The organism is Bradyrhizobium sp. CSA112 (assembly GCF_029051645.1).
Classification (GTDB): domain Bacteria; phylum Pseudomonadota; class Alphaproteobacteria; order Rhizobiales; family Xanthobacteraceae; genus Bradyrhizobium.
Genome location: NZ_JAACFS010000043.1, coordinates 1 through 57,671 on the forward strand (window position 1 = coordinate 1; position 57,671 = coordinate 57,671).

The window sequence follows — 57,671 nt, forward strand, 5'->3', positions numbered from 1 at the left end:
GAGGCTTCCGCCAGTTCCTCCTGCGCAGCATCGACAAGGTCAAAGCCGAATGGGCCATGATCTGCATCGCCCACAACCTCGCAAAACTCGCCGCCGCACGCTGAGGAGAACCTGTCTCCCCAAAAAAAGCTTCAGAACCCGCTTCGCTTAATCCTAAGTCCATTATAGGGACAGGCTCCTAGCCGGGCTTAACCAAGGCATCGTCCCCGTCAATTTCATCTTCATCGCCGAGATCGTAGAAGGCGTTCATCAATCGAACTTCCTTCGCGGCCGACAACAGCGTTGCCATGCGAACGGGCTTGTTCGATTGACGGAATGAGCGCCAAACTCGCCGTTGATCTTCCGGATCGTATTTGTCGGAGGCGGCCGAGAACTCGGCCCAGGCCTTGAAGCCCTCTTTGCTGCCGTTGAACTCGTGAAGCAGCGCCATGCCGACCTGCAACCAGCCGTCGCGGTCCTCGCGCCAGGTGTCGGTCGGCAAATCGGCGAGAATATCCTTTGCCTCGGCGACCGAGAGGCCGAGCGCGTTGGTCCGGACGTCGGTTTCGTCCCTACTCGGTGGCTCCCAGCCGGCGACCCGGGACGCGGGAATGACGGGACCGACGCCGAGCTCGACGAGATCCACAGGCCAATTCCGCTCCCATTTGTAGCGCTTGCCGGTGTCGGATGGATCGAGGGCGGCACGACGACCTGCTTGCCGGTGCCGAAGCGCTCGATCTCCCAGGCCCAATGCGCCTTCTTGTCTTTTCCGATAATTTTTTCTGTGGAGTGGCGCAGCTTTTTCGACGGGAATGGTCGATCGGTCAGGAAATACAGATGGCGGCTCTCGCCCATCGATCCCGAGATGACCGATGGCAGCGAACGCGCTTCCGGAATCAATTCGAGCAACGCGCCCCAGGCCTCATCGGCTTTGTCGGGGTCGCGGATGTCGAGATCGACGCAGTGAAGGTATAAATCGTTGAAAAACGACGGCTCGCCAAGGCGAACGCCGAGATTATAGCCATCCCGGTGTGTCTTCGTGAGGGTGGCGAGTGAAGCGACGCGTTCTGTCGACCAGCTATCGTTGAAGACCTTCTCGGTTAGTCTTCGGGGTGTCGGGAAACCGGCACCCCTCTTTCTCTCTGACCACATCGGCCAATGAAACGGTCCCGACAACAAAACGAGCGAGCAGTATCGGTCGAAGTATTGCAGCGGCTATTCCGCTGTGATGCGAAGCGCGGCCTGCTGTTCTGGCGCAGGCGCGCTGTCGACCATTATCGAATTGTAGCTTGGAACAAGCGATTCGCAGGTAAGCAGGCCGGAAACGATAACGGTCTCGGTCATTTGCAGATCGCCTTCGCGATCGACGGAGTCAAATACTATTCGACCGTTCACCGCGTGATTTGGGCGCTTTCGCATGGCCACTGGCCGACCGACGACCTCGATCATCGCCACGGAGAGCGCTCCCACAACGCCATTGTCGAGTTGCGCGACTGCACACCTTCCGACCAGCGCAATCGTCGTCTCCATAAGAACAACACGAGCGGATTTAAAGGGGTTTCGTGGTTCCGAAGCTACAGAAATATCTCGTTCAAATTCAGGTCAATAAGGCCGCCGGCAAGCTCGGATATTTCGTCGACAAGATTGAAGGGGCAAAAGCCTATGACGTCGCCGCGATCAAGCATTTCGGCGAATTCGCAAAAAACAACCGACAGTTGGGTTTGCTTCCATGAAGACGTCGCTTGCAGATGCCGCGCTGTTCGACACGGAAGTGTACATTAACTACTTTCCTGGCGGCGTTCAAATCGGTCAAGACCGGTAAAGTGCTTCGGTTGGAGAAGTCCGACCGGTGCGTCCTCGATCGCAAGAAGCTGCGCCAGGTGCTCGACGAATATTGCACCGTCGCTTCAACTCCATCCCGTTCGATATTCCGATGTCTCGGCAGCCCTCGCCGGCTTCAGCAACAAAGCGCTGAAGCAAATCGCCAATGAGATCATTCAGGAGGACGCCAAGCCCTGGGAAATCTCGCGCGCCTACGATTTTCAATTGATCGAGTGCGATCACGTCGACCTGATCGAGATCGCGCCAGGGCAGAACAGCCTCAAGATTTACAACGGCAAAATGCACGGCAGGCGCATGCAATATCTGCCCGTGGACGAAGATGCCGTGCTGACGCACGACGAGATGGACGTCGTATCGGATTACTGTGTCAACGACCTTGCCGCCACCGGCCTGCTGATGCAGACGCTCAAGGAGCAACTGACGCTTCGCGAGCAGATGACCAAGCAGTACGGAGTGGATCTACGCTCCAAATCGGATGCGCAAATTGCCGAGGCCGTGATCAAGAAAGAGTTGAAGCGGCTAACCGGTGAAGAACCGAAGAAGCCAAAGATCACGCCAGGCAAGCACTACAAGTACAGGGTTCCCGACTTCATTCACTATCGATCGACCGAGCTCAACGCAGTTCTCGACAACGTTCGCGCCGCCGACTTCGCGATCTCGACGAGCGGCAAGGTCATTATGCCGGACGTTCTGAAGAAGGCCAAAATTAAGATTGGCAGTTCGATCTACCGCGTGGGCATCGGCGGTTTGCACTCATCGGAGAAGACGATCGCGCATCGAGCCGACGCGCACACCAGGATCGTCGACCGCGACGTACGCGGCTATTACCCGCAAATCATCCTCAACCTCGGCCTGTATCCGCAGCATCTCGGGCCGATCTTTTTACGGGTCTTCCGATCGTCTGTTGAGCGGCGCAACAAGGCGAAGGATCGCGTCGACGAACTCAAAAAGCTGATCAAGCGGGCGAACGACGAAGCCACACTGCTGAAGCAGGAGTTGAAGACCAACGACGACGTCTCGGGAAGTCTGAAGATCGTCAACAACGGCGCGTTCGGCAAGCTCGGCTCCAAGTGGTCGGTTCTGTTTGCGCCAGACTTGATGATCCAAGTGACGATCGGCGGCCAATTGTCGTTGCTCATGCTGATCGAGATGGTCGAGCGAGCCGGCTTCCGCGTGGTCAGCGCCAACACCGACGGCATCGTGATCATCTGCCCTACGGACGAAGAAGACGCCCTGGCGGCGGTGATCGCGAAGTGGGAGCGGCTGACCGGCTTTGAGACTGAGGAAACAGAATACAGCGCGCTCTATTCCCGCGACGTGAACAACTACATCGCCGTCAAGCCCGACGGCTCTGTCAGGAAGAAGGGCGCATACGCTGAACCCAGGATCGTCGCGAGCTCGTGGCCGTCGCCGCTCGACGAGGTCTGCTCTGACGCCGTGGTCGAGTATGTAACCAAGGGGTACCGATCTTCAAAACCATTCACGCCTGTCGAGACATTCGGCGATTCGTCACCATTCGCACTGTCAAAGGCGGCGCCGTGAAAGACGGCAAGTATCTCGGCAAGGTGATCCGCTGGTACTACTCGACGGACGCCAGCGGCTCGATCAACTACAAACTGAATGGCAACAAAGTGGCGCGCAGCGACGGTGCAAAGCCGCTCATGGAACTCCCCGACGCGCTTCCGAATGACGTCGATTACGATTGGTACATTCGAGAGGCCGAAAGCATCCTCATCGATATCGGCTACCGATCTGAACGGCCGATGCTAGATCAGCATCTCCTACTCGCCGCGGTGATATGATGGAAGCAATGAAAAGCGCGATCATCTCGTCATGCGGTTTGTATCGCTACGATCTGCGCAGGGATTGGGATGCGAACTTGCCGCCGCTTGTGCTCGGCATGCTCAACCCTTCGAAAGCCGATCACAAAATTGACGACCCGACGATTGTTCGCGGCGTCTATCGCGCGAAAACGATGAATTGCGGATCTCTGATCGTGTGGAATCTCGGCGCAGGTCGCGCGACCGAACCGCAAGACTGGATGGCGATGCCAGACCCGATCGGTCCCGACAATGACCGGCATATTCGAGACATCCTGACCGAATGCAAGGAGCGCAACGGCATCGCCGTCGCCGGTTGGGGCGTCTACGGCGACTTCATGAACCGCGACCTGGCCGCGATGGAAATCGCGCATACCGTCCAGCTACCAGGATCGAGAGGCCCTGTTGAGCAGATTCCGGACGATTCTGTCCTCAAAAACACCTATTATCGTGTTATTGACAAACCAAGTGCCTCGTCAGGGCTTTGAGCCGTGAGTTCAGTATTCTTTAGCGCCCACTGTGTGGGGCAGTGTTGGCTTAGCGGAGTCGATCATGACCCCAACCCACCGCATTATCCAGGAGTCGTCCGGAATTCGATTTTCAAGGATCGCCAGTTTTCTCTATGGATCGGCCGCGGACATCGCTTTCTTCATCACAATTCTATCTGTTGTCTGTTTCGTAAGCGGCCAAGTCGTGCCGAAGACGATCGACACGGGCCAGCAGACATGCATCGAATCGCTTGCCGTAGAGGGGGCGGATGGCTCCGTTTGCCATCCAACACAGCGTCAGGACGCGCAAGCGCTTCAAAGACTCCTGGACACAATAAGTGCCGAAGCGCATTGAGCGAAGTACTTATCGCTGCGAGCCTCATGCTGCTAATCTGGTAGTGGCATTCGGCAGGCCGAGGAAGCTATGGCGCGGTGACGGCTGCGACAGTCTCATTCGTCGGCTGGATATTCGTGTTCACAAGCACGTTTCTGATCGATCATTTCGAATTGTTCGGACTACATCAAGTAGCACCCGATCTCGCGAGCCGCGCAAGCCAGCGCCGCAATTCGCACCCCGCTGCACCACAGATTTATGCGGCATCTCACATATTCGCCTTTATCGTCGCGTCTGAGCCGCGCCCGTCACGACGATCGAGAATCTGTTACTTGCAGCCGTGATGACCGCTTACATCTTTGTCGGCATCTTCTCAATCATCAAACAGTCTTCTGCGGCCAACGCCGTCGTCGGCGTTGGTGACAAGTATGTCCCGCGTGGGATAGAGCCTCTCGCGAAAGGCTGCGCCGCCGAGAGAACCGCCATTCCACCAAACGGTGATGTGCGCCTGCCTGGTCTCCTTGAGCTCTGCCACCGCATCACCAGCCGGTTCGCAGCACGGCGTCCGTTTGCACACATGGAAGAACGACGCGCTTGTCAACCAGGCAATCAAGGCCAGGTCCGAGAGCTGCGCGAAGGTAGCCTAGATGGGCCTTTTCGGTCGAGACGAGTACAGGATGTTCAGCTCGCTGATCACGAGCATGGGAAGGGTGTTGCAAGGACGGAAGCGAAGGCCTGGTCCCACTCGTGGAGCTCAACTTCGAGGGGCTGCCGGGTCCGAGGAGACAGCGTCAAACGCGTTCTTTTCCGAAATGATGCCGCTCGAAAACATAACTTTATCCCAGAGGATGCGTCGAGCGATCTCACGAGGGTCTGCAGGCACTTGAGCGAAGCGGCAAGACGAACAAGAAGGTTCTCAGCCGAAGCGTATGACAACCTTGAAAGGTGCTTACTCGATCTTGAAAGGATTGGCTGAGGCGGTTCAACTAGAAGCTAGACGGCACCTATATAGGCGACTTCCTGATTAGGTCTGCTCTCAGCCTCGCGCAAACTTGCGAGAAGAAATACGATCCCCGCGCGCGATCAGATCCTGGTCAGTTCGCCGAAGTTCCGGATCACCTTCGGATCGCCGAAGTCGCCGCCGGATCTCCGGAGCGGCTAAGGGCGACGCCGCCGACATGCCTAGGCTTACGGGAGAGGACCTCCGCACGCATGACGGCGCTCTGAGAGAAGCACTCGATCGCTTCACCGGGCGCGATCCGTCGTCAGAACTGAGGCAGGCGCAGCACTGTTTGCATGAGCGGATCGTCCGTATCGAGCATTGCTCTCACGAACCCGAGCGAAAAGCATCCATCGCATGGGCCAATAGTATGCCGATGCTCAGAAAAATGAGTGTCCCGACAAGAGCCGAATACATATGCCACCTCCATCGCTCACTTCCTTTGAACTGCGCGACCGCTTACACAGTCAAATTATTCCTTGAGCACGAAATGGGATCGCAGCCAACTGATGAGTCTGGGCCACAGCGGCTAGCTGGCAACATGTGGAACGATCAAAGGCAGAAGCTGTAAAACCCAGCTGTTCTGTTCGAACCGGCGTGATAGGCGTAGTGCGGATGACCGAAAAACGCGTGTGGCTAATGTGCAACGGATACTTGGTTTCTGCGCGGGAATGTCCAAAACGAACGCTCCGGCCCTTGAGACGCCTGTAGCATCTGCGCGCAAGAATTGGGGCGTCCGGATGACTTTTCAAGCTCGAAGGATGAGAGCTTATTGTCTCTTTGGGAGGTGTGCGCCGGCAAGTGTTGGCCGGTTGCGCGAACGCCGGACGTTGCCGCTTTGGTGGTAACAATCTGCGCACCTATGCTGAATTGCTTCGTTCGGAAATGGACCGGCGGGAGCTGAAGTACATCCCGATTAATTGGTCTGAATAGGCCGCTCCACGGCATACCGATGAAAGACCTGCAGAAGCACTTGAAAAAGCTCCGCACTGATGCAGCCGAATGCAAATTGATCAGCGACCTGGCACTGACCAGGAAAAGCGAGAGCTGTTCGCAAGGCTTGCGGATCACTTGAGTGTCGTGGCGTCCTAGGTCGAGCCCGCCATATCTGCGAAAGTCTCCACCACGGAGACGGAGCTATAAACACAGTCGCTCGTGCTTAAGGAGCGGCTCTGGGTTCACGAGAGTGGGACTTATGTAAAATTTGGCGAGGCGGGTAAGCTGAGCACGATTTTCCCTCTGTGGTTGCTGCGATTGTTGATTAGGGTGTCGCCGGGACGAAGCGTCGGAAGGAGGACTTTCTCGACAAGAGGCGGAAACTCTCGCGATCGTTCGGCCCCTCGAGAAACCATGGAGCCTCGATCCGGGCAGGTGCAATGCGGCCAGGAAGTCTTCCAGCGGCCGTGCGGAATCTTGCTGGGACTCCTCTCGCTACCGGGCGCCCACCCCCGCAAGGCCGCCATATCAATCCGTTCCAGATCACGTCGCTGAAGACCAAGCGCTCAGGTTCGAGGCGATCTTGAATTTGATCCACTGCGTTCGCCGTCTGGCGACGTCCGGACGGTCGCGTTCGCCAGCCACCACCTTGCTCTTTGAAGCTGAGCTTCTCGGCGTGGACGAACTCCCACTCAACGGTAATCAGCCTTCAGCCCGCGATCAGCGAGCTCGGCGACCAAGCCGCGCAAGGTGAAGTCTCCTTGATTCGTCCTAAAACCCCGACACGATGTTCGCCGGAAATCGCCTTCGGCCTGTGGACGCCCATCCTGCCGGGCGCCACGCTGCCGGTCTTCCGATGCCGTCGCAACCATCCTACGGCGGTGCTGACTGACCGCAACACCGAACTGTTTAGCCGCCTCGCTCCGGGACAATCCGCCGGTAAGAACCTACAACGACCCGCTTCCGAAGATCCTCAGAGTAGGGCTTTCCCATCCATGCTGGCCTTCACGCCGAGCCTCATGGTAAATCAGAATTCTCCTGATTTGGGAACCCCGAATCGATTTAAGCTAACCTCATCACGCTTTAGATTAGTCCCTCCGCGGCTTTGCTCCACGGCTTCTTCAGACCCCCTTCGCGATGGCTCGTTGCACTTCGCTAACCCTTTGCCCTCATGCGGTTGGATAGAAGACTTCCACTTTCAAGCAGCCGTTCATACTCGGCACTCCTGAGAAACCGCCCGGCAAACCGGGGGTTTCTTCCCCTTGTGTCACGGGCAGCCTTTTAGACGTCGTTCCGGGGCGCTCACGAAGCGAGCGAACCGGCAATCCAGAGATCGCGGCGAGAGGTTTCCGGGTGCGCAATCCAAATCGGCTGCTACCGACTTGCACCACTAAGACCCGCGAATCCGGTTACACCCGAGTTCGACTTGCCCTGGAATGCCGGTTAGAAATGCAGCCGCCTACCCTGCCGTGTTCGAGGTCTCGCCGTCGTTGGGATCGATTTTCTGGTTAAGCCGCGCATGCAGCGTGGCCTGGTCGAGTTCGCCTTCCCACCAGGCCACGAACACCGCGGCAATACCGTTGCCGATGATATTAGTAAGGGCGCGCACCTCGCTCATAAATTTGTCGATCGAGAACACGATTGCCATGCCCGGCACCAGCACTGGATTAACCACTGAAAGCGTCGCCGCGAGCGTGATGAAGCCGGCCCCGGTGATACCGCTTGCGCCTTTCGAAGTCAGCATCGCCACAACGAGAATGGTCAGCTGCTGGCCGAAGCTGAGATCGACCCCGAGCGCCTGAGCGATAAACAGCGTTGCCAAGGTCATGTAGATGTTGGTGCCATCGAGGTTGAAGGAGTAGCCGGTAGGCACCACGAGGCCGACCACCGGCTTGGAGCAGCCCAGCCGCTCGAGCTTCGTCATCAACTGCGGCAGCGCACTTTCCGAGGACGAGGTGCCGAGCACGAGCAAGAGCTCATCCTTGATATAGGCGATAAACTTGAAGATCGAAAACCCGACGAAGCGCGAGATCAGACCGAGCACGACCACCACGAACAGCGCGGCCGTAGCATAGAACAGCGCGACGAGACCGATCAGATTGCCGAGCGCCGATGGTCCGAACTTACCGATCGTGAAGGCCATGGCCCCGAACGCGCCGATCGGCGCTACCTTCATGACAATGGCGATGACGCCGAACACCGCGTGCGCCGCGTCGTCGATCATGCCACGCAACTTTGCGCCGCGCTCACCCAGCGCCATCAGCGAGAAGCCGAACAGAATCGCAAACAAGAGCACCTGCAGGATATCGCCGCGCGCCAGCGCGCCGACCACGGTGTCGGGAATGATATTGAGGATGAAATCGACGCTTTTCGAGGCTTCCGCCTGCTTCACGTAGTTGGCGACGGCTGCGGCATCGGGCTTGGCCGCAAGGCCGTGGCCGATCTGAAAAAGATTGCCCATCACCAGGCCGAGCACCAAGGCAAAGGTGGAGACGACCTCGAAATAGACAAGCGCCTTGAGGCCGACCCGGCCGACCTTTTTCGCATCCTGGATGTGCGCGATGCCCGAGACTACGGTGCAGAAGATGATCGGCGCGATCAGCATCTTGATTAGCTTAATGAAGCCGTCACCGAGCGCCTTGACCCACTCGTTGGTCGCGAGCGACGGCCACAGCCAACCGACGAGGACGCCAATCAGAATCGCGATCAGCACCTGAACGTAGAGGATTTTGTACCAAGTTCGCGACGCCCGCGCGGACGCCGCAGTTGCGATGGTGGTCATGACGCTCCTTCCCATACGAACTCGAACACCGAGCCGTCGCGCGTTGAGAGGCGACGGCATCAGACGAGCTTTTCATGCCAGCCGTGTCCGATTGAAGACGACGATGTCGGAAACCCGACAGCCTGCAGCGTGATTCCAAAGGCAGGCTGGCTGTTACGTGTGTTTTCTCTCGATAAGCAAGACGCGCACCACGCGCGAAGCCACGCGGCCGTCAACCCGCCAGACGGTGAACCGACACTCTCCTGACTAGCTTGGCCGAACGCCGGAACCGTTCGTGCCGCCGAAGGCAGAGGCGTTGTTCAGCGCCATGCGCACCTTGCGCTGGCGCAGCACATTGGACGTGGCGTCGAGATCGACGAGCTGCTTGCAGTCGATGTCATGCTCCGATAGCGCTTTGAGGTCGGCGCCGATCCTGACCTTCAGCTCGTAAAGCTCGGAATCGACGATCGGGCCGATGGCGGTGCGGCCTTCGCGCATCTCTTTCCAGATGGAGGCGGCGCAGGTGTCTAGGCCGCACAGCCCGCCCATTCCGGTAATGACGACGCTCCTCTCCATTCAGGCCTTCTTAGCGAGGAAGCCGTGGACAGCTTCAACCGTGTCGCCGATATGCTTGAGGTTCGACCAGGCATCATCCGTGTTCATCTCGATCTGCATGCCGTTGGACTGTTCCAGGTCGTAGATGAGGTCCGTCAACTCCGGCGACTGGATGCCACGCAAGGTAAGTTCCGTGGCGACCGTTGTCTCGCCGCCGCCCGCGGGTATTCCTTGGTTTTGGCGATGTTCCTTCGCGAGTTTGATCTGCCATCCTGTGGCTTCCATCAGGCGCCTCGACGCGAACGCGACGCCGTTCCTCAGCCGAGCCGCGTCGCCGATAGAAGCAGTGACGTGATCGGTGGGGCGTCAGGTGCTGTTGCCAATGCAACATTCCGCAACATTGGTAAAATTGATTTTTTGGATGGTAAGCATCCACGCCGCGTATCAATTCCTCGCGCAGGACAAGAAAGTCGCACCCTGGACGCCCTCTAAAGCGGCCGGCCCCCTCGGGTGCGAGTCGACCGCCTCCGGTCTGTCGCCAGCCATCGAGGCCGCGATGGGCGCGGCCCGGGAAAGTGAAAACAAAGACACGATAATGGCGACCATCGGCACCTTCACCTTGAACGGCAATGGCTTTTCCGGCTCGATTCGCACCTCGCTCTCAATGCCAAGGCCAAGCTGGTCCGCGTCGAGAACCCTCTGAAGGGCCGCACTTCCGCATCTTGGGGGCTAATGCCGATTATGCGTAGCGTGGGATTATGCGAAGTCGTTGGCTGTTAGTCCCGGTTTTCCAGGTCTTTTGTCGCTGCGCCGCTCCGCATAATAACGGGCTGCGGTCCGCGGTGCCTCGCCTGTTGCGAGGCACCGCGGTGTCGGTCAGCGCGACCAGATCAGCGCAAACTCGCCATCGTCGCCTTCCAAGAGGTTGGCGTAGACGGGCGCGGTGAGGGACGGATCGTCGAGGTTAACCGAGTAGTAGGTGCGGTTGTCCTTCGAGGTCCGGCGCCAGGCGGCACCGATCTCGACCCCGGAGACGATCACGCGCAGGTCTGGCGCCTTGTCGCTGGTGGAGGCGGGCTCGCTGGGGACGAGGCGCGCCTTGGCGTTGATCGCAAGCGTCTTGGTGATGCCGGTGTAGGTGCCATCGTTGCTGCCGGTGAACGAACCGATCTGGGACATGGTGGATCTCCTGTGCTGTGAAAGCCTGCGACCATCGCGGCCTTGTGGCGATCTTGAGCCCCGGGACGGCCGACCCGCACCGTCAGGCTGCCGCGCATGCGGAGGATGGCGTGCGGCGATCTTGTTGCTGCGCGAGGAGCGGCGCAGCCGCGGGGAAGAAGATCGCCGGCACGTTATTGCGGGGAACAGGCCGGGTCGCAGACCACATCTCGGGTCCGCCCAGCAAGGCCCGTCGGTCGTAGAGCATCACGGCACGCCTGGAGAACCACCCGCTCCCGTCGGGCTCGCATGGCATGATGACCTCTGGTCCTCTTCACAGCGTCAGGTCGGCACAGTGCGCATGTCGGCCATCAGCCGACGCGATTAATGCGTCGCTGCCGTCAACTACCAACGCTAGTGATTGATCCAAATGAAAGACACGGCAATTATTGGTGAACGTTGGGCCGATCGAACACCACGTGGCGCGAGCATCACATGCAAAGACTTCGGCATATAACATCAACCAAGGGTCCGCTTTCGCAAACGAACTTGATGCGCCGATTCGCCGGTCGCAGAAATGCCGCGTGCGCAGGCTCGATCCAGTATAATTTCTCTTGGAGATAGCATGATGGACTGTTCAGTGTGATCGCAGCCGCAGGCCCAAAGGCCTCGCGCATTGGCCTGTCAATCGTCCGCCCTCTGGGCTGAGCACCTCATGATTCCAATTCGCCGACGTAGGCGAGCACATCGTGGACTCAATCGTGGCAGGTCTCAGGCAGATCAACTCGTGAGCCGCCCGAATGAGGCAGCGCTTGGCCAAAGAAGATTCAACGGAAGCAGAGCATCCACGTCAGTATTCTGTCACGCCGCCGCATTTAGGCGCAGCTTAGTCCTCTCGTAGAATGGATTAGACCGTTCGCAGCAGGGAATGAAGATGGCAGCAAGCGAGACAAGCTTTGAGCAATCGGTGATCCGCATGGCGGCTGGACGCTTCCGCCAGACGTCTACCGAGAAATCGGCTTGGCATTGGCCGCGATCGGCAAGCCGATCTGCATCGTACAGGAGGGCGGCTACCGACTGGACGCGTTGTCGGCCTGCGCAGCGCATTTATCCCCGGGCCTGCGAATTGGAAGAAGGAAACAGGCAGGAGCCATACATGAACGACACCTCAGCCCCCGATGCTGGCCTTCTTCCGTTTCGAGACCTCATCAACGAGTTGGACAACGATGTCATGGCTTCCTTTGGAGTTGGGCAGGCGAACTACGTCGCCGCCGCTACGTTCGATCTCCCCGTCCTCGACGGGAGGTCTCCACATGCTCGGCAGTTTCTGTTCAAGCCCGTACGCCCCGTCGCGCTGGCGGAGCAATCCTGCCGTGAACTCGGGCGACAACGGCCGGATGGCCGGAAGTGGAGCCAGTAGTGAAAGCTGTGATCCTCGCGGGCGGCCTCGGATCCCGAATCTCCGAGGAAACCCACCTTCGGCCCAAGCCCATGATCGAGATCGGCGGCAAGCCGATTCTGTGGCACATCCTCAAAATCTACTCGCACTATGGCATCAACGATTTCGTGATCTGCTGTGGCTATAAGGGTTATCTGATCAAGGAATACATCGCCAACTACTTCCTGCACGTGTCGGATGTCACCGTCGACATGACGAAAAACCGTATGGAAGTCCACCAGCATCATGCCGAACCTTGGAAGGTGACGCTCGTCGATACCGGCGAGAAGACCATGACGGGTGGTCGGCTCAAGCGAGTTGCTAATTACCTGACGGATGAGGACGCCTTCTGCTTGACCTATGGCGATGGTGTGGGAGACATCGACATATCCAAATCGATCGCCTTCCACCGTCGCCAGGGTACGCTCGCCACTCTAACCGCGACCTATCCGCCTAGCCGTTTCGGCGCCTTCAAAATTTGTAGTGATCACCGTGTCGCCAGCTTCAAGGAAAAACCTCGGGGTGATGGGGAAATGATCAATGGTGGCTTCTTCGTGCTCTCCCCGAAAGTATTTGACCTGCTGGTGGATGACTCCACTGTTTGGGAGCACGAGCCGCTCACGACCTTGGCCGAGCAGCAACAGCTTTCGGCTTACCAGCACCACGGCTTCTGGCAGCCCATGGATACTCTGCGTGACAAGTCGTTCCTCGAAGCGCTCTGGATTGAGGGCAACGCTCCGTGGAAGGTGTGGGAAAAATGAGCAGCTTCCGGGCGAGCATGCGCGTCTTTCTCATGGGGTACGCGGATTTCAAAGGCTCAAGGCTCGCGCTTTGGCTGCAACGTCTCGGCGTCACGGTGACCGGGTACGCGCTGACGCCGCCATCCGCGACGCCCAGCCTTTTTGAAATCGCTCGCCTGGCCGGCATGGGGCCGATTCTGGGCGACGTGACCAACTGCAATCATTTGGTCGGCACGCTTCGTAGCGCTGCGCCCGGTATCGTTACCCACATCGCGGCACAACCATTGCTACCCTATTCCTATGCCAATCCATCCGAGACCTATCGCGCAAATGTCATGGGAACGGCGCATCTGTTGCAGGTCGGTCGGCAGATGGATTCGGTCCGCGCGGTACTCACCGTCACCTCCGACAAGTGCTACGAGAACCGTGAATGGATCCGGTGCGATCGAGAGAACGGTCGGATTTGCCGTCTGAGCGAAACGAAGGCGGGGATCGGCACAATTGAGTTCGTGTTCAGCGCTGACCGTTCAAGTGGTCTGACTTGGACAGAACTCGCGGGCATGGAGTCCTGCATAAGCGCCATCCGCCTTAGCAAGAATGTCGGGGTTCAGCGATCGGTTCTCGTCGACGATAAGCATGCCCGTGGCGACGCCGTGATGCAGATCGAGGCCGATCTCCAGGATCCGTCCGAGCTTCGTGCCGAGCTCTTTGACTTGTGGCGATCGGCCGCCGGGGTGTCTACGGCAATTCGCCGTGTTCATCGTCCGACCTGATGCGCCATTGCAATTTCTGCCATTAGGATGCGGGTATGAAAAAGGTATTGGTGACTGGCGCACGAGGCTTCATTGGATCCCAGCTTTGCAAGAGGCTCACGGGCTTGGGCGTCGAATTACACGCGGTCTCGCGCCAGCCACCGGCCGACGTACCGGCCTGGTGGCAATCGATTGGCGGAGATGTCAGCAATGCCCGACGCGCCACCGCTATCTGTTGGTGGAACGTCAATCTGGTCGATCTGCAGGCAACGCGAGAACTGATCCGGACTGTCCGGCCTGACACGACCTATCACCTCGCTGGTCTGGTGACGGGTTCGCGCAGTTTCGAAATGGTGCTGCCGATCCTGCAAAACAACTTCCTCACCGCATTCAATCTGCTCCTGGTCACCGCTGAAAGCGGCGCCGGCCGGATCGTGTTCGCGGGCTCCGTTGAAGAGCCGGATAACCCGGATCACATACCTTCCTCGCCCTATGCCGCGGCAAAAGGGGCTACGTCGGCGTATGCTCGGATGTTCGAGGCGCTGTATCAGACCGAGGTCGTCATCGCGAAGATCGCCATGGTTTACGGCCCGGCGCAGGCGGACCTCACGAAGCTGGTCCCCTACATTATCACCACCTTTTTGCGCGGCGAGCGTGCCAAGCTGAGCAGCGGCGTCCGGCCGGTTGACTGGATCTACGTCGATGACGTGGTCGATGGCCTTATAGTGTGCGCCCACGCATCTGGCGCCGAGGGCCGTGTGATAGATCTTGGATGGGGCGAGGTGTGCACGATCCGGGAGATTGTACAGCAGCTAAGAGCATTGATTCCCGGTGCGCCCGAACCGCTGTTCGGGGCAGTTCCCGATCGACCGCTCGAGCGGGTACTGAAAGCCGATGTTGCCACTGCCCGCAAATTGATCGGCTGGAACCCGTCGACAACGCTGCACGCGGGCCTGCGCCGTACAGTGGAATGGTATCGATCCCGACCCGCGGCATGACCGCCGGGGCGTCACCCGTTGCTCGGTTACCACGAACGCGTGGTTCCTGTGGGCCTCGTCCCGATAATGATCCGGGCTGCGGCTTGCGTGTCGCCACGCGGCGCGCGTTTCCAAGCGCATCATCATAAGAGGAAACCTCGCAAAACGCCGGGTTCAGCTTCCGCAATCGCGACAGCTCGAACAGGACTTGCATAGGGGGCCGCCGGGCCCAGATAGGCTTCGACATCGGGTTTCGAGCATGCTCGATCAGGTATTGCGTAGAATCTGCACAGGCAATGCATAGGCCGTCGGCCAAGTCGACAAAGAATGTCTTCGTCGCCATCCAGGCGGAAAAACTCCGAGACGGCGCTACGTCGGCGGCCCGGACACTTAACATCCACAACGCCACCGAGCCGATCACCGGAAAGATGAACTCGCGGCGTGATGGTGTATCATTCGACCCGCTTCGATCACTCGGAACGTGCGTGGACAAGCCCTGCGTCCAGTGCGATCCGCGCGGCGGACTCAAGCCGAGCAAAGGGTATGTCGGCCCGCACCGCCATGTCCAACAGGCTATGGTCGCCATCCGCGAGGTTGAGCAACCATAACAGGTCCATCTGCGTGGCGCCGCCCGCCTCGCGTTGCCCAGCGATCGTTCTATAGAGATCGCGTCTTCCAAGCTGAGGCTCGCATCGACCGTCGACGCGCTCATACGTGCAGTCCGCATCAAGTAAGTCCAAGACCGTCTCTATTACCGAGTAAGATTGATCGAGGGCCTCCGGCTTCACGAAATCCAGATTGTCTGCCGACGTATGGTATTCGGGGAAAGCACCATGTACACCGCGCATAAGGCAGCCTACCGGCAGATCGAATGCAGGCGAACAAAACTGCCGCTCATCATATCCGTAGGGGGCGAACGGCAGTATTTCATGGCGGAGGCTGGAATGCCTGAGGACATGTGCCACGGCCCGATCGATCGTCGCCCCCTTGCGGCTCTGCTTATAGTGAAATTGCCCGCCATCACCCAAACACGTCAGCACGAGGCCATACTTGATGTTAGCCAATACCGGCTCGCTGCGGGCGAGCCAGGTGATGGCGCCGATCGTCGCTGGAAGGAAAAGAAATCGATATCCTAGCCGTCGCTTTTGGCGCGCCTGCCGCATGGCCAGAGCGGTCATGACTGCGATTCCCGAAAGATTGTCATTTGCGAGGCTGGGATGACAGACATGGGTGCTGAGCAAAACTTCGTTCGGCGTCTCGCCGGGAACGAAACACTCACCAAACGTCAGTGCACCAGCCGAGATATCGCTGTCAATCTCGACATGATAGACGTCATCATTCATGGTCTGCCAGAGATTATGAGGCAGGCAGAAGCCCCAATCGTCGGCGTAATAGCCAGTCCTGTATGGAATAAGATCTGGCTGATCAGGCAGCGTGTGGATGTGCCGCGCGAGTTCGGCACGCGTGAACACGCCCTGCACCGGCCTGCTATATCCAAGAACATGAAGATTGTTGCTGGCGAAGTCGACCAAGCATTTTCCGCCCACCGAGGAGATCGACCCGTGGCGAATATTCCATTCCATTGGAACGTGCCAGTCGAAAACAGAAGTTCCCGTTCGGACTTCATTGATCTCGAGATCAATATGGCGGGCGATGATGCTCAGGGTCTTGCGAACTCCTGAGCCGGTTTGACTACGGTTGATTGGAAACAGCTCGCAGACCAGTTGATACAGGTCAATCGCAGGCTTCCTCTCAATTTCCCTTACGTCGAGCTTCATTGGCATCTCGTTTCTGCCGGGGTAACTAGAGCTCGCGATCTGCGAGCGATGGTCGGGCCGCATTTTTGGGCGAAAACATTGTCACCGGTTCAGGCCGTGTCATAGAAAACATCGGATCGTCGAAGCGGAAGCCACCCGACAAACCTTCGACGTATTCGATATCATCAGACGTCCCACAAAGTGCCAAGCGGGAAGGAGGGTACATGACCATCATGTTCGTCTGCCGCCCGATGAATCCGATCGCGCCGGTCAGCAAGACCTTCATGTCAGAACCTTCAGTTCGGGAACCGCAATGACAAAATTGCCGCCCCACCTCCTAGTCTGCTCATGCTGCTGCATCACCTCGGCAGCGATGTTCCAGGGCAGGATCACCACCCAATCTGGCTTTCGCTTCGCGAGTTCTGCTGGGTGAAGGATCGGAATGTGGCTGCCGGGCATGAACTTGTTCTGTTTCGAGGCTGCCGCGTCGCAGACAAAGCTAATCAGGTCGTGTTTCAAGCCGGCATAGTTCATCAATGTATTGCCTTTGGCAGCCGCGCCATACGCGGCGACCGACCTGCCGGCGAGCTTCTGCTCGATCAGGAAAGCTAGGAAGTCGTTCTTTACCTGGTCCGCCTTTTGCTGGAATGCAAGGTACAAACCGAGGTCTTGCAGCCCCAGCCTTGTCTCCTCCGCCAACATGGCCGTGACCGCTGCCGTTGTTTTGCGCGGATCATCCTTGTTGCAGCCATAGATGCGCAAGGAACCGCCATGCGTCGGGAGCTCCTCAAGGTCGAAGACCCGCAGACCGGCCTTTTCGAAGAGTTGGATAACCGCCGTCAGCGACAGGTACGAGAAGTGCTCATGATAGGCCGTGTCGAACTGGTTCTGTACAATCATGTTCTTGAGATGCTGGAACTCCAGGTTCACCGTACCTCCCTGCTTGAGTAGAATACGCAGGCCCAACGTGAAGTCATTGATGTCAGGCACATGGGCATAGACGTTGTTGCCGCAGATCAGGTCTGCTTGCTGCCCGCCTGCCGCCAGCCTCGTAGCGGTGGCTGCGCCAAAGAATTCACGAAGCACCGGCACGCCAATCTGCTCGGCAGCATCGGCCGTGCCGGCGGTCGGCTCGATGCCCAGGCATGGTACGCCCATCGTTACAAAATTTTTGAGAAGATATCCGTCATTGGAGGCGACCTCGACGACAAAACTGTCTCGGGTCAGATGCAGCATCTCGGCGATCTTTTCGCAATAGGTCCTGGCATGTTTCAGCCAGCTCTGCGACGTCGAGGAGAAGTATGCGTAGTCGCTGGAGAACAATTCGTCGGCGGCGGTGTGATCTTCAGTCTGGACGAGCCAGCACGCGTGACAGACAAAGATCTTGAGCGGAAAGGTCGTCTCCGGTTCGTGGAGCTGCGCTTCCGAAAGATAGGCGTTCGATGGCGGCGCGTGTCCCAGATCAAGGACCACGTGTTGCAATTGCGTCTGGCAATTCCGGCACTTCATAAGTCTGGTCCCTTGACGTCCGCATCAAGATGCCGATGCGTCGAGTCGCGTGTGGACAAATCCGTTGATGGAAAAGGCCATGAAAAGTCCGCCATCGGATCATCGAATAAACAGCTCCTCGTGGGGCGACGGATTGAATGTGGTACTGCAGCGATTTTCGGCACAAAGGACGACATAGAGCGTAACGACGAGGGCAATGGCCGCCGCGGTGTCGGCCTGACCGTGAACAAGCACCAGCCGCCAACGCCGACCAGGACCCGCCCCAACACCCGGCGGATGCGCCCCGGCAGGTCGGCCAGTAGCCTCATAAGTGATTGAGACGTTAGTGCGGAGTAGCTGGGGCGAGCAGCTAGAGGTAAGGGTTGACCAATGCGAGCCTGCCGATTCCTGCCGATAGCACCGCGGCATGCAGCCGGCCCGCCGTCCAGGGGCCCCCGGACCACGAGGAAGCTGCAAATCCAGCTCAGCGCTATGGTGAACGTGACGTTCGCCATGCGAAGCACTGCGATATCGCTACCTGCCGGGATTGAGACCGAAACTGCTGTAGTATTGCAGCCAAGCGAGACTGCGGTGGTTACGGCGGACAGAGCGAGCAAGGTCCGATCCAGGAAGACTGACGTTCCGTTTGCAAAGTGGTCGTCTCCTGCCATAGGTCTCTTCTTGCCAGCCTCGTCGACGAGCCCCATTCCAACGGGCCTCGAGGTCCTTATAACTGGCCTGAGCTCCGCAATCTCCTCCCAAAATTGGTAGAGTCTATCATTGGCGTGCCGCGAGACCGAAGTTTGGACCACTCAGAACTAGAGTTTTGCGCCTCTAATCAGGTTGGCGGGCTGGTTTGCGCCGACGTGGTTTGCAGCAAAATCGGCGCCTGTCTTCTCTTCCATGGTGGGCATGCAAAATGCTGTGCTCCAGTCAACTACCAGAGCCGCTAGATGACGGAAGCATGTTGCCTGTCGATGATAAACGTCGGCCGGTCGGATGAAACGGCCGGTCAAACGCAAGGTCCGCTTTTCAACAAGCCCGCAAACCTCACATTGCAGGAGCAACCACAATGGACGTTTTTGGACCACGGAGAGAGCACTCCGAAAAGCCCAAGCAGGGCTCCAGCCGGTTCAACGGCGGGTACTTTTTTCTTCCGTCGGTCACTCTTGAACTACCTTTTAAATCGCGCCGATCTCGTGCTGGAGAATGCGCCCTTCACCGACCGCGCCGGGCCACTGGCTTGCGCGTAGGTCGTCACGCCGGCTTCTGGGCTTGCATGGATACGCAACATGACACGGATCAGCTCGAAGAACTCTGGGTCTCCGGTCGAGGCCCTTGGGTTCACGCCAACAACGCCCAGCCTTTCGTTCGGAGCGCTACGTGACAATCAGCCTCATCGTCAAAGAAGATATCGAGCAAATCCATGCGGCCTTGCCGCGAGGATGCTTCGCGGGGGCAACGGTCCTGGTCACAGGCTGCGCGGGCTTCCTTGGATATTACTTCCTCCAGTACTTCACGCGAAAGGCGTCCGAACTCGGTCTGAAGCGGATCATCGCGCTCGACAGTTTGCTGCTGCATCGGCCGCGCTGGCTGACCGATCTGAGTGCGGAGTTTCCGGATGTGCTCAAGACGCATACGTTCAACATCGCCAGTGATGACCTTCGAATGGTCGACGGCGCTGACGCAGCGGACTACGTCATCCATATGGCCTCGATCGCTTCGCCGACGTTCTATCGTCAGTATCCGGTCGAGACCATTGACGCTAACATCTGGGGATTGCGGCGGCTGCTCGAATCCTATCGGAGTTCGGATCGGCTCAAGGGGCTGTTGTTCTTTTCGAGCAGCGAAATCTACGGCGATCCGGCTGAGACGGCGATCCCGACTGACGAGGAATACCGCGGCAATGTCGCGTGCCTGGGCCCGCGGGCCTGCTACGACGAATCGAAGCGTTTCGGCGAGACGATGTGCTACGTCTTCTCGAAGACGTATGGCATGCCTATCACCGTCGCCCGCCCCTTCAATAACTATGGGCCTGGTATGCGCATTGACGACCGTCGGCTCCCGGCCGATTTCGCGCGATGCGTGATCAATCGAGGAGACATTGTCATTTTTTCCGACGGCAGCCCGACCCGGACTTTTTGCTACGTCTCCGACGCGATCACAGGCTATATCCTCTGCCTCCTGCATGGGAAATACGATTACTTCAACATCGGGATCGACGGGCCGGAGATCTCCGTCCACAACCTTGCCGAGATCTATCAGCAGGCCTCGCTGGAGGTTTTCGGGCGCCGCGGCGCGGTCGTCTTCGAGAGGAGTTCCGACTCAGAGTATCTTGTCGATAATCCAAACCGACGCCGCCCCGTGATCAAGAAGGCGCGGCACATTCTCGGGTACGCTCCCAAGGTCCTCGTAAATGAGGGCGTGCGCCGCTACCTGTCCTTTCTACGCGACGAGTTGAGGGCGTGATGCGCGTCACAGTTGTCGGCTCCGGTTATGTGGGTCTGGTCTCGGGCGTGTGCCTCGCGGTGAAGGGACACGACGTGACGTGCGTCGATCTGCGGAAGGATGTCGTCGCTCAGCTTAACGCTGGCGTCCCGCATATCCATGAGCGTGGCCTCCCTGAACTGCTCAAGTCAGTGCTTGCATCGGCCCGCTTTCGGGCGACCACCGACCTACACGCCCCGATCGAGACAGCGGAAATCGCCCTGATCGCTGTCGGCACGCCGTCGAAGAATGGCGCGATCGACCTCAGCGCCGTCCGGCAGTGCGCTCGCCAGATCGGCGCTTATCTCGCGACTACTCCTCATCACCTGTCAGTCGTCGTGAAGAGCACCGTCATTCCAGGGACAACGGACACGCTTGTGCGGAAAGAGCTCGAGCACTCGTCCGGGAAGAAAGTCGGGGCATTCGGCTTGGGCATGAACCCGGAGTTTCTTCGCGAAGGAGAGGCGATCGAGGATTTTATGGAGCCCGATCGCATCGTGATCGGTCAGGAGGATGAGAGGACGCTGGCGCGGCTCGAGGAACTCTACGCTCCGTGGAACTGCGACAAAGTGCGGGTGAACACCCGCACGGCCGAAATGATCAAATACGCCAACAACGCAATTCTTGCCACCCAGATCTCCGTGGTAAACGAGGTAGCAAATCTCTGCGCTGCGGTGGGAGGCGTCGACGCCCTCGACGTCATGCGCGGCGTCCATCTCGACAAACGCTGGTCGCCGATCACCCCCTTGGGCCGCCTCGTCCCACAGATCCTGACCTATCTCATTCCGGGCTGCGGGTTCGGCGGGTCGTGCTTTCCAAAGGACGTACAGGCGCTGCGCACCCAGGGCGAGAGCCTGGGCCTCCCGATGAACATACTGAATGCCGTTCTCGACGTGAATGCCGCGCAGCCAGGCCAGATCGTCTCTATCCTTGAGCGGAAGCTCGGAGCATTGTCCGGCCGACGAACCCTCGTTCTCGGCCTCTCCTTCAAACCGAACACCGACGACGTCCGCGAATCCGCCTCGATCAAGATCGCTCGCGATCTTCTGCGGGCCGAAGCGGATGTCAGGTGTTACGATCCGCTCGCGACGGAGAACTTCAAGCTCGCCATCGGAATCGCCGCGAACCGTATTCAGTTCTCGTCTGACTGGCGGCGCGAGGTCGAGTGGGCCGAGATCGTCATCATCGCGACTCGGACACAGGAATACGGCGAACTCACCTCGTTGCGAGTCGCCGGCAAAACGGTGTTCGACGCGCGTCGACTGATCAATCCAGCCGATGTGGCCCCCGCGGACTACCTAACCATTGGCCGCCGCCTGAACTGAGTCGGGCCATGATCTTCGAACTGACACCCATATCGAGAGCTTTCCTCCTCAGCCTCGAACCTAGCGGCGTCGATCGCCGCTTTCTTCCACGCATCTTCTGCGGCGAAAGGTTCGGCGTGCGCCCGCGGCCTGGCGACGGGATTCCGCCTCTTCCGGAAGCGGCCATGCCGGTTCTGGAGAACGTCGAGTGATCCGGCACCGCGCCATCCAAACCGAGCCGGCAGAACCACCGGTAAGCCAGATTGAGGTGGACCTCATCGCACAGCCGCCGCTCCAATCGGATGCCGAAGCAGTAACCGAACAAGAGCATCCGGATCATCAGTTCGGGATCGATCGAAGGTCGGCCGATGCCGCTGTAGAAGGGCGCCAAGTCCCGCCTGACCTGTTCAAGGTCGACAAACCGGTCGATCGACCGCAGCAGGTGGTCGGCGGGGATATGTCTTTCGAGCGAGAACTCAGAGAACAACGCAGCCTGTTCGACTTGCCGATGTCCCATCATGATCTTCAGTCCTGCAATTGGACAGACTGAATCACTGATACCCCTGCGTTGCAACAGCAGTCTTTTTCAACAGAACCGGCCCAACTCGACGCGATTGGTGTAGCGGCCGAGATAGGCCAGGACCTTGTGCGGGTCCGCCGAAGGGCCGCTTGGCGTACACAACCCAGTTGATGCGTCGCATGGCGTCGAGGTGGGCCGCAAAGGCATCCGGCTCGGCCAGAACTCCGAGATCGCCGAAGAAAGGCACCGGAGTTGAAGGCTGCCGACAGACGTTTGAGAAAAAGTGTGCGAAATAGTCTGGACAATGGTTTGACGGCCAGGAAGAAGTTCGGTCGGCTGGCGATCCAGCGCGCGCCATCGGGCGAGAGGCCGCCGCCCGGCACGACGCAGTGGACGTGGGGATGATGCGTCAGCGCCTGTCCCCAGGTATGCAGGACCGCGACGCCGCCGATCTCTGCACCGAGCCGTCGCGGATTGGCAGCAAGCGTCGTCATCGCCTCAGCGGCGGCCTTAAACAGGATGGCATAGACGACGGCCTTGTTCTGGAAAGCGATCGCTGCGATCGGTGCAGGAAGCGTAAAGACGACGTGGAAATAGGGAGCCGGCAGCAGGTCGGCTTGACGCGCGGCCAGCCACGCGGCTCGGGCTCTCCCCTGACACTGCGGACCGTGCCGGTTGCGACAAGTAATGGGCGTCGCCCATTACTTGCCTTATGGGCTAATCCATTAATGGGGAGCTGGCGGCGACTTGATCGCGCCTTGTGTCCGCCGCCGCCAATTCGGCTCACCATTACGAAGAGCGCTTGAGGAGCGCGATCAGCCTGTCGGACGGCTGGAACGCGCCGCGCCGCGGATGCGGTGGAACGATCGATTCCATGGCGCCAAGCTTCTCTGTCGGATCGCCACGCGTGTAGATTTCGGTGGTCGTCAGGCTGGTGTCCCCCAACCACAGCGACACCTTACGGATGTCCTGTGTTGCTTTTGAACCAGGGCTTTACGAGTTGAATGCGCAGTCCTGGAGATATCAGGCCGTTAAGCCGCTCCCAAACTTGCCCCCTCATTGGAGTAGGCCCCTGGAGCCGGACAGGGTTGAATTTAAGATTTGACCGCTATGCCGGGCTTTTGAAGGACGGAAGCCCATTGCCAAGCATCGAATTCACAGCCTGGAGTTCAAACGTCAGGTGCGCAAGAGTTTCTCGCCGGCGAGACCTTGCACGGTCTGGCGAACAGCTACGACCTGTCGCGTAATCTGATCCGCATTTGGGTCCAGAAGTTCGAGGCCGGCGCCCTCGATGAGGCCGCCGGCGCGGCCGACCTGGTCGGGCAGTACGAGGCGCGGATAGCTGCCGCTATGAACAGCAGACCGCGGCCGAAAAGTGCGCCTACATCCGTGATTGTCGGCCCGTCGGGCCTTCCATCGCGGAAGGATGCCGGCTGATGGGGATTGCCGCTCGACGTATTACGAGGCCTTGCCGGCGACGACCGATGACACCGCGATCGTCGCAGCGATGGTGGCGATTTGCGAGGAGTTCGAATGCTTCGGGTGGCGGCGCGTGCGCGCGGCCTTGCGGCAGCGGTGGATGATCGTCAACCGCAAGAAAATCAAGCACCTCATGCGCGAGCATGGTCTCCAGCCGAGGTCTGTCGCCACCATGTCGCAACGACCGATAGCGATCACGACCAGCCGATGTATTCCAATCGTGCGAAGGACATGACCGTTAATGGGCCCGACCAACTGCGGGTCGTCGACATTACCTACGTAGCGAACGCAGTCGGCTTCGTCTATGTAGCCGTCATTCTCGACGCGTGGTTGCGCCGTGTGGTTGGTTATGCGATCAGCCGTTCTAGGGGTCAATATTGCAGGCCGAATGACAAACCACGTCCCAGACCGGTTCGTTCACCCGCAGCAACGATCGCACCTACACCGGCATCATCAAGACGCTTGCGATCAACGCCAAGGCGCGCCTCGTCCCCAGCGATCCCGCCTCCGCCAGCGACAAGGCGCCAGACCTGCGCGTGATCGTCTCCGGGGTCGAGATCGGTGCCGCCTGGCGCCAGACCTCGAAGGACAACCGCACCTACTACTCGGTTAGGCTCGACGATCCGTCCCTCACCGCGCCCATCTACGCCAACCTCTTCGAAGGCGACGATGGCACGGTATCCGTGCGGAGGTGCGCCAGGCACTGGCGGATACCCGGCCCGATCTCGATGATTCCGAGGTCGAAGCACATTTCGCGCAACGCCGTACCGCTGCGCTTCGAAAAAGTGGCGGAGCATGAACGGTGGAACTCGTCTGGTCGCGATTCGCGCTGTCCGATCGCGATGGCATTTTCAGCTGCACCGAAGCCGAGAATTCCCGTGCAGCGGTTCATGTTGATGAACAGATTGCCGATGCCGCGCGGCGCCTGCTCAACTTTCCTGACAGTGGCCGGCCCGGGGCGCGTCGCTGGCACGCGCGAGTTGGTCATCCCGCGCACACTTATGTCGCGGCCTACCTGGTCGACGGTGATACTGTTCGCATCTATTGCGTGCTTCACGGCGCGCAGATGTGGCCCGACGAACTTACCAATGACGATTGGGGCCGGCTCCGTGCAGTATCCTGCGACCGGAGCTGGATCTCTTTTCTTGAATTGGATGCCCAAGTCGCAGTCAGACTACGACAACTTTCATTAATCTAAATCGGGGGAAAGGCCTGCTCCAGTTTTAGGGTTCGACCGATCTGCGGGATGCCCCGCAACGTCCAACGAGTGAGAGTCGGCGCTATACGCCGCGGGCAAATCGCGCCAGCCTCGGACGGATTGGTTCCCTCAAAGCTTTGAGAAGCGACTGATGAGCTTTGGATCAGAAATCCGATCGATCAATCGTCGAAGGATCGTCAAATTTGTCGTTCACGCTGATGAACGTGATTCGATAATGCTTGGCCTGGATCGTCATGTTCTCCTCCGCGCTATCGACCCGTCGGATGCGGGCCCATTAGCGAGGAGGAAAGCGGAGATTCATAGAGGTGAGTGTTCGGAGCTCGCGGTCAAGCTGTGATGCGAGATGTTAGCCCAAGATGTTTTTCGGTTGCGGCAGAGAGCTCGATACCCTCACCCGGGCGGCCGGAAACATGACCGGCTATTCCAAGAAGATCGACCATCTGCTTCATCGCGTCGGCTTGATTGACACACCTCTCCGGAAGCTGCGAACGTCAGACTTTTCGGGCTGAAAGGCCTCAACTAGAACTGGCACGGCGCTCGCAGGATCGCTGTCGCCACATACGAAAATATCAGCGGCCGCGTAGGACCTCTCAGGCCAAGTATGTAAGGTAATGTGCGATTCAGCCAACAAGGCTATTGCGGAGACGCCGTGACCCGGACAAAACTTATGAACGTGAAGGTGGAGTAATGTCGCACTCGCCGCACGGATTGCTTTTCGGATTGCGTCTTCCGCAATGGCCGGATCGTCGAGGTTCTTTGCTCCCCATAGCTCGATGAGCATATGCGTCGCACCGGTGGACAGAGCCGGTGGGGCTCCCTTCTCATTATCAATAGTCATTAAGAAATCTCCATTGAATTATCGGCGCAATAAGCTGAGCTATTCGGGATTTAGGCGACGAGGTGATCAGGCGCTTGGTTTGAAGGCCAGCAGTGCGTCGCGGTCGTTGACTAGGCATTCGATCGCCCGGCCGAACTTGGCCCAATACTTCTCGGCGAAGACGTCAATCGCCGCTTCGGCGGACGCTCGGTTCGCGCCCAATAGACCTCGCGCAAATCCTTCTTCATGGTGGCCCGCACAGAGAGTGGATCTTGTCCAGGACGTTCACAGTCTTGTGCACCCAGCATCGCTGGTGGCGTGTGCCGGGAAAGACCTCGTCGAGCGCCTTGTAGAAGTCGAGCGCGCCGTCGCCGACATCGGCCAAACTCGTTGTTATTGATGCCGTCGCCTTGATTGTTTTGCCAAGCCACGCCTCCCTTGAGGTAGGCCAGCGTGTGGCCCTGCGCGCCACAAGCGTAACCGAGGCGACCGGCCCCGGGGACAAAGACGTTTGGACTTGCCTTGCAGTTTGCGCTCATTACTGTGCCGGAGGCCGCGAAGCAGGTAACTGTGCCGTTGGAGACAGCACCGCTGGCATCGAGTTTGAGGCCAAACACCCAGCTATTCTTCTGCCAGTTGTAGCCGATCTGGCCGCCTGCCAGGAACACAGGAGTATCGACGCCGCCGCCATAGACTGACGGACCGTAGGGATTACTGAAGGATTTTTGGCCGTAACCAACGCCTACGGGCCCGCCAATATATCCTCCGGAACAGCTCCACAGGGCCGGTGGCAGTTGTACTGCTGGCTCAAGGTCCGCCGAATTGGCTGCACCGCTTGCCGCCAGCGCAATCGTTGTCGCTCCCCAAAAACGAACTCCAGATCGCATCAAACACTCCGCGGCGCTTTCCCGATCCACAACCGAGCGCCTCCAAGCTGGCATCGGTGATAGCACCGCGACTGAAGCAAGCAGCGTGCCGATTGGAAATTGAGGGGTCTCCAGTTACTTCGTACCGGGTGCATGCGTCAGATTGTGGACAATGGTCTTGAAGCTGACAATCTCGCTGTAGCGTTGCTGCGCAGCAGGAAGCCGCCTTTTTCGCTGCAGCAGTAGAAGGAGACTTTCGTTCACCTGGACAGAATTTCGATCTCACCTATCGAGGCTCATGCGAAACGGTGAACGCCAAGGGATATTACCGACGAGCGGAGCCGGCCTGGACGCTAGACCCGTCTACCCGCACAGGGATCGCACCTGCTATGCCGCGCGTTGTCGAAGTCCGCTCGTGGGAAAGTCGCCACGAGCGATCAATCACGCAACGCGACACGCGCAGGAAAGGCTCATCATCAACGTCTTCCAGCTTTCCACGAATACCCGCGTGATAATAACAGTCCGGCTCCGGCTTCGCCGTAGTGCTAAGTGGCTTTGCCGCAACATTATTCGTATCGGCTCTGCTCTAGGAAAAGGAGTTGCCGAGCATGCGTCTCGTGGAGGCTAAGCGAAGGCGCCATCCGCAATTCAATTCCGGTTCGGAAACCGTATCGGTACGCCCTTTCGGGTAGACTGGACGTCGCCTGCCGTTCACAGCAAACGTTTCTGAGCGCGTTTTCGTGTGCACCAAGGCAGACGACTGCGAACATCAGCAGACCAAAGACCTCGCGGTGGATGGTTCTGCACGCCCACGACTCGTTACGCCGCCCATAGCTATCTCGTTATAGCCAAGAGCGTCAACACGTTTGAGCGCTTAACGACTGCCCTTCGGCGGCTATACAAACAACGCCGGCCTCGTGGAAAACGGTATCACGCCTCTGTGTTGGTTCTTGCACATTCGATGTTACCGCCTGGTCGCCGCAGACGACCTGCAGGCCGGCGAGCGCCAAATCCGCTTTCATGAGGAGCGCACAAAACTATTGTCCAGGCGCCTACAAATGCAAGAAATCACAAGCCCGAGCGAGTCTCTGGGCGCGTTTGGTTGCGGGCGCCATGCAGACTACCCGCGTGTCTACTACCAGATCCGGTAGATGCCAACGCCAACTTGAGGCCCTAGCGTCCGGCCGTGTTCATCGAGGAAACAGTAGTGAACGCAAAGGACGAGAAGCTAAGAAACGGACAAAACGGCACACCATGACTGGCAGCACCAGGGTGGTTACGCAATGGACACCCTCAACCCAGGATCCTCGGTGTTCTACTTTAATTGCCGCAGAAGGCGACGAATGGCGGGACGCGTATGCCTACGGAAAACCGATCAGGCAAAAATCTGCTTGTAGAACGTCAACCGACCGACGCGATCTCGGCGATCGATCGCGTTGCGAGATCGGATCCGGAGAGGATTGCGCTGAGGTACGGCGCAGACGAACTCACCTACAAAGCGCTGCGATTAAGATCGGATGCCCTCGCAAGGACGTTACGAGAGCGGGGCGCTGACCGCTTAGTCGTTGGCTATTGGGGTGAGCGGGACCTCGACTGGGCGACGGCGGTAGTCGCAATTTTGAGGGCTGGAGCAACGTACCTGCCGCTCGATCCATCGTTACCGGCTTCGCGCACATCATTCATGATCGAGCAGAGTCGCTGCGCGCTGATTATTGGCCCAGACCAGCCGGATTCGCTCAGCCTATTTCAGGCGAGCAGCAAAGGCACCACGCAATTCATGGCGATAGAGGCGGCGCTGCGCGAGGGCCAGACTTCGTCTGTTGTGCCACCATCGAGCGAGGATGGACTCGCCTACATTCTGTTTACGTCGGGTTCGACGGGCCAGCCTAAGGGAGCAATGATCGAGCGCGCAGCCCTAAACAATCATTTGGTGGCAAAGATTGATGCCCTAACCCTCACTCGGACCGATTGCATCGCGCAGACGGCATCGCACTGCTTTGACATCTCGCTGTGGCAGCTTCTGGCAGGGCTTAGCGTCGGAGGCTGTATCGCGATCATTGATGATGCAACACTGAAATCGCCAGTATCCCTTCTCAAAGCAACTCAAGGATACGGCGTGACGGTTGTTCAATTCGTTCCGTCGATGTTTGCAATATTTGTTGAATATCTGCAGTCGCTTGCGGCGGCTGAGCGAGCTCTGGACAGTTTGCGGATTATTTCAACGGTCGGAGAACCTCTAACACCCGGACTGGCGCGCGCGTGGCTTGCCTTCTATCCCCGGGTGCCCATTCTCAATCATTACGGGCCGACCGAGTGCGCGGACGGCGTTACGCATCATCTGGTTTCCGTAGCACCTGCGCTGGCTGACCCTTATGTGCCGATCGGCAAACCGATTTCTAACCTTGAGGTTTATGTCGCCGACGGACCGCGGCTGTGCAACACGGGAGAGGTCGGCGAAATCTGTGTTAGCGGCGTTGGTGTCGCTGCTGGTTACGTCAATGACGATGTCCGCACCAAGGATGCCTTTGGGCCAAACCCGTTCTCAAACGACCCGTCGTTCCAGCGCCTATACAGGACAGGTGATCTCGGGCGCATTCGTTCCGATGGCCTTTTGGAATGTCTCGGTCGACGGGACCGTCAGGTCAAAATCCGCGGGCACAGAATTGAGCTGGGAGAAATCGAGGCCCGCCTCTCCGCTCATCATTTGGTACATGGCGCCGTCGCGGTCGCCTCCGTCTGCGCAGGCGTAAAGCTCATGGCGAGAGATATAACCAGGGCCGAGGAGGAAACTGGATCGAGACGACTCATCGCGTATGTGTCAACTCCGGCTGAAGTAACGGAAGGCGAGCTTCAGAATTTTCTTGCCGAAGCGCTTCCCACCTACATGCTCCCAGAAAGGATCATCCACCTCGCCAGTATTCCACTGACCAGAAACGGAAAGGTCGATTTTGGGGCATTGCCGGACCCGACCAGTGTTCGCCCTCCATTGTCGACTCCATTCGAGGAGCCGCAAACAGAGCTCGAAGCCCAGCTGTGTCAAATTTGGGCCGGCGTTCTGCGTATTGAGAACATTGGCGTGAAGGACCAGTTCATAAGCCTCGGCGGAGACTCGCTCCGGGCAATGCTCATATTGGGCCAGTTGCAGACCCAGCTCGGAGTGAGAACGGATTTCAGGCTAGTCCTCAATGGAACGATCCGATCTCTTGCGGCTTCGATCTCGGCCGGGGTCGGCTCCAAACCGCGCACAGCCCCGACGTACGGAAAGCTTATGCGATCGCCTCTGACGCGAGTTCAGGAGCACCTATGGTTTCTCTCGCAGCTCGATCCGTCTGCCAGGAACTACATCATTCAAGGCGGCCTGCGGATAAGGGGCATGATCGATCTGGCGGCGTTCAATCGCGCCTGGACCGATGTCGTTCATTCCCATCAGGCACTTTCGGCACGCTTTATCGACGAGGACGGTCCGGTTCAGCTTTTTGAAACTCCTCAATACGCAAGTCTTGAATTAGCTGATGCATCTCATCTCACGGCGCAGGAAGCTGAGGAGCTGGTCGCAGAGTTACGGCGAACAGAGCTGAACGGCAGCTTTGATCTCAGCGAAGGCGATCTTTTTCGCGCGCGCATGATCCGTTTTGGCCCTGACAACCATCTCATACTGATCACCGCTCACGAAATTATCATCGATGCCTGGTCGATCTCTGTTCTACTCAGGGACCTTCGACAAAGGTACGTAGATGCCGCGGCGTTTTTGCCAGAGAACCGCGCGTCACTCTCGACCTACGCGGTCTGGGAAACACAACACGCTACTTCAGAGGCGCTGGCCAACCAGCGTAGCTATTGGCGTCGTCAGATTGGCGATGATCCGCCGGTGCTTTCGCTTGGAGCGGGACGAGCGCGGCCGCAGACAAATTCCTACCGCGGCGCCTCGCATGCGGTGCTGCTTGGCAGCGAGCTCTCCAATCAGGTACGGGAGTTTGCGCGCCGACATAGGTGCACCACGTCGACAACACTCCTCGCGTGCTTCAAGCTGCTGCTGCGGATGTATAGCGGCCAAGACGATATTATCGTTGGCATACCGCACGTCGTACGGGATCAACCTGGCAGCGCCGAAATCGTTGGCTTTTTCCTGAATATGCTGCCAATCCGCACCGCGATCGATGTCGGCCAGTCCTTTGCGGTTCATGCCATGCGCATCCAGAGCCTGGTCAGCGATGCCATCGCAAATTCGGCATATCCGTTCGGCTGGATGGTAAGGGATACCCGGCTATATCGCGAAGCTGAACGATCACCGCTCTTCCAGGTCATGTTCAACATGTACTCCGAGGCCGCGGAGCCATTTGGCCAACATGAGTTGGATCTGACATTCCGCGAATATGAGACCGGCTATGTAAAATTCGATCTGACATTGTACGCACAAGATCACGGCGATGAAATTGCCCTCCAGCTAGCGTATGCGGAAGACATATTTTCCAGTGATCTGATTGTCCGCATGGCCGACAATCTGCGCTGTCTGATTGCAGCCTGCGTTGAGAGGCCGCTTGCGCACATTAAAGATCTGAGCTGCCTCAGCGCGTCAGACGTCACTGTGCTGGACTCGCTGGATGGCTCGGCGCAGCCATATGAGACTGAATGTCCGCTTATCGAAGCGTTCGAGCAAATCAGCGTCTCTAATAGCAGCCAGGTGGCATATTTTGGTGATTTCGGTGAGATCACATTCGACCACCTGCGTGAGCGCGTAACAGCTATCAGGTTGTTACTGCGGGCCTCTGACGTGGGGGCTGGCGATATGGTCGCCATGCTGGTCGACCGGTCGCCTGACGTGGCCGCTGTTATTCTTGCAGCACGAGCCTTGCAGTCCATTGTTGTCCCCATATCGCCGGATTATCCGCGTGATCGGATCGAACATATCCTGCGAGATAGTCAGGCAAAGCTTTTGGTTCACGCAAATACCTCTGATCTTGGTTTTGACGTGCCGTCGATTCGTCTATTGACCCTTGAAGGGTGCGGCGCGCCCGTGCACGATTTTGAGCGCAGCGACAAACCATCAGATCAGGGAATTGCGAGCCTCATATACACGTCGTCCTCAACCGGGAAGGCGAAGGGGGTTCTTATACCGGAATCGGCAATTCTCAATCGACTGAACTGGATGTGGCGACGCTTTCCCTTCGACAGTACCGACGTGATGGTTGTCCAGAAGTCCGCATCACTTGTTGCGTCGGCATGGGAGTACTTTGGGGGGCTTCTGAGAGGTGTGCCCGCGCTGATCTTGACCCAAGAGCAGTTGCTGGATCCAGATCTGTTGTTGTGCACGTTGGCGAGACGTCGCGTGACACACTTATTTGCCTCGCCGCCGCTCCTATCCGGCCTCATTGCTTCCCAAGAACGGCACCCGCGACCGATCGCCTTGCGGTTGGTCACGAGCAGCGCCGAACCGATGCCTTCCTCGCTCCCGGGTCGCTGGTACGCGCATTTCCCGGACGTGCCGTTGTGGAACTTCTATGGTGCTACGGAATGTGCATCCAATGCAGCAGTCTACGAAACATCGGGTGCCTACGACGGCTCGTCGCTCATCCCTGTTGGGCGCCCAATCGATAACGTCAAACTCTACGTGCTCGATGCACAGTTGAAGAGAGTCCCTGTCGGAGTCGCCGGCGAACTCTGCATCGCGGGACGTTGCGTGAGCGCTGGGTACTGGCGGGATCAAGATCGGACCAACCGCTGTTTCGTGCCGAATCCGTATGATAACGGACAATACAGCGTTCTTTATCGAAGTGGCGATATCGCCCGTATCTCAACCAGCGGCCTTCTCGAGATTTGCGGCCGATCGGACAACCAGGTCAAAGTACGGGGCTTTCGCATCGAGCTGGAGGAGGTCGAAAGGGCCCTTGAGTCTCATCCCGCAATCGCAAAGGCCGCGGTCCTCGCAGAAGGCATGAATGACCATCGTCGCTTGACGGCTAGTGTGGTTCCGGCTGGCGACAGTCTAAGCTCTGGAGATATTGTCACCCACCTGCGCCACACATTGCCGTCCTACATGATTCCCGCCGCCTTCCGTTTGGTTGACACTATCCCCCTTACCGCGAGCGGAAAGATCGATCGTGCTCGCCTGTCGTCCGTTCCTTACCGCGAGGTCGGGCCTGTTCCATCTGCTGAGCCACGCACGAGGAAGGAGCGTATTCTTGCTGGGATCTGGCAGGATCTATTAGGCGCCAAGTGGGTCGGAATCGATCAGAGCTTTTTTGATATCGGCGGAGACTCTCTTCTGAGCGTGCGCTGCGTCACGCTGGCGCGCAAAGCCGGACTGAATCTCACTGTCGACCAACTCTATCGAACACCGACCATCAGGGAATTGGCGGCAGACGGAGCGGCGGTTACACTCCATACCTTCCCTTCCGCGGATGCCTCATTGCCAGTTATCCCGGCAATCTCATCTTGGAACCGTCTTGTCGGGTTCGATGAGCATTTCAACATCGGCGATCTGTTCTTCTTGCCCGGCGGCGTCCTGAATATCCGAATCCTGGAGCGCGCCCTTGCCCATGTCATGGATAGGCACGAAGGTCTCAGACTCCGTATTGCCCGAACTGACGATGGTCTACGTCTGACAATCGGACCTTCCGTGGCCGAGCGCCTCGTGGAGGAGATCGATCTTGTCGGAATGACCGACCTACAGCAGCGTAAGGCAGTCGAGAGCGTCTCAGCAAGACGTCAACATACCTTTCGGTTTGACGGCCAGACGCCTCTTGTTAACGTCACGGTGTTCCGCACATCGCAAAGTGGCAATTACTACCTGCTGGTCCTGATGCATCATTTTGTAGCGGACGGGATAGGCTATCGACTGTTCCTGGAAGCATTGGATGGGGCGTACAACACCCTTGCCTCAGGCCACGCCGTGAGTGGTCCCGAGAACATACAAATGCTCTCTCCATGGCTGAAGCGCCTTGAGCACTACGCCAATAGCGAAGCGCCGGCCGAACTCAAATACTGGGAGAGGATTGACTACCATCAGTTCAATTTGCACGTCAGCGACACTTCATCGGGCGGCGCGAGCTTTTCGAAAGTGACCGCGAGAGAACTTCATCATGCACGCCTTGAAGGTCGCATCGATGAGGCGAATTGCCGATCCCTTTGGGAAGATCAGGCCAAGTACCATCTCGAGATTGACAAAGAAGCGACAGCTGATCTCCTCAATATTGCAGCCAGATCGGCACATTGTCAGGACTTTGATGTGTTTCTTGCCGCCATATCTGGCGCCTTTGGACGCGTTTTCGGCAACTATTCGCTCTGGATTGATAGCCTTACCTCAATCCGAGGTCGGCTGTTTGACGATCTCGATCCATCTCAGATCATCGGCCATATCAGCGAGCTCGTTCCGCTTCCCTTGAGTCTCACCGGAACGGAGCCCCGTCCCGATCGTGCTCGTTCAATATACCGCCAGCGCAATGCCCTGCCGCGCAGGGGAATAGGCTTTCGGGCCATGAAATTCCTAAACCGAGATCCAGCCGTGCGGAGCCGGATCGATCGCCTGCCCTTACCCAGAATTGGATTGAATTATCGAGCGGGTTTGCAGCGCCATTTTCCACGCCGTCTCTTAGCCAAGGAACCTTCTCCACTCTGGATCGGCGCAGACATGGATGAAGCGGCCGTGATTCACCTCTTCTGGTTCGATGTCGGATATCAAGCCGGCCATCTCCAGATCGAAACGACGTATAATCCAACCCAGGTCGGTTATGAGGTGACCCGCAATCTTTGCACGGTATTGCAACAGGAGCTGTTGCAGACGATCAGCGAATTCGGAAGAGCTCGCGACACTTTCATCCATGAATGAGCCGGATGCGGAATTCGCCGTCGAGGGCGATCGCGATGTCTTGCCGAAGAAAAAGCAGCACATCGATCTATCGGACCCTAATCTCTCGAGCCTTATCCTGCGGCTCGCCATTCCGTCTGTTGTTGGCTTATCGATTAACGCGTTACAGCAGGTCGTCAATGCGATCTTTGTTGGCGCACTTGGCGCGCAGGCGATCGCAGCTGTCAGCATGACCTTGCCGATCGTGGTCCTGCTCGCGGCGGCCGGACAGGGGATCGGTGTTGGAACAGCGTCGTTGATATCTCGTCACCTTGGCGCTGGTGAGCACCTGGAGGCGAGTCGAGGCGCGAGTACTGCACTTGCGCTCGCCGCTCCGATCGGTATCACCTTTACCATCGCTCTGCTTCTAAATCTGCGAGGGATCTTCGTAGCGCTCGGGGCCACTCCAACCATCATGCCCGTGGCGCTCGACTACGCGGAGACGCTTTTGTTCGGGTACACCCTGATGCTCCTAAACATCGTCAACGGCTTCATCGTCAGAGCCGAAGGCAACACACGATTCAGCATGTGGACGATGATTACCGCCTTCGTACTCAACGCTGCGCTTGATCCCGTCTTCATATTCTTACTGGACCTCGGTGTGCGAGGCGCAGCCCTCGCAACACTGGTATCTCAGATCGCCGCTATTAGCCTGTATATCGCGTATTTTACGAAGCTTCGCGGGATAGTCCTCGTCAGGATATCTCACATCTCATTGCGAGCAGATCGCATCAGACAGCTCGCGTCCATAGGGGCGCCGGCGACTATGACCAGTATTTTATCTGCTATTGCCGTTATGCTCTTGTACTGGGCTGCTGCGCCGTTCGGCGACGATTCCATCGCGGCCGTGGGAATAGCTGTGCGAATCTTGACGATCGGCGCACTGCCTATCACCGGCTTCTGTATAGGCTCTCAAGCTGTCCTGGGTTTCGGTTGGGGCGCGCGCGACTTTGCTCGTGTATTGAAGGCTGCGAAGTTCATACTCTCCATGACTATCGCTCTTTCCGTTGCGTATTCTGCGGCTGTTGTGATTTTTGCCCGGCCTTTGGTCAGGCTGTTCAGCGATAGCGATAAGGTCACGGAAATTGCCGTCTCGACCTGCATCGTCTTCCATCTCTTTTTTGGACTTTTTGGTATTGAGAGTTTCGTGACGACGATGCTTCAGTCGTTCGGGAGAGCACGCCTCAGTGCGGTTGTGTCCTTGGCGAGGCAGGGCTTTCTCTTCATACCGGCCGTACTGCTATTCCCGGTCGTATGGGGTTTCAGCGGCCTGTTGGCCAGTCAAGCAATCGCTGAACTGGGCGCCGGAATGATCGCGCTGTTCGTCATGTTCCACCAGTTCGCTGAGCTCAGACGAGCGCTCCGGCACCGTAACTTCAAGAGCGATCGAGCTCGCGGGTTGACCTGACAACGGACATCATCGGGGCCCAATGCATTGTCACGGGATGCTCGGTCTCGAAGATGGTTTGGTGAAGACCTCGTCAAAATGCTTCTTGTCGACCTCGTGGACACGGGCTATTCCGGCGTAGTCGAAGACATTGCTGTGAACCGCCCAGAGCTCGTCTGCAAGCCGTTGCAGCGGCGGCGGCAGGTCGAGATAAGCGGCCGCGGTGTTTGACCGGACCGTATCGCCGCCAAACGGTGGGATTACAACGGCTCGCAGCACCAAAATCTTATGATAGGCATCGGCAAAGGTTCCATCGACGTGCCCCATCGGCCTGGCCACCTCCGCGGGCGGAATCAAGCTCGAGGATCGAGGCCGTTCCCTTGGTGACACCGAGGTCGGATGCGGCACCAGCTTTCCCAAACGGAAGCGAATCGCTCCTGCTAGGCGTCATCGAGATGACATTGGCCGCGGAAGAAGATGACCTTGTGCTCGAGTAGAACCCTTTTGATCGCAGCAATCGTCGGGTCCGGCAAATCGCCCGAGAGATTGATATTCCTGATTTCAGCGCCGATGGTGAGTCGCGCGAACCCGCTTCTTGCTCATGAGAGCTCAAGGTGCTCCACATAGTTGGTCGAAATGTTCTAGGACCGCATTCGAGACGGATCCAAGCGTGCATGGCTAAGCAATTCACTCAGCGAAGCTCGAAGCCGACCCTCCTTGCGGCAGATGAAGGCTTGACCAGCCATGCCGTGTTGGGCGCGACGATCGGCAATATGCTCGAATTCTACGATTTCGGGACCTATAGCTTTTTCGCCATCCAGATCGGTCACGCGTTCTTCCCGGCGCAGGATCAGTTCGCCAGCCTTATGCTGTCGCTCATGACCTTCGGAGCGGGTTTCGTCACCAGACCCATCGGGGCCATTGTGATCGGCTCATACTCGGATCGAGTTGGACGCCGGCCCGCAATGACCGCCAGTTTTGTCATGATGAGTGCCGCTATACTCGTGTTGGCTGTGACGCCTTCGTACGACACGATAGGGATCGCCGCTCCGTTATTGGTTATTCTCGCGCGTTTGGTGCAGGGCTTCGCCCTGGGAGGCGAAGTCGGTCCGACGACCGCCTATCTGATGGAAGTGGCCCCGGCCGGACGCCGGGGCCTTGCCGTCTCGTTTCAGCCTGCTAGCCAACAAATAGCTGCAACGGCCGGAGCGCTGGTCGGAGAAATACTCTCCCTCACCATGACAAGCGAGTCGCTGGATGCGTACGGATGGCGGATCGCATTTCTGCTCGGTGCCTGTACGTTACCGGTCGGATTTTGGCTGCGCAGGGCCCTGCCCGAAACGCTGCACCGACCTGAAGCGCCGGCCCTCTCCGTCGAGCCCGCAAGGAAATTGCGTGCCAGCCGCCGCATGATGAGCTTGGGATTGATCATTTTGGCCAGCTGCACGATTATCACCTATGTCACGGAATATATGACGACTTATGCACTGAACACCCTGCAAGTTGCCGCGCCTCTCGCCTTTGCGACCACGGTCGTCAGCAATGCAGTAGGCATTGCTGCCGCACTCCTGGGCGGTTGGCTGGCAGATCGGGCCGGACGCCGGCCCATCATGATATGGCCGCAGATCTCCGCGCTGCTGATGACCTATCCGGTGTTCTTGTGGATCGTAGAGAGCCGCAGTCCCATGGCGCTTCTCGGAGGTCTCGGCGCGCTCACCCTCGTCGGAACGATTCCGTATAGCGCCTTCTATGTTGGTATGGTCGAAGGCATGCCCAAGAGCATCCGCGGCGGCGCCTTCGCGACGATCTACGCTGTTGCGATAGCGACCTTCGGAGGCACAGCTCAACTCGTTGTCGCTTGGCTGACCCACGTTACTGGGAACGCGCTGGCGCCGGCGTGGTACATGCTTGTCGCTACCGCGGCCGGGCTCTGCGCCATGCTGATGATGCCCGAGACGGCACCGTCGAAAATTCGAGCCGCGAACGCGCGGAGCCCGTAACAGCTTTGGACAACGCGATAACGGGTTACGGCTCCAGCCAAGTTCCCAATCTCATGATGCGTTGCATCGGCTTCCGCTCTTTGCGGAGCCGGCCTGCCAGACGAGGGCGACGGGACGATGCCGGAGGATGGGCGCCGCGCCTTTAGCGACGTAAGCTTGCGTCCTGCCGGAATCGATTGCTTTCACCTGTTCGTCCGAAGTTGGTGCGCGCCGAGTTCGATCCAGAGGCGGCGAGAGAATTTATCTCCGCGGAACGTTCATTCATGCTCAATGGGACTAATTGCCCGATCAGGCCGTTTTGCTGCAAGCACTTCATTACAGCACAGCCGTATCAGACAAAGTCGGTGAACTGGTACTGGCGTGGCTGGATGCCGAAGCGTTTCGGAAACTACTTCATATCGCCGTCCATTGCGATGAGGATGGCATTGTTAAGCTAATGGCGTATCGCACACCACGTCATCCGCGCCATTTTCGTGTAAGAGATCGCGGTAGAAAATTGCTTCGTGACCATGCTTGATGGGTATGCTTCCTACGGAAAGCCGGAACTCCAGCATCCAAAAAGTCTCTCGGATATGGACGCCGACGCTCAAGCTGCAACGTCTTTGTGCGCGATCGCCGCGCGGATGGCGTTTTCCGTCACAGTCGGGTATTTCTTGCGGATATCCGCACCTGAAAACTTCACCTTCTGCGAATGACTTGATGCTGCGAACAGGAATGCGCCTGCCGGCATCCCCGGCTGACCCAAATCAATGACTGCTCTGCGCACAGCGACTATCCTATTGCCAATTTCTCGCACAACGAAAGCTGCGGTAGGCAGGGCTAGTCCATGAGAACTGCGCTGAAATTGCTCATTCTTGCGACGCCTTAATGCTCGCGGGCCAGCCCTTCTTGGCGCAAAGCCTACGAACTGCCCAGCTTGAAATCGTCGATGTCTCGCCAGCCCGGCTCTCCCGAATTCGCTCGATGCTGAAAGAGGATGTCGACGCGGAGCGTATGCAAGGCGCCGTACCGCCTTGCCGCTTGGCCTCACGGTTACCGAGTGAAGCCGAACTGATTGGCTCGCCGCCAGCGGTAAGCCTTTTCTCGAGCCCAACACCGCGCCGCCAGTGCAGAGCCTACAGAATCGTCGGTGATTAGCACTACTTTGGCATGTTCGTCAGTTTGGTGAGCTTATCAGCGTTGAAATGGACGGCGTTGGAGGCTTCCGCCTGCTTGACGTAATTGGCCACCGCCGCGCTGTCGGGCTTGGCGGCAAGCCCATCGCCGATCTGGAACTGCCCATGGTCGGGCCGAGAATGAGGGCAAAGGTGGAACGATCTCGAAGTAGACCAGCGCCTTGACGCCGACCCAGCCGACCTTTTTCGCATGACGGATGCGAGCGATGCCGGAAACCACCTTACAGAAGATGATCGGCGCGATCACCATCTTGATCGGCTTGATCAAGCCGTCGCCGAGCGCCTTGACCCAGTTATTGGTCGCGAGAGACGGCGACAGCAGCGGACGAGGACACCGATCAGGATCGCGATCAGCGCCTGGACATAAAGGAGGTTTCACCATGGTCGAGACGCCCGCGCGGCCGCCGCAGTTCCGATCTTGTCATGATTTTCCTGCCCCAATACGAACTCGAATATCTGGCCGCCGCGCGTTGAGAGGCGACCGACATCACACGAGCGGCCAGCTTGTCCGCTCCAAGACGACGATGTCGGAACTCCGACAATCGGCAACGTCATCCAAAAGCAGGCAGTTACGCGCGTTTTCTCTCGCCAAGCAAGGCGCTCACCAGAATCCTTCGAGCGGCACGGCGATTGCTGGGATCAGGCGCAAACCCGCCGCAGCCAAAGCGCTCGCAGCGGCCCCGTCTCAGGAGTGCCCCGATGAGCCGCGCTCGATTGATCCCGATTAAAGCACTGATGGCGCTTATGCTCAGTGAAGAACCGGCGGACATCAATGTCGCGGTTGCCGCCAAGTTCACCGAGCCGGCCGGGGACATCGCACCCCTCAAGCAGAAATCCGGACAGAAGGCAGTGTTCGGCGCGAGCCGACAGCTTTATAGCCAGATTGCGCAAGGCGGGCCGTTCCAAGTGATTCTCTCGGCCGACGATTCCCGCCCGAAGAAATTGGTCGAGGATGGTCTCGCCGTACGTAAAAGCCGGCTCACCTACGCTAGCGGCAACCTGGTGCGCTGGAGCAGGACGGCGAAGTTCGTGAACGGCTCCGACACGTTCAGGACGGAATCTATCCTAAAATTGCCGATCTGCAACTCCGCCGCGGCGCTCTATGGCGCGGCTGCGGTGGAAGCGATGAAGGCCATCGACGTCTATGAGGGGATGCAACCGAAGCTGGTCGAGGGCGCAACCATCACGCAGGCCTACCCAATTCGTCGAGACGGTCAATGCCGAGCTCAGCGCCGCCCCGCTTTCGCAACTCGCAGACAGCAAGACCGTTTCGCGCTGGCTCGTGCCGCAGGAGTTTGTGACCCGATCTTGCAGGGCGTGGTGCGGTTGGAGACTGACGCCAATAACCGAGCGACGCGCGCCTTCCGTAAAGGGCCCGGGAGCCTACGCTATCATTGCACGAGCATGACAATGTGCTCGAACGCTTAATTGACGCGCATGGATGGCTTTTCACCAGAAATCTGGCAGTCGCTCGGGCTCACGATCGAGCTCGCGAGCGTGACGACCGTGATCCTGCTGATCGTTGGCACGCCGCTCGCGTGGTGGCTAGCACGCTCGAAGAGCCTTTGGACTGAGGCGGTGGCCACGATGATCGCGCTGCCGCTGGTGCTGCCGCCAACAGTACTCAGTTTTTATCTGCTCGCCCTGCTCGGCCCGAACGGCCCGGTCGGCCTTCTCGCCTCTCTGTGGGGCGGGCGCACGCTGGCCTTCACCTTTGCGGGGCTCGTGGTCGGATCGGTTTTGTCCGCGCTGCCTTTGGTGGTGCAGCCCATCCGCAACACCTTCGCTGCCATGGGTGACCGCCCGCTGGAGATCGCGGCCACTCTGCGCGCCTCACCGTTATATGCCTTCTTCACGGTCGCCCTGCCTCTGGCGCGACCGGGTCTTTTGACAGCCGCCGTGCTTGGCTTTGCGCATACGATCGGCACGTTCGGCGTCGTGCTGATGATCGGCGGCAACATTCCTGGGCGCACCAAGGTGCTGTCGGCCTTTCTCTTCGACTTTGTCCAAGAGTCGCGCTGGCGCGAAGCAAGCTGGCTTGCCGGCGCCATGCTGATGTTCGCCGTTGCGGTAGTCCTCGCCTTAACCTTGATCGACAAATACAGCAGAAGGAGGAGCACGTAAGGACAGCCACACCGGGCCGGATTGAAATTGCCTTGAGTGGCAGTATCGCTAGCTTTCCACTCGATACGCGATTCAGCGTACCGGCCAAAGGCGTGGCGGCGATTTTCGGCCCGCCAGGCTGCGGCAAGACTGCGGTGGCGCGCTGCATCGCCGGCCTTGAGCGTCTGCCGGCCGGCTTCTGCGCCATCGATGGCGAGGTATGGCAGGACAAGACTACCTTCCGCCCACCGCATCTGCGTCCCATCGGCTATGTGTCTCAGGAGGCGAGTCTCTTTCCCCATTTGTCGGTCAGGCGCAACTTGCTTTACGGTGCGCCCAAACCCAAACCGACGCCGATCGCGTTTGATGAGGTGCTCGAACTTCTCGACCTGGCGCCGCTGCTCGACCGCTCTCCCTCGCATCTCTCCGGCGGCGAGCGGCAGCGCGTCGCCATGGGTCGCGCGCTGTTGTCTCAGCCCAGACTGCTTGTGATGGACGAGCCGCTTGGCGCGCTCGACAGCTGCGCCAAACGTGAGATTCTGCCGTTCGTCGAGCGCCTGCCCGAGAAGCTCGCGCTGCCGATGATCTACATCGGCCATGACATGGCGGAGATCGAACGCTTTGCCGATCATCTCGTTATGATGGAGCGCGGCATGGTAACCGCGGCTGGGCCGCTGCATGTCTTGCAGACCGATCCTGCGCTGCCGCTTGCGGCGAGCCGCGAAGCCGCCATCAGCCTTGATGCCGTGGTGAGCGGCTATGATTGGCGCTATGGGCTTCTTATTCTCCGCCTAAAAGGTGCGCGCCTGTTGGTGCCGGCGCCGCCGCTTGCACCCGGCGTGCACCAACGGCTGCGCATCGCTGCCTGCGACGTCAGCGTCGCGCGCGAAGCACCGCGCGCAGGCTCCATCCTCAATGTCTTTCCGGCGCGCATCAGAGCCTGTTTGCCGCTCGGCGCGGCTGAGATCACGCTGGTACTTGCGCTCGGCACCGGGGGCTCGGGCACGGAGATTTTGGCGCGCATAACGCGTTTCTCCTTTGATTCGCTAGGCCTCAAGGATGGAGTGGACGTATTCGCCCAGCTCAAGCACGTTTCGCTGCTCTCGGCCTCTGAACGGCCACTGCAAACCATACCAGCTTCCACGCCAACAGCAGATCCTGGGGACAGGCAAGCGACGCCGCGGCGTGAAACGAGAAGCTCGGCACGAGAGGCGAGCGGCATCTTCTTAAGCCTCCACTCTTGTCGTGCCACGCATGTCACTTGACGGCGATATCGGAAGCTGGCAAAGCGACCCACATTCCACGGGGCACGCTGGCAGCTATGCGCGTTTCAGTGTCGTCAACCAAGGCGCGCACCATGTCCCCGAACGGCACCCCGATTGCTGGGATGAGAAGCGAAGGGCCGCCGCGGCCAGAGCCATCGCAGCGGCCCATCCCAGGAATGCCCAATGACGCTTACCCGACTGATCCTGATCAACTCAATTCTGACGCTGCTTATGTTCGGAAATGCGGAAGCGGCGGAGATCGATGTGGCGGTCGCCGCTAACTTCACCATACCGTCCAAGGAGATGCAGCGTCGTTTAAGCAGAAGACTGGGTGAGGCCCTGTTGAGCTTTGGCGCGAGCGGACAGTTTTACAGCCAGATCACGCAAGGGGCGCCGTTTGAGGTGTTTCTCTCGGCCGACAACGCCCGCCCGAGCAAACTGCTCGAGAAACGTCTCGCGGTTCCGGAAAGCCGCTTCACCTATGCGATCGGCAACCTCGTGCTCTGGAGTTCGACTCAAAAGTTCGTGAACGACGCGGAGACTTTCGCAAAACGGTCGATCTACAATCCGGCCGCGGCGCTTTATGGCGCAGCCGCGGAGCACGCTATTAAAGCGCTCGGCGCCTATGAGTCGACGCAGCCGAAGCTGGTCGCGGGATTCTCGCCTCTCTCTGGGGCGGGCGCGCCCTCGCCTTCACCTTCGGGCTTGTGGTCGGATGGGTTTTGTACGCGCTGTCTTTCGTGGTGCAGCCGCTTCCCAACACCTCCGTGGCCAAGCTGGCTTGCCATGGGCATGGTGATGTTCGGCCTTGCGGTAATCCTCGCCGCAACGTTGATCTAGAAGTGCAGCGCAAGGAGTGCACGTGAGGACAGCCACACCAGAGCGAATCGAAATCGCCTTCAGCGGTAGGCTCGCTAGCTTTGCGATCGATGCGCAGTTCAGTGAACGGGCCAAAGGTGTGGCGGCGATCTCCAGCACAGCGCGCATGACGCGCCGCTGCCTATGCGCCAACGCTCAACTATGGAATGGACGTGTTCGCCCAGGTCAAGGGTCGTCTCATTGGTTCACGACCTCTGAACGCTAGGGCATCGCGCCATCTACGCCAGCAGTAGATGCTGGACAGGCAAGCGCCGCGGTTTGAAACGAGCCAAGAGGATCAAGCCCATGATCGCCAACCACGCCGAGATCTATCCCAAGCGCGTCGCGGCAATCCTCTATAGGCCCGAACAAGACGCGGATACGCTGCTCGCCGACTTCACCCAGAATCTCGCGCGGCAAGGCGTGCGCGTCGGCGGCATCGTCCAGCGAAACTTCAAGGAACGGCATGAAAACCATGCTCGCGCGCGACGTTGCGACGGGGCGCGAGATTCCGAGCTGTCAGCCACTCGGCAGCGGCGCCATTTCCTGCAAGCTCGATGCTAATGGGCTTGCCGATGCCGCAGTTGTCGCGTCCCGCGCGATCAAGCGGCACGTCGATCTCCTCGTGATCAACAAATTCTCCAAGCAGGAGGCGTCCGGCCGGGGCCTGCGCGACGAATTTTGCTGATGCGATCATGGCTGGCGTGCCGCTCCTCACCGCCGTCCCCGAAAAATGCCATGCCGCCTGGCGGACTTTCACCGGAAATGTTGGCACGACGCTGCTGTGCGGGCGCCAGGTCGTGTAGGAATGGTGGCGCGACATCGCCCAGCGCCTGCCGCGCATCCGCGCGCATTCCATCCCGTCAGCGGCTATTTACCGATTATCAGATCCGACAGCTTGATCACGGGCGGGAGGGCATCTACAATTTTACCCCGAGAATGTCCGCCGCGTCATTGGCTCGATCAAAACACCGTCAGTGCCGGTTCCCGCGCCACCTCACATCAGCTGTCCTCGTGCGCGTCGTGGGAGCGACCAGTGGCTTGGCGGAACATTGCCGCGCGCGCTGGGTTTCATCTTAATCAAGCGCATTCTTTTGGCATCATAACACGCCCGAACAGTTGACTTGGGCTAATCGTTCAAAGCGCGCAACCGGTCGAGCACGGCAACATGCTCAGTTGTTGATGCAGGACGGCAGGACCATTCAATCGAAACCATGCTGTTAAGATGCCTCCACGACGAGCATCCGTTTGTTGCATTTCCGCCAGTTGAATCGCGAAATCACCTGGCATATCGCTTGCTTCGCCTGAGGAATCATCGGTTTCCACGCGAAGCAATCTTGTGAGGACAATATGCTTGGAATTGGAAGTAAGTTACCGTCGTTTGAAATCACAGGCGTGAAGCCCGGTTTTCACCTGCACGAGGAGAACGGGCAGAGCGCGTTCGAGACGCTGACGGAGAACAGCTTCCCTGGGAAATGGAAAGTCATCTTCTTCTACCCCAAGGATTTCACCTTCGTCTGCCCAACCGAGATCGCGGAGTTTGCCCGCCTGTCGAAGGATTTTGCCGACCGCGATGCGGTCGTGCTAGGCGGATCGACCGACAACGAGTTCTGCAAGCTCGCTTGGCGGCGCTCGCACAAGGACCTGCACCATCTGCCGATCTGGCAGTTTGCCGACACGAAGGGCGGGCTGGTCGATGGCCTTGACGTCCGTTCGCCCGACGGCGTCGCCTATCGCTACACGTTCGTCGTCGACCCCGACAATACGATCCAGCACGTCTACGCGACCAATCTCAATGTCGGCCGCAGCCCGAAGGACACGCTGCGCGTGCTGGATGCGCTGCAGACCGACGAGCTCTGCGCCTGTAACCGCGAAATAGGCGGCGAAACCCTGGAAGTTGCTTGAGGCATGATGTCGATTGAACAGCTAAAGGACCAAATTCCCGATTTCGCCAAGGACGTGAGACTCAACTTGGCGTCGATGATGTCGGATGAAACGCTATTACCGCAGAGCAAATACGGGCTGTTGCTCGCCACCGCGATTGCGGCCCGCAATCCCGTGGTGATCGGCGCAATGGAATCTGCGGCGGCCGTCGTGATGACGCCGGCCGCGGTCGCGGCGGCGAAATCCGCGGCCTCCATGATGGCGATGAACAACATCTACTACCGCTTCGTTCACCTCGCCTCCAATCCGGAATACAAGACGATGCCGGCGCGGCTGCGCATGAACGTGATCGGCAAGCCCGGCGTGGACAGGACCGATTTCGAGCTGTGGTCGCTGGCGGTAAGCGCCATCAACGGCTGCGGCGCCTGCATGGACGCCCATGAGAAGGCGCTGCGGGAGGCCGGCGTCAGCTCGGCGGCCATCCAAACTGTGGTCCGCTTTGCCGCGATCGTGCAGTCGGTTGCGGTTGCGATCGAGGCGGCCGGCATGGGCGTGACCCACGGGGTGGAGTGATCCACCCCCTCCGCGCTCTTGTCGAGGGTGTTCTGGAATTCACATGCGGTTGATAATCCAACAACTTCAAGGCGCATTTGGAAAAAGGCGCCCCCTCAGCAATTTCAATAGCTTGGCAGCCGTTCCAAGTGAAAACAGCGCGTCCGGTTGGAACGCACGTTCGCCGCGCCTACCGTGAGGCGAGGCCTTCCATAGTGCCCAGATCGAAGTTAACGAGCTCTGCAGCTTGGGTACTTTCGTCGGTATGCAGCTAAGAAGTCTTCGTCGGCGCAGATGCACCGTCCCGACCTATCTTTCGCCTTGGGATCGTGAAGATGCGACGCGAGTGGACGAAGCAGGTTAATCCGTGTGCTTGTGGTCTGCAGGTTCAGAAGCCCGGAAGCGTGCTTCACGAGATCTGCCGCCAACATTATGCCAGCGAGAGCCGACGCCGGTGTAGCGCGGCAACTGCTGAGAGCTTTCGACATCCGCCTGAAATCCATCGGGAAGATCCGGCGCGGTGGACTCATCGGATTGATTGCAGACCGGGCATGCCGCTCCGGCAGCGCCACAGGTACAGGCGCGCGCGCCTAACCACGGCTGGTCCGGATGCTCCTCGCACACCCATTGACAGTTGTCGCAGCGGGCACACCACTTCATTGCAGGTCCTCCCTCTGGGCACAGAAACCAGCGCGGGAAAGGTCCGGGAGGAGGTTCCCGCAGGGGTCCTGGAATTGCTACCATGCCGGGGCTGCGCCCGGACAAGGTCCTGCGCCTCTACAAGGATCTTGGCATCACCTCGCTTGACGAACTGAAAGCAGCTACCAAGCAAGACCGGATCAAGAAGGCCAAGGGGCTCGGTGCGGCAGTGCAGACGAAGATCCTGCACAATCTCGAAACTGCAAAGGGCAGCGCGGGGCTGCTTCATCTGCATCGTGCCGCCGCCCTGCTCGAGCATTCGAAGAAAACTGTCGAGAAGACACAACCCGAACTGAAGCACGTGACCATAGCCGGCGACTTGAGACGGAGCTGCGAGCTCGTCGGAGAGCTCGCCCTGGTGGCAGAAACGCCGGTTTCGGAAAGAACCGACCATCCGGGATTCGTCGGGCCTGAAGGTTTACGTGGCCGACCGCAAGCACTTGGGCGCTCTGCTCCTCCGGCCACCGGATCGGCCGATCATTTGGAAGGGCTCCGGTCTCTCGCCGACACGAAGGGCATGAGGCTTGAGGTGCACGGGCTCCACAAAGGCCGAACCGTGATCGCCGCCAAGGAGGAGGACATCTACCGAGCTCTTGGCCTTCCCTTCATCGAACCCGAATTACGCGATGGCCGCGGCGAAATCGAGCGCGCGCTAAGAGGCAAGCTGCCGAAACTGGTTTCGATCATCCCGATTGAAGGGACGTTCTGAGGGAGCCCCAGGTACCATGTCTGCGTCAGGATCGACGCCGCAAGGCCGATGCCGCGCGGGCTCGCTTCACGCGAGCCTGCGTCCGGACGTCTCAAGGCGCCCCGGGGCAACCCAGATCACGATAGAAGCTGCTGAACTTTTTGCATTAAAAGCGGATAATGCATATACACCGCCCATTCCAGCAGGGTCTGCCGCACGGTAGTCCCCAATATGCCATGAAGCGCCAGCCGATCGAAAACGAGTGACCGGTCCGCCTCAACACGCGCCGCGATGACGTCTTATAGCAAGCGTACGTCATATCCGCGCTCGGCCGCCTGCAGAGCGGCAATGAATATCTCCTCTGCGAGTCAGCTTCCTCCGAAGAAAATGATACCGGTTTCGGGTGAAGCCAGATTGTCCGTAAACCGCCGGTCGTGCCAAATGGAAAGGGCGTCAACGTCCAGCTGCGTCATCGAGTGAACGACTTACTGACTACCAGTAATCCCGAACGGCTGGCATTTCCCGATGAGGGTCGACGCGACGGTGAACATCTCCAGGCCTGTCTGCAGTAATGAGAAACTGACGTGCCGCGCGGCACGATCGGCCGAAGCCGGCGTTTCGCCGCGCCTCAGATTGACCAAAACCACCCGACTATGTCGTGGGTCTGCAAGCATCTACGTGTCAAATGACCTTGGCTGGATACTGCTCACGAGGCATCAGGCGGCCGCGTTAACAAGATCCGGTGACACACGGGGCCGTTGACATCGGCTTGTTTGTACATCCTGTGGAGCGTTGTTCGGACATGTCGAGAAAGCCGGCGACCGCCATGGTCGATCCGACCTGCTGCGGAGCCGCGATCCGTCTCAATGGCCAGCCCGCGCGCCGCGGAATGCGCTCCATACGTGTATCAGTGACCGTCACGATGCTGTCTGCGAGCGCGCTCCGTACCGCCTCGATCATTGCGGCGAAGAGGATCAACGTTGCGCGGTTGAGACTGCTCCGTCCTAGAGCGTCACCAGTTTTACGGGCGAAACAAATGGTCCGATGATGTTGCCGAGATCATCAACCGGCACTTCGAGGTGGCCATTATCCACTTTTCGGGATTTCCACCGAAACAACGTTGGAGGCCGCCAACAAAGTTTTCGAGGGCGCGTCTTCCGGCGAGGCGTTTGGCCGTGAGGCGCCGCAGTCCTACAGCGGGCGCGCGATCATCATTCCGGCCAGCGCGACCTGATGGAGCGCATCCGTGCTCTCGGCGCTCGTCTGGTGTTCGCCCAATGCTACGGCCCGATCGTCAGTGGGAGAACGAGTCCCAGATGCCGCGCGCCAAGACGATCTTGATTCCTCTGCCAGGAACGATCTTCAAGCAAGCCAACACATGGAAGGGAAGCGGCGGCTGATCGAGCGCCGCTTTCATACGTCCTTTTTGCCGTACGGCAATCCGGTGTTCATGTTGGGCGCAGAAGAACCTGATCCTCATGGCCTGCCGGCCCTAATGTGGCCGCGTAGTTCACGCCGTTGAGAGAAAACTTTGTCTCCGGCTGAGACGCACTCGGCAGCAGGTTATGCAAGCGCATTCCTTGCATGAAGTCTTCCGACGCCCAATGGGGGCCGTGCTGGAAGTCCAGCGGGAGGTACATTGATAGCTTCGGCAGCGGACCCGGCTCGCAAGCCGACTGATCTGCCGGGCCTGAACTAGATTAGCGTTTTCTTGGTTCGAATCATATCAGGCGGCGTCGGCGAGTTTGTAGGACCACGTGTGGATGACCGGATGGCGATTGACGTCGTCGATACCGGCCATGATGCGCTCCTTGAGTTCGTGTTTTGAGGCCACCCGGATGTGGCGGAGGACTGAACGGGCGAACTTGGAGAAGAACCCCTCGATGAGATTGAGCCATGAGCCGTGCTTGGGAGTGAAGGCGAGCTCGAAGCGTCCCACCGGCCGAGTGGCGAGCCAGGCTCTGGTTTCTCGCGAGATGTGCGCGGAATGATTGTCGAGGATCAATTTGATCGCAGTGTTCGGCGGATAGGCGGCATCGATAAGCCTGAGGAGTTCGATGAACTCTCGACTGCGGTGGCGATCTTTGACAAGGGCGTGGACCTTGCCGGTGAGCAGATCAATCCCAGCCAACAGGCTGAGCGTGCCATGACGTTTGTATTCATGGTCGCGCGCAAAGGTGGCGTGGACGCCAGGCTTGGGCGGCAAATCCGGCGCCGTCGTTGCGATGGCCTGGATTCCCGGCTTCTCGTCGCAGGAGACGACCGTCACCGGCTTTCCTCGCCGCTTTCCCTTGGCAGAGGCTTTCTTCAGGACCTGGACTTCACGATACACGCACAGGACCTCCGCCATCTTCTGTTCGAACTCGGCATCGCGATTTTCAAGATAGTAGCGCACCTTGTGCGGCTTGATTACCTCTTGGCCGAGAATCTTGCACACCGTTCCCTGGACCAAATTGCCCAAACACGTATGCCCCGCCGCCGGCCCATGTTCGCGTGCATGGCGCGCCAAGAGCCGCGTCGTCCACAACTCATGCGGATAGCCGTGGTCCTTGGCCTTGTCGCACGCCAGCGACACCAACCAGGCTTTGGCCTCAGGCGTGATGGTTGGCTCCTTGCCCGGTCGCGGACGATCATCGAGGGCCGCCAGCGGGCCATCGGTCAACGCCCGCTCGACACAGCGTTGCACCGTCTGATGATGGACCCCAAGTCTATGGCCCACTGCGCAGAACGAAGGATTCTCCCGATACGCCAGCAGCATCTGCGCCCGCGACACCCGGCTCGCCAGTTCGATCCTCGACCGCGAAAGTGCCGTCAAGGTCGCAATCTCTTCATCGCTCATTGCCAATTCGACCGCTCGCCGCCATCCTGCCATGATACAGCTCCTCGTTTCGCCGACCGCAAACGAGGAATCCGCCAACAACCCGTCCGTTCCATCAATTCAGCCTGCTGCAGCACGCGGGTTTCATGGAATCGGTCGTCTAGATGCCACTCCCAACGGCGCGGGTTCATCAGCATTCAGTAGCCGCCAAAGCTCCTTCGGAGAGAACTGCTCTGGATTTAGAGCGAAGTACTCTGGACCGGCGGGGACTGGCGACGGGATGGATCGATCATCCAGCATTCGCTGAAGCTCGCCTGGAGAGAACTGCTCTGGATTGAAAGTAAACTCTTCTGGATCGACGGAGAGCGACTGGGCAGCGTGATCGTCCTGTCGTCCGCGAAGCTCGTCATGCAAGTCCCTTTCCAGTCGCTCAAGCTCCGCTGAAGGGACGGAGACTGGGGATGGGATGGATTGATCATTCAGATGATCCAGCACTCGCCGAAGCTCCTCCGGAGCAATCTGCTCTGGATAGAACGCGACGTGCTCTTGGACGAAAGCCGACGGGGCGGATTGATTATCCCGCCGTCCCTGAAGCTCCTCTCGTCGAGTGTCAGCTTCCTGCGACGCGCTGTGCTGCGCAGCGGTGGCGCCGACGCGCCTCGGCTCCATCACTACCGCCTCTTCGGGATTGATGAGGGCCACGTTCGGGGCGTGAGGATTCCGCTTGGCGCGGCGTATGATTGGCACGGCTCCTGACCGCAAGGTCCGGAGATGGTCTAATGCCCTAATGAGCCTCTGATTACCGTTTCCGATGTACTCGTGCACGTCACTGCCATTGCTGTTCAGCGAATTACTGTCGAGCCGAGCAACAATGCTCGGTTTCTTTTTTTCGAAGAGCCAGCGGCTAAAGCCAAGAAGAGAACTTACAAACTGCTGGGCAGTGCCTTTGGCGGTCCCGTCCTTGATGAGGGCCTCCTCAAGCCCCAAAATCGCGGGAGCATCCTCGGAATAAAGAGGCCGCCTGTCGTGCCGTATCACAACCCCCGTTGACTGAGCCGGCTGCAGCGCCGAGGCTGGCGGCATTGCTCCACCACCTTCACCTGAATTGGCGATCTCGCTCAGCTGCCGCTCAATGGCAACGCCTTGCGGATTGTTTGTGGTCCTCGGCCTCTTCTCTGCTCTCAACCCAGCTGTATCACGCTCATCGTTGATGAGGACCTCCTCGCTTGGCAGGATGTTGCTCCTGGCAATTGCACCCATCAGCCCGTTGGGGGACTGCTGGCCGTCGCTAGACACATTGGGACGGAGGCCACCGCGCGGCCCCCGATCGGGCATCGCGGCACCGGCTGGGAGCGCCTGGTGCAATTGCTGCTCAAAGGCCCCTTGGCCGGCGTCGCTCGCTTCAGGCTCGTGCGAGACGGGGGGCTCTACCTGCGGCCAACCTCTTACATTGAATGAGTCAAAATTGTGCGGGTCCATCCCAGCCTCACGTTTACAAATCACCTGAGCAAACTTACTCGGGCAAGCTTTCGAAAACCTGACGAGGCCGTCGCTCGTGAAGTAATGCATCGCCACATTCGCAAAAAACGAGACTGCCCCGCGGCTCTCAATGGTCGATCATGGTTTCGAAGGATAGCCACAGCTTGCACGACGTCGAGGCCATTCTCCTGTGCCGCTGCTATCCGGCTAAGTCCGTGAAAGGCTTGGCCGGCGCACCAGGGCTCGAACCTAGGACCCGCTGAGTTGTTGATACTCCTTTTCAGCCCAGTCTTAGCCAAAGATTCCAGAATCCTTGTATTTCTCAACGCAAACGAGACCAGTCTCGTGAAACGTTCTCTGCCAACTTAGTTTGGATACGAGCCAATCCGCCCTGATCCGGACTGTTGAACTTGCGAGAATCTGGCTCGGTCGCGGCACGTTCGTAAGCGTCGTTCTGCGCCCACCTCCTGACGAAGCAGCTTCACACTTGCAAGTCTGCACAAGTATCCGGGCTTCCCGCCCGAAGTGAATAAGTTCAGTGGGTTTCCGGAGCGGACCAACGACTTGACCTTCTCAACGATTTCATCGGGCAGCTTGCTGCCCTGTCGTGCGTCGATCTTGTTGCAGAGCTTGCAGTAGCGATATTGCCTCCCGTTCACATGATTTTTGTAAGATAGCCCATGCACTGCAAACTCGTGGCCGCGCCGCAATGTGTGCGGGAGCTATAATGTGCGCCTTTTAGCTTGTCCGTCGCCTTTGCATTCGCAATAGCAAGCCGCTTGGCTTCCGCGCCCCACTCCGGATAGAGCTTGCAGTGCTTGCGAAATTTCGTAAGCGATGCGATTGCCGGACCAAATTTCCCGCCGCCGCAGATGCGTCTTAGCGTTCGGCCGGCGCGTAATGCTTTCATGAACTGACTGGCTTGCGCCAGCGTCATCAGACGTGGGAATTGGTTTGAATGGCCGGCGAGATATTGCGCGTTGGTTTCGTCGAGGCAACTGCCGACCTTCGAACAATCGCTTTGGTGCGGACAGATGGCACAGGCTTCCAATGTCATGTTCAGCTCCACCATTGCGCGTGATTGCGCCGGCAGATGCAGAGCCTGAGTCGCGGCGGAGCGGTGCGGTCCCTGCCGCAGCCCTTCCAAAATCGAAGAGAGCCAACTTTGAGTCGCGGGCCTATTGCCCTCGCCTCACGGTTGCGGAACAATCAGACTGTCTTTTCAGGGGGCTGATATGGCTATTTTCCTAAAGATCGTTTCCGGCGTTTATCTCTCGCTTTTGTTTGGCTGGTACTTTTCCTGACGTTGAGCGTCCCAACGCCTTTGAACGCTTCCGTAGCGAGCGCTGGGGCTAGCGTTATCGTCTTCATGATTGCATTCCGGCTGTTGCCCTCTTCGCCTTCGGCCAGGTGGTCGGCGACGTCCGGATCCTGCGCAACAATGCGCGGCTACAGAGCGAACACCTAAAAGCGATGCGGGCGTCTTACGAGCCCAGCAATTCCCGGTGAGGCAGGAGACAACGAAACGGATCACGAAGCCGCATGCTGGACTCCACCGGACTGGCCCAGAAGCGCGCCTGCCTTGACCTCAATCCTTCAACTCATAGCGAGCTTTGAGGTGATGGAAATGTTTGAAGTCAATCACCCTGTGATGCTGAAGCATTCCAACGACTATACCGGGGTGTATCCCTAACTCGCCCGCGAATGTAACTATGGCCTTCGCTGATCGCGGTCGCGTAGCCTTGAACGCCGCAAAGCGTTCAGTTCCGACCAATATGTCTTCAGCCCATGCATCGGCTTCATCTTCGAATCCATCACCTTCGCCGCCGTGATCGTCCGCGAACGCTCTCCCCTTATGCAGGGTGATATGCGCCGCTTCATGAAAAAATGTCCACCAAAAGTGGTCATTAGTTTTCATGCGTAGAGACATTTGAATAATCGCCCGATTGCCTTCGATCCATCGCGCGGAGCCATACAAGCACGTCTTCTCGATCGGCTTTTCGAGAACCATCGCAACCCCCGCACCACGGCACAACTCAACCATCCGGGGATAGAACTCTTCCGGGTCTTTCACGGTGAGTGTGCGAATCTCGCGAATTGCAACCGCAAACTTTCCTTCGTCATATGCAGGAATATCCATCGCGCGCGCCTGCCGCTCTCCCAGAAGAAGCCACGCTGCAACGTGATACGGGGACGTTTTATGGGCCTTGGACTGACGGTGACGTACAGCCATATTCGCCAGACGGGCGTCGAATGCCTCAATGCCGCCTACTCCGAAAAATTGGAGAAGGCCATCGAAAAGCCGGGCCGGCTCATTTGTGGCCGGGAGTATCTTGCGTTCCTTCAACACCTTCACGGGGAAGCGAGCCAAGGTCGCCTTTGCTTGTTCTGCTTCAACTTCCTTGGCCGCCTTTGCCTGATGCAAATCCCAGTCAGCCTGAAGGCCGGTCCAAATATCAGCCTTCGTGCCGAGCACCCGCTCAAGCTTAAGTGCGGTCTCGGCTGTCACCGGATTCGCGCCACCTAGAATGGTGCTAACCAGCTTCGGCGTCATGTTGGCCAGACGCGCAAATTCCGCCTGCGACAGGCCCCTGCTCGCTAGATGCTCTGCCAGATGTTCGCCAGGATGGACTGCCCAGTCAGGCGACCAGGCCTTCTTCTGTGCCGCTCCGAATCTAGCCATCTCTTTACCCTCGTTCAAATTGTGACCAGCTCTTCGCTTCTTACTTCCCGTGATAGTCGTCGACCGCTTCAATCATGATCGCCGTTACCCTCAATGGATCAATTCCGCCATCTTCCTTTGTTGGCACCGGCTGATGATCGGGCCGGAAAATTAGGCGCCAGTTATCCTTCAGCACGACGGCGAAGCGACCAGCAAGGTTCATCTTCAATTCATGGCACCGCTCAGGGACGCGTTCGCCTTGATCTTGGTGCCGTCGAGCGCAACGTGCCCGAGCTTCACCAACCCGGCCTTCTCGGCCAGCTTCAACACCTGCACGAACAGGTCGGCCAGCGCCTTCAGGTGCCGCCGCCGGAACTCTGAGATCGTGCGGAAGTCCGGCGCATCGCCCGCCACGATCATCATGAAATCCGCCCGCTCCACCGCCGCCCTGGCGATCCGCCGCGACGAGTAGATACCGCTCGCGTAGCCGTGCAGAAGCAGCGCCGTCATCATCCGCGGATCAAACGGCGGCTGACCCAGCCCGCTCCGGTAGCTGCCTAGGATCGCCGATAGATCAAGGCTTTCCTTGACCAGCGACACGATCAGCCGCGAAACGTGGTCCTGCGGCACATAGTCCTGCACGCTCGGCGGCAGAAGCTGGGCCTCGTCGATCTTCCAGGGGCGAAATTCCTTGCTCATGGCCACGCAAGGAATCAGACTCGCACCCTCTTGACCAGTCACTACTCAGACAGGCTCCTAGGGTTATATCCTCCATCACGTCTTTCGAGGCCCCGATAGAAAAGGCATCAATACGTTGCCCATGCCACGCCGAATTTCGATGCAGTCATCGCAGAGACGCAAGGATGGCACTCCGGGCATGGTCTCCGCACCATTGACCACACGGTATGGGTAGGCCGGGTGATCCCCGCATGATGTGCAGACATCGGTACTGTCCTCCGAGGAGACGGCATGACGGGATAACGCTGCAAGTCGTGATTCGACCCGATCGATCACCGACCACCAGTATGGAGTATGAGGCTCGATCTCCTCCATGTGCTGTTTCAGCAGATCGGGGTGATGCCTTTGCAGCCAATCATAAGCCGCCTCCCTGCGGCTCTGATCATTACTTACCAGCGTTTCATACAATGCAATCTCAAGGCGGAACGATTCGCGCGGATGCTGTTGCTGGAGCGCCTGAAGCTGCACGAGATTGATCGCCAAGCGAATCCCGCCGCTGTAGGCCTCTTTGACAGTATCTATGCAATAGTCACGTACGGCCTCGGGCGACCCGGAAAGTAGGTCCATCAGCCCATTGGAGTAACGCCATGGATGCCCCTCGACCTCCATCTTCCAAATGTCGAGATAGCCGCTGCTCTCAAGTGCAGCCGCAATCACCTGATCAGCTTCAGGGCGCCTTACGAGCAAGCCATACAGATCATTGAAATTCTCTACCTCCGGATCAACAGAACGCGCGGCATCCAGCACAGCATTCTGTGCATCATGCATGGCCTGGATCGGATTCGGGCGACCGGATGTCCATGCAAGTTCTTCGGCAGATACCGGCTCGAACTCTACCGGCAGCTCTTTCAACAGCGGGCTGAGCCGCAGGTCTTCAGGTGAGCAGTAATCCGCGTCCGAAACAAGCTCTAAGCCGGCCATCTTGTATACGCGCGCAACCAGACGGGAGCAGAATTGTCTTCTTGATCTCGGCCTGCGGACTGCAGCGACTGACCGTGCCGCTTCGCTTATGGAATAGCGCGCACCGATTTCAGATCGAGCATAGTCAACGATCTGCTCAAGCACCTTGCGATCAGGTGGATTTTTCAGACGGAAGTGAAACGCCTTTTCATCGTCTTCAAATAACTCACGCTGCAGATTACGTGCCTGCACTCCGCTCGAAGTCGAGTCGATAAAGGAGCCGTGCTGCACGCAGATCATTGCATGAGATACTACACCAGCGGTCGTGACGCGAATGGTCTTGCTGATCTTTCCAGGGCGCGCTGTAAAGAGAATGTCCCCTGGCTTTACGCTGTCGATCTTGATGCGTTTCATCCCCCCTCCAATGACGAGCCATCCCCTTCAAGGGACGTACCACCGCTGGAAGGAGTGGGCTTTCCTGTATCTGAACAAGATGCACCGTCAGTCACTTAGGGCTCCGCTTTGGCCAAAGGAATCCGCGTACAATTGCTCAATCTTGGCGACTTCATCCTCAGTGAGCTCTGCAAATTCGTTCTCTCTCGCCCGCTTTGAAAGTCTTCCTTGATTCTGTCGCAGAAAGCCGAACAGGTTATTGAGCGTTCGCTCCGGCATGTCGATCATGCTCTCGATGCCTGCACGAAAAGCGTCGAAGTTACGGAGAAAGCTCGTCTCGTTCGGCAGATCCTGCTCAATCATCTGGCGCACGCATTCATATAAAAACTCCGCATGAGGCGTGGCATCGAAGAAACGGTAAAAGTCAGCCGTATCGTTGAGGACCGTTACATTGCCCTTTTGCGTAGCTTCCCATTGGACGCAGGGAAGCAGCCTGCTGGAATAGCTCTCCAGCACAGTCTTGTACTCTGTAATCCTGTCGAGAATCGCCGACGAAACGGGGAAGTGCAGTCCCGCAGGATTAAACCCTCGGCGCGCGAGAACGTGATGCATCAGGTAACGGTGGATGCGTCCGTTGCCGTCCTCGAACGGATGGATGTAGACGAACCCGAATGCCAATACCGCTGCGGCGATGATGGGATCGAGATCGTTCTCGGCGCTATGATCAAACGCAATCAAACCCGCCATAAGCGAGGCAATGTCTTCATACCGGGCGTCAATATGATCGGGAATGGGTCGCTGCGTGTCTCGGTCGTGCTCACCGACAAAGCCGCCTTCTTGGCGGAAGCCCATCTTCACAAAGCGCTCATCGCCGATGACGATGTTCTGCAAGCGCAGAAATTCCTGCTCGTCGAGCGGCGCACGGCCTGCCTCGCCGATGGCGCGACCCCATCGCTGGATACGATCCTGAGGCGGTCTTTCTCCCTCGATTACGTAGCTGGATTTCGAATCCTTTAACAGAAGGAACGCAGCGGTCCGCGCGAGCAGGTCCTTCGGAACTTCGCTGACGACCGCGCGCGCGCGCTCTTTCCAGTCCTGCGCGATAAACTCATTCAGCGCAGCAGACTTGAACACGAGCGGGCAGAATTCCGGCGTGCCGGGAAGGTTGTTGCGAACACGATGCCGAGCCGAATTCTCTCCCGTACCACCGAACTGGAGATCGGTATCGACCGCATCCACATAGGAGACCTTGTCGGCGGGCGGCAGCTTCAGCTCACGGCCAAGCAGCCACTCGTACAGGAACCAGATGCGGCGGGTGTAGAGGCCGGTCGGCTTCTGCCTTACGAGCTCTGCAATCTCCCCTTCCTTCACGGCGAGGAAAAGCCGCTTCAGGACGGCAAGGTCCAATCCCTCGTTCTTGAGAGCAAAGGTCAGGTGCCCCTCAAGGGAGGCTTCAGGGGCGTGGCGCGGCGTATAGATGCGCCAGCCGCCCTGTTCGATGACCCGGTGC

At 58.6% G+C, this 57,671-nt stretch carries 48 protein-coding genes and 12 pseudogenes (1 of these 60 running past the window's edge); 31 read left to right on the forward strand and 29 right to left on the reverse strand.

The window, feature by feature from the left end; all coding sequences use genetic code 11:
* The coding region (locus GWE18_RS37010; protein ID WP_275190603.1) for a transposase at positions 1-104 on the forward strand (104 nt) is incomplete at its 5' end.
* Positions 105-178: 74 nt separating this feature from the next.
* Here the strand turns inward: GWE18_RS37010 and GWE18_RS37015 are convergent.
* Together GWE18_RS37015 and GWE18_RS37020 are read right to left on the reverse strand one after the other, a co-directional pair.
* A complete protein-coding gene (locus GWE18_RS37015; RefSeq protein ID WP_275190563.1) occupies positions 179-625 on the reverse strand; it encodes a PriCT-2 domain-containing protein in 447 nt (148 codons plus the stop codon).
* Positions 626-1,194: 569 nt separating this feature from the next.
* Positions 1,195-1,434, reverse strand: a complete 240-nt coding sequence (locus tag GWE18_RS37020; RefSeq protein WP_275190564.1) for a hypothetical protein — start codon at positions 1,432-1,434, stop codon at positions 1,195-1,197.
* A 107-nt stretch (positions 1,435-1,541) separates the two neighbouring features.
* Here GWE18_RS37020 and GWE18_RS37025 point away from each other — a divergent pair, with 107 nt between their 5' ends.
* From GWE18_RS37025 to GWE18_RS37045, 5 genes are all read left to right on the forward strand, one after another.
* Complete coding sequence (locus tag GWE18_RS37025) at positions 1,542-1,712, forward strand: hypothetical protein (protein WP_275190565.1); 171 nt, start codon at positions 1,542-1,544, stop codon at positions 1,710-1,712.
* 313 nt (positions 1,713-2,025) lie between these two features.
* Positions 2,026-3,363, forward strand: a complete 1,338-nt coding sequence (locus tag GWE18_RS37030) for a hypothetical protein (RefSeq protein ID WP_275190566.1) — start codon at positions 2,026-2,028, stop codon at positions 3,361-3,363.
* Positions 3,360-3,623, forward strand: coding sequence for a hypothetical protein (locus GWE18_RS37035; protein ID WP_275190567.1), 264 nt, complete (start codon positions 3,360-3,362; stop codon positions 3,621-3,623). Before GWE18_RS37030 ends, GWE18_RS37035 begins: the two co-directional genes overlap by 4 nt.
* Positions 3,624-3,631: 8 nt before the next feature.
* Positions 3,632-4,129: a DUF1643 domain-containing protein gene (locus tag GWE18_RS37040; RefSeq protein WP_275190568.1), complete on the forward strand. Its 498-nt coding sequence runs from the start codon at positions 3,632-3,634 to the stop codon at positions 4,127-4,129.
* Positions 4,130-4,193: 64 nt separating this feature from the next.
* The gene (locus tag GWE18_RS37045) at positions 4,194-4,484 is read left to right on the forward strand and encodes a hypothetical protein (RefSeq protein WP_275190569.1); all 291 of its coding nucleotides are present in this window, start codon (positions 4,194-4,196) and stop codon (positions 4,482-4,484) included.
* Positions 4,485-4,836: 352 nt separating this feature from the next.
* Here GWE18_RS37045 and GWE18_RS37050 read toward each other — a convergent pair whose 3' ends face one another.
* The 4 genes and pseudogenes from GWE18_RS37050 to GWE18_RS37065 all read right to left on the reverse strand — a co-directional run bounded on the left by GWE18_RS37050 (position 4,837) and on the right by GWE18_RS37065 (position 10,000).
* Complete coding sequence (locus tag GWE18_RS37050; RefSeq protein WP_275190570.1) at positions 4,837-5,076, reverse strand: hypothetical protein; 240 nt, start codon at positions 5,074-5,076, stop codon at positions 4,837-4,839.
* 2,782 nt (positions 5,077-7,858) lie between these two features.
* The gene (gene dctA / locus GWE18_RS37055; protein ID WP_057902640.1) at positions 7,859-9,181 is read right to left on the reverse strand and encodes a C4-dicarboxylate transporter DctA; all 1,323 of its coding nucleotides are present in this window, start codon (positions 9,179-9,181) and stop codon (positions 7,859-7,861) included.
* Positions 9,182-9,526: 345 nt separating this feature from the next.
* A pseudogene (locus tag GWE18_RS37060) lies at positions 9,527-9,736 on the reverse strand (beta-ketoacyl synthase N-terminal-like domain-containing protein); the annotation flags it as partial.
* On the reverse strand, positions 9,737-10,000 hold the full coding sequence (locus tag GWE18_RS37065) for a hypothetical protein (protein WP_275190571.1): 264 nt from the start codon (positions 9,998-10,000) through the stop codon (positions 9,737-9,739).
* A gap of 97 nt (positions 10,001-10,097) precedes the next feature.
* Here GWE18_RS37065 and GWE18_RS37070 point away from each other — a divergent pair, with 97 nt between their 5' ends.
* Entirely contained in the window at positions 10,098-10,418 is a 321-nt protein-coding gene (locus tag GWE18_RS37070) for a hypothetical protein (RefSeq protein ID WP_275190572.1), read from the forward strand.
* A gap of 173 nt (positions 10,419-10,591) precedes the next feature.
* Here GWE18_RS37070 and GWE18_RS37075 read toward each other — a convergent pair whose 3' ends face one another.
* Positions 10,592-10,894 (reverse strand): DUF736 domain-containing protein, encoded by a 303-nt coding sequence (locus GWE18_RS37075; protein WP_275190573.1) that lies wholly within the window; start codon positions 10,892-10,894, stop codon positions 10,592-10,594.
* A 1,135-nt stretch (positions 10,895-12,029) separates the two neighbouring features.
* Here GWE18_RS37075 and GWE18_RS37080 point away from each other — a divergent pair.
* From GWE18_RS37080 to GWE18_RS37095, 4 genes are read left to right on the forward strand one after another with little or no spacing between them, the layout of a single operon-like run.
* The gene (locus GWE18_RS37080; protein WP_275190574.1) at positions 12,030-12,293 is read left to right on the forward strand and encodes a hypothetical protein; all 264 of its coding nucleotides are present in this window, start codon (positions 12,030-12,032) and stop codon (positions 12,291-12,293) included.
* A complete protein-coding gene (gene rfbF / locus GWE18_RS37085) occupies positions 12,293-13,072 on the forward strand; it encodes a glucose-1-phosphate cytidylyltransferase (RefSeq protein ID WP_275190575.1) in 780 nt (259 codons plus the stop codon). Before GWE18_RS37080 ends, rfbF begins: the two co-directional genes overlap by 1 nt.
* Entirely contained in the window at positions 13,069-13,824 is a 756-nt protein-coding gene (locus GWE18_RS37090) for a GDP-mannose 4,6-dehydratase (RefSeq protein ID WP_275190576.1), read from the forward strand. The genes rfbF and GWE18_RS37090 overlap by 4 nt, the downstream gene beginning before the upstream one ends.
* 35 nt (positions 13,825-13,859) lie before the next feature.
* Entirely contained in the window at positions 13,860-14,801 is a 942-nt protein-coding gene (locus GWE18_RS37095) for an SDR family NAD(P)-dependent oxidoreductase (protein ID WP_275190577.1), read from the forward strand.
* A 449-nt stretch (positions 14,802-15,250) separates the two neighbouring features.
* Here GWE18_RS37095 and GWE18_RS37100 read toward each other — a convergent pair whose 3' ends face one another.
* Genes GWE18_RS37100 through GWE18_RS37110 form a run of 3 tightly spaced genes read right to left on the reverse strand, consistent with a single transcriptional unit; the run spans position 15,251 to position 18,046 of the window.
* The gene (locus GWE18_RS37100) at positions 15,251-16,558 is read right to left on the reverse strand and encodes a DUF4910 domain-containing protein (protein WP_275190578.1); all 1,308 of its coding nucleotides are present in this window, start codon (positions 16,556-16,558) and stop codon (positions 15,251-15,253) included.
* Positions 16,559-16,583: 25 nt separating this feature from the next.
* Entirely contained in the window at positions 16,584-16,823 is a 240-nt protein-coding gene (locus tag GWE18_RS37105) for a hypothetical protein (protein ID WP_275190579.1), read from the reverse strand.
* A complete protein-coding gene (locus tag GWE18_RS37110) occupies positions 16,820-18,046 on the reverse strand; it encodes a class I SAM-dependent methyltransferase (protein WP_275190580.1) in 1,227 nt (408 codons plus the stop codon). The genes GWE18_RS37105 and GWE18_RS37110 overlap by 4 nt, the downstream gene beginning before the upstream one ends.
* Positions 18,047-19,408: 1,362 nt before the next feature.
* Between GWE18_RS37110 and GWE18_RS37115 the strand changes: the two genes are divergently transcribed.
* Positions 19,409-20,494 (forward strand): NAD-dependent epimerase/dehydratase family protein, encoded by a 1,086-nt coding sequence (locus GWE18_RS37115; RefSeq protein ID WP_275190581.1) that lies wholly within the window; start codon positions 19,409-19,411, stop codon positions 20,492-20,494.
* Positions 20,494-21,837, forward strand: coding sequence for a UDP-glucose/GDP-mannose dehydrogenase family protein (locus GWE18_RS37120; protein ID WP_275190582.1), 1,344 nt, complete (start codon positions 20,494-20,496; stop codon positions 21,835-21,837). Before GWE18_RS37115 ends, GWE18_RS37120 begins: the two co-directional genes overlap by 1 nt.
* 152 nt (positions 21,838-21,989) lie before the next feature.
* Here GWE18_RS37120 and GWE18_RS37125 read toward each other — a convergent pair.
* From GWE18_RS37125 to GWE18_RS37135, 3 genes and pseudogenes are all read right to left on the reverse strand, one after another.
* A pseudogene (locus tag GWE18_RS37125) lies at positions 21,990-22,336 on the reverse strand (transposase); the annotation flags it as partial.
* Between the two features lie 81 nt (positions 22,337-22,417).
* Positions 22,418-23,022 (reverse strand): annotated as a pseudogene (locus GWE18_RS37130) (transposase); the annotation flags it as partial.
* Positions 23,023-23,125: 103 nt separating this feature from the next.
* Positions 23,126-23,293, reverse strand: a complete 168-nt coding sequence (locus GWE18_RS37135) for an integrase (RefSeq protein ID WP_275190583.1) — start codon at positions 23,291-23,293, stop codon at positions 23,126-23,128.
* A 252-nt stretch (positions 23,294-23,545) separates the two neighbouring features.
* Here GWE18_RS37135 and GWE18_RS37140 point away from each other — a divergent pair, with 252 nt between their 5' ends.
* The gene (locus GWE18_RS37140; RefSeq protein WP_275190584.1) at positions 23,546-23,773 is read left to right on the forward strand and encodes a hypothetical protein; all 228 of its coding nucleotides are present in this window, start codon (positions 23,546-23,548) and stop codon (positions 23,771-23,773) included.
* Between the two features lie 21 nt (positions 23,774-23,794).
* Here the strand turns inward: GWE18_RS37140 and GWE18_RS37145 are convergent, their stop codons facing one another.
* Positions 23,795-23,950, reverse strand: coding sequence for a hypothetical protein (locus GWE18_RS37145; protein WP_275190585.1), 156 nt, complete (start codon positions 23,948-23,950; stop codon positions 23,795-23,797).
* 314 nt (positions 23,951-24,264) lie between these two features.
* Between GWE18_RS37145 and GWE18_RS37150 the strand changes: the two are divergent.
* From GWE18_RS37150 to GWE18_RS37160, 3 pseudogenes are all read left to right on the forward strand, one after another.
* Positions 24,265-24,492, forward strand: a pseudogene (locus GWE18_RS37150) (DUF736 domain-containing protein); the annotation flags it as partial.
* Between the two features lie 5 nt (positions 24,493-24,497).
* Positions 24,498-24,614, forward strand: a pseudogene (locus GWE18_RS37155) (type II toxin-antitoxin system RelB/DinJ family antitoxin); the annotation flags it as partial.
* 3 nt (positions 24,615-24,617) lie between these two features.
* Positions 24,618-24,905, forward strand: a pseudogene (locus GWE18_RS37160) (type II toxin-antitoxin system RelE/ParE family toxin); the annotation flags it as partial.
* A 574-nt stretch (positions 24,906-25,479) separates the two neighbouring features.
* Here GWE18_RS37160 and speD read toward each other — a convergent pair.
* Positions 25,480-25,872 (reverse strand): adenosylmethionine decarboxylase, encoded by a 393-nt coding sequence (speD, locus tag GWE18_RS37165; RefSeq protein WP_342804328.1) that lies wholly within the window; start codon positions 25,870-25,872, stop codon positions 25,480-25,482.
* A gap of 81 nt (positions 25,873-25,953) precedes the next feature.
* A pseudogene (locus GWE18_RS37170) lies at positions 25,954-26,236 on the reverse strand (transposase); the annotation flags it as partial.
* 1,838 nt (positions 26,237-28,074) lie between these two features.
* Here GWE18_RS37170 and GWE18_RS37175 point away from each other — a divergent pair.
* On the forward strand, positions 28,075-34,542 hold the full coding sequence (locus GWE18_RS37175; protein ID WP_275190586.1) for a non-ribosomal peptide synthetase: 6,468 nt from the start codon (positions 28,075-28,077) through the stop codon (positions 34,540-34,542).
* Entirely contained in the window at positions 34,535-35,968 is a 1,434-nt protein-coding gene (locus GWE18_RS37180; RefSeq protein WP_275190587.1) for an MATE family efflux transporter, read from the forward strand. Before GWE18_RS37175 ends, GWE18_RS37180 begins: the two co-directional genes overlap by 8 nt.
* 34 nt (positions 35,969-36,002) lie before the next feature.
* On the opposite strand, the pseudogene GWE18_RS37185 reads toward GWE18_RS37180, so the two are convergent.
* A pseudogene (locus GWE18_RS37185) lies at positions 36,003-36,531 on the reverse strand (TauD/TfdA family dioxygenase); the annotation flags it as partial.
* A 90-nt stretch (positions 36,532-36,621) separates the two neighbouring features.
* On the opposite strand from GWE18_RS37185, the gene GWE18_RS37190 reads away from it, so the two are divergent.
* Positions 36,622-37,947 carry an MFS transporter gene (locus GWE18_RS37190; RefSeq protein WP_275190588.1) on the forward strand — a complete coding sequence of 442 codons (1,326 nt, stop codon included), beginning with the start codon at positions 36,622-36,624 and terminating at the stop codon, positions 37,945-37,947.
* Between the two features lie 280 nt (positions 37,948-38,227).
* Positions 38,228-38,464 carry a hypothetical protein gene (locus tag GWE18_RS37195; RefSeq protein WP_275190589.1) on the forward strand — a complete coding sequence of 79 codons (237 nt, stop codon included), beginning with the start codon at positions 38,228-38,230 and terminating at the stop codon, positions 38,462-38,464.
* 69 nt (positions 38,465-38,533) lie between these two features.
* On the opposite strand, the gene GWE18_RS37200 is transcribed toward GWE18_RS37195, so the two are convergent.
* Positions 38,534-38,713, reverse strand: a complete 180-nt coding sequence (locus GWE18_RS37200) for a hypothetical protein (RefSeq protein ID WP_275190590.1) — start codon at positions 38,711-38,713, stop codon at positions 38,534-38,536.
* Between the two features lie 430 nt (positions 38,714-39,143).
* Positions 39,144-39,539, reverse strand: a pseudogene (locus GWE18_RS37205) (cation:dicarboxylase symporter family transporter); the annotation flags it as partial.
* A gap of 282 nt (positions 39,540-39,821) precedes the next feature.
* On the opposite strand from GWE18_RS37205, the gene modA (GWE18_RS37210) reads away from it, so the two are divergent.
* The 7 genes and pseudogenes from modA (GWE18_RS37210) (at position 39,822) to GWE18_RS42415 (ending at position 44,154) form a co-directional block, all read left to right on the forward strand.
* The gene (gene modA, locus GWE18_RS37210; RefSeq protein ID WP_275190591.1) at positions 39,822-40,550 is read left to right on the forward strand and encodes a molybdate ABC transporter substrate-binding protein; all 729 of its coding nucleotides are present in this window, start codon (positions 39,822-39,824) and stop codon (positions 40,548-40,550) included.
* Positions 40,551-40,559: 9 nt separating this feature from the next.
* A complete protein-coding gene (gene modB, locus GWE18_RS37215; RefSeq protein WP_057847946.1) occupies positions 40,560-41,246 on the forward strand; it encodes a molybdate ABC transporter permease subunit in 687 nt (228 codons plus the stop codon).
* A gap of 32 nt (positions 41,247-41,278) precedes the next feature.
* A complete protein-coding gene (gene modC, locus GWE18_RS37220; RefSeq protein ID WP_342804329.1) occupies positions 41,279-42,490 on the forward strand; it encodes a molybdenum ABC transporter ATP-binding protein in 1,212 nt (403 codons plus the stop codon).
* Positions 42,491-42,721: 231 nt separating this feature from the next.
* Positions 42,722-43,129, forward strand: a pseudogene (gene modA, locus GWE18_RS37225) (molybdate ABC transporter substrate-binding protein); the annotation flags it as partial.
* A 14-nt stretch (positions 43,130-43,143) separates the two neighbouring features.
* Positions 43,144-43,251 (forward strand): annotated as a pseudogene (locus tag GWE18_RS37230) (molybdate ABC transporter permease subunit); the annotation flags it as partial.
* Positions 43,252-43,654: 403 nt separating this feature from the next.
* Positions 43,655-44,036, forward strand: a pseudogene (locus GWE18_RS37235) (DUF2478 domain-containing protein).
* A 7-nt stretch (positions 44,037-44,043) separates the two neighbouring features.
* Positions 44,044-44,154, forward strand: coding sequence for a DUF2478 domain-containing protein (locus tag GWE18_RS42415; protein ID WP_342804330.1), 111 nt, complete (start codon positions 44,044-44,046; stop codon positions 44,152-44,154).
* Between the two features lie 331 nt (positions 44,155-44,485).
* On the opposite strand, the gene GWE18_RS37240 is transcribed toward GWE18_RS42415, so the two are convergent.
* The gene (locus GWE18_RS37240; protein WP_275190592.1) at positions 44,486-44,674 is read right to left on the reverse strand and encodes a hypothetical protein; all 189 of its coding nucleotides are present in this window, start codon (positions 44,672-44,674) and stop codon (positions 44,486-44,488) included.
* Between the two features lie 24 nt (positions 44,675-44,698).
* On the opposite strand from GWE18_RS37240, the gene GWE18_RS37245 reads away from it, so the two are divergent.
* The 3 genes from GWE18_RS37245 to GWE18_RS37255 all read left to right on the forward strand — a co-directional run bounded on the left by GWE18_RS37245 (position 44,699) and on the right by GWE18_RS37255 (position 47,192).
* Positions 44,699-45,253 carry a peroxiredoxin gene (locus GWE18_RS37245; RefSeq protein WP_275190593.1) on the forward strand — a complete coding sequence of 185 codons (555 nt, stop codon included), beginning with the start codon at positions 44,699-44,701 and terminating at the stop codon, positions 45,251-45,253.
* A gap of 3 nt (positions 45,254-45,256) precedes the next feature.
* Positions 45,257-45,805 carry a carboxymuconolactone decarboxylase family protein gene (locus GWE18_RS37250; RefSeq protein WP_275190594.1) on the forward strand — a complete coding sequence of 183 codons (549 nt, stop codon included), beginning with the start codon at positions 45,257-45,259 and terminating at the stop codon, positions 45,803-45,805.
* A gap of 721 nt (positions 45,806-46,526) precedes the next feature.
* Complete coding sequence (locus GWE18_RS37255; protein WP_275190595.1) at positions 46,527-47,192, forward strand: hypothetical protein; 666 nt, start codon at positions 46,527-46,529, stop codon at positions 47,190-47,192.
* 708 nt (positions 47,193-47,900) lie between these two features.
* On the opposite strand, the gene GWE18_RS37260 is transcribed toward GWE18_RS37255, so the two are convergent.
* The 9 genes from GWE18_RS37260 to GWE18_RS37300 all read right to left on the reverse strand — a co-directional run.
* On the reverse strand, positions 47,901-48,131 hold the full coding sequence (locus GWE18_RS37260; RefSeq protein WP_275190606.1) for an acyl-homoserine-lactone synthase: 231 nt from the start codon (positions 48,129-48,131) through the stop codon (positions 47,901-47,903).
* 766 nt (positions 48,132-48,897) lie between these two features.
* A complete protein-coding gene (locus tag GWE18_RS37265) occupies positions 48,898-50,043 on the reverse strand; it encodes an IS630 family transposase (RefSeq protein ID WP_342804331.1) in 1,146 nt (381 codons plus the stop codon).
* Positions 50,044-50,133: 90 nt separating this feature from the next.
* On the reverse strand, positions 50,134-51,558 hold the full coding sequence (locus GWE18_RS37270) for a hypothetical protein (protein ID WP_275190597.1): 1,425 nt from the start codon (positions 51,556-51,558) through the stop codon (positions 50,134-50,136).
* Between the two features lie 565 nt (positions 51,559-52,123).
* The gene (locus tag GWE18_RS37275; protein ID WP_275190598.1) at positions 52,124-52,525 is read right to left on the reverse strand and encodes a hypothetical protein; all 402 of its coding nucleotides are present in this window, start codon (positions 52,523-52,525) and stop codon (positions 52,124-52,126) included.
* Between the two features lie 531 nt (positions 52,526-53,056).
* Positions 53,057-54,151 (reverse strand): HigA family addiction module antitoxin, encoded by a 1,095-nt coding sequence (locus GWE18_RS37280; protein ID WP_275190599.1) that lies wholly within the window; start codon positions 54,149-54,151, stop codon positions 53,057-53,059.
* A 40-nt stretch (positions 54,152-54,191) separates the two neighbouring features.
* A complete protein-coding gene (locus GWE18_RS37285; protein WP_190242158.1) occupies positions 54,192-54,353 on the reverse strand; it encodes a hypothetical protein in 162 nt (53 codons plus the stop codon).
* A gap of 2 nt (positions 54,354-54,355) precedes the next feature.
* Positions 54,356-54,829: a transposase gene (locus GWE18_RS37290; RefSeq protein ID WP_275190607.1), complete on the reverse strand. Its 474-nt coding sequence runs from the start codon at positions 54,827-54,829 to the stop codon at positions 54,356-54,358.
* A gap of 75 nt (positions 54,830-54,904) precedes the next feature.
* Positions 54,905-56,182 carry a YiiX/YebB-like N1pC/P60 family cysteine hydrolase gene (locus GWE18_RS37295; RefSeq protein WP_275190600.1) on the reverse strand — a complete coding sequence of 426 codons (1,278 nt, stop codon included), beginning with the start codon at positions 56,180-56,182 and terminating at the stop codon, positions 54,905-54,907.
* Positions 56,183-56,269: 87 nt separating this feature from the next.
* Positions 56,270-57,671, reverse strand: the 3' portion of a protein-coding gene (locus GWE18_RS37300; RefSeq protein WP_275190601.1) for a Fic family protein. The gene runs 146 nt beyond the window's last position; only the last 1,402 of its 1,548 coding nucleotides appear in the window; its start codon lies beyond the right edge, outside the window; its stop codon occupies positions 56,270-56,272.

Bases quoted from the DNA above. Each gene is read 5' to 3' on its own strand.
- GWE18_RS37040 (WP_275190568.1), top strand. From the start codon at position 3,632: ATGAAAAGCGCGATCATCTCGTCATGCGGTTTGTATCGCTACGATCTG.
- GWE18_RS37045 (WP_275190569.1), top strand. From the start codon at position 4,194: ATGACCCCAACCCACCGCATTATCCAGGAGTCGTCCGGAATTCGATTT.
- dctA (WP_057902640.1), bottom strand. From the start codon at position 9,181: ATGACCACCATCGCAACTGCGGCGTCCGCGCGGGCGTCGCGAACTTGG.
- GWE18_RS37065 (WP_275190571.1), bottom strand. From the start codon at position 10,000: ATGGAAGCCACAGGATGGCAGATCAAACTCGCGAAGGAACATCGCCAA.
- GWE18_RS37070 (WP_275190572.1), top strand. From the start codon at position 10,098: ATGCAACATTCCGCAACATTGGTAAAATTGATTTTTTGGATGGTAAGC.
- GWE18_RS37075 (WP_275190573.1), bottom strand. From the start codon at position 10,894: ATGTCCCAGATCGGTTCGTTCACCGGCAGCAACGATGGCACCTACACC.
- GWE18_RS37080 (WP_275190574.1), top strand. From the start codon at position 12,030: ATGAACGACACCTCAGCCCCCGATGCTGGCCTTCTTCCGTTTCGAGAC.
- GWE18_RS37090 (WP_275190576.1), top strand. From the start codon at position 13,069: ATGAGCAGCTTCCGGGCGAGCATGCGCGTCTTTCTCATGGGGTACGCG.
- GWE18_RS37095 (WP_275190577.1), top strand. From the start codon at position 13,860: ATGAAAAAGGTATTGGTGACTGGCGCACGAGGCTTCATTGGATCCCAG.
- GWE18_RS37100 (WP_275190578.1), bottom strand. From the start codon at position 16,558: ATGAAGCTCGACGTAAGGGAAATTGAGAGGAAGCCTGCGATTGACCTG.
- GWE18_RS37105 (WP_275190579.1), bottom strand. From the start codon at position 16,823: ATGAAGGTCTTGCTGACCGGCGCGATCGGATTCATCGGGCGGCAGACG.
- GWE18_RS37110 (WP_275190580.1), bottom strand. From the start codon at position 18,046: ATGAAGTGCCGGAATTGCCAGACGCAATTGCAACACGTGGTCCTTGAT.
- GWE18_RS37120 (WP_275190582.1), top strand. From the start codon at position 20,494: ATGCGCGTCACAGTTGTCGGCTCCGGTTATGTGGGTCTGGTCTCGGGC.
- GWE18_RS37145 (WP_275190585.1), bottom strand. From the start codon at position 23,950: ATGAGGTGCTTGATTTTCTTGCGGTTGACGATCATCCACCGCTGCCGC.
- speD (WP_342804328.1), bottom strand. From the start codon at position 25,872: ATGACTATTGATAATGAGAAGGGAGCCCCACCGGCTCTGTCCACCGGT.
- GWE18_RS37175 (WP_275190586.1), top strand. From the start codon at position 28,075: ATGCCTACGGAAAACCGATCAGGCAAAAATCTGCTTGTAGAACGTCAA.
- GWE18_RS37180 (WP_275190587.1), top strand. From the start codon at position 34,535: ATGAATGAGCCGGATGCGGAATTCGCCGTCGAGGGCGATCGCGATGTC.
- GWE18_RS37190 (WP_275190588.1), top strand. From the start codon at position 36,622: ATGGCTAAGCAATTCACTCAGCGAAGCTCGAAGCCGACCCTCCTTGCG.
- modA (WP_275190591.1), top strand. From the start codon at position 39,822: ATGAGCCGCGCTCGATTGATCCCGATTAAAGCACTGATGGCGCTTATG.
- modB (WP_057847946.1), top strand. From the start codon at position 40,560: ATGGATGGCTTTTCACCAGAAATCTGGCAGTCGCTCGGGCTCACGATC.
- GWE18_RS42415 (WP_342804330.1), top strand. From the start codon at position 44,044: ATGGCTGGCGTGCCGCTCCTCACCGCCGTCCCCGAAAAATGCCATGCC.
- GWE18_RS37245 (WP_275190593.1), top strand. From the start codon at position 44,699: ATGCTTGGAATTGGAAGTAAGTTACCGTCGTTTGAAATCACAGGCGTG.
- GWE18_RS37250 (WP_275190594.1), top strand. From the start codon at position 45,257: ATGATGTCGATTGAACAGCTAAAGGACCAAATTCCCGATTTCGCCAAG.
- GWE18_RS37255 (WP_275190595.1), top strand. From the start codon at position 46,527: ATGCCGGGGCTGCGCCCGGACAAGGTCCTGCGCCTCTACAAGGATCTT.
- GWE18_RS37260 (WP_275190606.1), bottom strand. From the start codon at position 48,131: ATGATCGAGGCGGTACGGAGCGCGCTCGCAGACAGCATCGTGACGGTC.
- GWE18_RS37265 (WP_342804331.1), bottom strand. From the start codon at position 50,043: ATGGCAGGATGGCGGCGAGCGGTCGAATTGGCAATGAGCGATGAAGAG.
- GWE18_RS37270 (WP_275190597.1), bottom strand. From the start codon at position 51,558: ATGCATTACTTCACGAGCGACGGCCTCGTCAGGTTTTCGAAAGCTTGC.
- GWE18_RS37275 (WP_275190598.1), bottom strand. From the start codon at position 52,525: ATGACATTGGAAGCCTGTGCCATCTGTCCGCACCAAAGCGATTGTTCG.
- GWE18_RS37280 (WP_275190599.1), bottom strand. From the start codon at position 54,151: ATGGCTAGATTCGGAGCGGCACAGAAGAAGGCCTGGTCGCCTGACTGG.
- GWE18_RS37285 (WP_190242158.1), bottom strand. From the start codon at position 54,353: ATGAACCTTGCTGGTCGCTTCGCCGTCGTGCTGAAGGATAACTGGCGC.
- GWE18_RS37290 (WP_275190607.1), bottom strand. From the start codon at position 54,829: ATGAGCAAGGAATTTCGCCCCTGGAAGATCGACGAGGCCCAGCTTCTG.
- GWE18_RS37295 (WP_275190600.1), bottom strand. From the start codon at position 56,182: ATGAAACGCATCAAGATCGACAGCGTAAAGCCAGGGGACATTCTCTTT.